Below are 57553 nucleotides of genomic sequence, written 5' to 3' on the forward strand. Positions count from 1 at the left end.
AATCTGGATGGCGAGTTGGCGCAGCGGGTGATCGACGGCGACCAGAAGGTCAATATGATGGAAGTGGAGATTGATGAAGCCTGCGTGCGCATCATCGCCAAACGTCAGCCAACCGCGATCGATTTGCGGCTGGTGATGGCGATCATCAAAACCATTTCCGAGCTGGAGCGCATTGGTGACGTAGCGGAGAAAATCAGCCGCACGGCGCTGGAGAAGTTTGGTCAGCAGCATCTTCCCCTGCTGGTGAGCCTTGAGTCGCTGGGTCGTCACACCGTGCAGATGCTGCATGATGTGCTGGACGCTTTCGCGCGAATGGATCTCAATGAAGCGATCACTATCTACCGTGAAGACAAAAAGGTGGATAAAGAGTACGAAGGCATTGTGCGCCAGCTGATGACCTACATGATGGAAGATCCGCGCACGATTCCCAGCGTGCTGACAGCGCTGTTCTGCGCCCGTGCGATTGAGCGCATCGGCGATCGCTGCCAGAACATCTGCGAAATTATCTTCTATTTCGTCAAAGGTCAGGATTTCCGTCACGTGGGTGGAGATCGGCTCGATGAATTACTGTCAGGTGACGATGGCAGCAATCGCCCTTCCTGATCCATCTTATCCCTGTGCCGGAGTGGCGCAGGGATAAGCCTTTTCAATTGGTCACATCCTGAACTCTCTTTATAATTGCGGCACTTTCTTTCAGAGGTGCGCAACGATGTCCCCTTCTCCCCAATCTAAGCCGGGCGTAACGCCGGGCAAAGCGATGCTGGCTGCGGTCAGCGGTTATGCCATGGATGGATTTGACCTGCTGATACTCGGCTTTATGCTGCCGGCTATCAGTGTTTCGCTGGCGCTCAATCCATCACAGGCGGGATCGCTGGTGACATGGACGCTGATTGGCGCGGTTATCGGTGGCATCGTCTTCGGTCATCTCAGCGACCGTTATGGCCGTATCCGCATGCTGACCGTCACGATTCTGGTCTTCTCGATCTTTACCGGCCTGTGCGCGGTGGCGCAGGGCTACTGGGACCTGCTCGCCTGGCGAACGCTGGCAGGTGTGGGCCTGGGTGGTGAATTCGGTATCGGCATGGCGCTGATTGCCGAAGCCTGGCCTGCTGAAAAGCGTAACCGCGCATCAGCGTGGGTCGGTATCGGCTGGCAGCTCGGCGTGCTGATGGCAGCCTTTATCACGCCGCCGCTGCTGAATATCATCGGCTGGCGCGGCATGTTCCTGGTCGGATTATTACCGGCGCTGGTCTCGTTTGCCATTCGTCGCGGCATGGGCGAACCGGAGGCGTTTCAGCGGCAGGTTAAACATGTGCCGTCGCTGTCATTTCCGGCGCGCCTGAAGCTGCTGGTGCGCGACCGCGCGACCGCCAAAGCCAGTCTCGGTATTTTTATCCTCTGTTCAGTCCAGAACTTTGGTTACTACGGGCTGATGATCTGGATGCCGAGCTACCTCTCTTCCAGCTTTGGCTTTAGCCTGACGAAATCTGGCCTCTGGACTGCGGTAACCGTGGTCGGGATGACCTTCGGCATCTGGTTGTTTGGCGTGCTGGCCGACCGCTTTGCGCGCTGGAAAATCTTCCTGCTCTATCAGTTTGGTGCCGTCGTGATGGTGGTGGTTTATGCTCAGCTGCGCGACCCTAACATCATGCTGTTTACCGGTGCGATCATGGGAATGTTTGTTAACGGCATGATTGGCGGCTATGGCGCGTTGATTTCCGATACCTTCCCGCCACAGGTGCGTGCCACCGCGCAAAACGTCCTGTTCAACCTGGGTCGTGGCGTGGGCGGCTTCGGCCCGGTGGTGATTGGTCTTCTGGCGAGCCAGTTCTCGTTCACCGCGGCGATTACCCTGCTGGCGCTGATCTATCTGCTGGATATTGCGGCAACGCTGTTCCTGCTGCCGAAGAAACAGGGTCAGGAAGATACGCTGGGCGCTATTGGCTGATGCGAAGTGCGCGTTCGCCGGATGATTTTCTCCCGGCAACAACAGATCAGGGATGATGGTCATCCGCTAAGCAGGACGCCAGGCAAAACGGTTCAGATGCCTGGCGTCCTCTTTATTTCATCAGCGGCAGGAGCTGCTGATACAGGGTCGCAAACGTCTCACGACGCGGCTGATAGTACGCCCTCCTGGCCGGATCCGGCTGATGGCGCTGCACCAGCGCCGGCCGTGGAACGGTGACGTCTGCGTCAAGCGCCTGCTGCGCCAGCCTCGCTGCCCCCAGTGCCGGGCCAACGTCCCCGCCGTGGCAGTAATCCAGCGTCTGACCACTGATATCTGCCAGCATCTGACGCCACAGGGCACTGCGTGCGCCACCGCCGATCAGCATAATGCTCTCTGGTTGCACGCCACACTCATGCAGCACGTCCATACCCTGCGCCAGGGCGAACCCGACGCCTTCCAGCACCGATCGTGCCAGCTCGGGACGACCATGCTGGTGGGTGAAGCCAAAGAAAGCGCCCCGGGCACTGGGGTTGTTATGCGGCGTGCGTTCTCCGGAAAGATAGGGCAGAAACCATAGTCCTGGCACGTCATCGCGCGCGCGCGCCGCTTCAGCCAGCAGTTCTGGAACATCTTTGCATCCGGTCAGCGTGGCTGCCCAGTCGAGACAGGAAGCCGCACTAAGCATCACCGACATCAGATGCCAGCGCTGCGGTAACGCATGACAGAAGCTGTGAACCGCACGTTCCGGATTGCTGAGATAGCCGTCGCTCACCACGAAGTAGACGCCCGACGTCCCCAGCGACAGCATCCCCTGGCCCGGTTCGGTCATACCGACGCCAACAGCGCCCGCCGCATTGTCACCACCGCCAGCGGCCAGCGGCACCGTGTTCATCTTCCAGCGCGTCGCCAGATCGGCATGCAACGTGCCGGTCAGGGCATTGCCTTCAAAGAGTTGCGGCATCTGATCACGGCTGAGGTCGCAGGCGCGCAGCATCACATCGCTCCAGTCACGCTGCGCTACATCCAGCCACATCGTCCCTGCGGCATCGGACATATCGGTGGCGAAGTCGCCACTCAATCGCCAGCGCAGATAATCCTTGGGCAACAGCACGTGAGCAATCTGACTGAAGATGGCCGGTTCATGCTGCTGCACCCACAGCAGCTTGGGGGCCGTGAAGCCGGGCATCATCAGATTGCCGGTGATCGCCCGTGAATCCGGCACCTTCTGCTCCAGCTCACGGCACTGCGCCTCGCTGCGCCCGTCATTCCAGAGCATGGCCGGACGCAATACCTGGTTCGCGCTGTCGAGCAGCGTGGCACCATGCATCTGTCCGCTCAGCCCGATGGCCTGCACCGCGCGCAGGTCCTGCTGCGCGCTCAGCGCCTGCATGGCTGAATCCAGCGCCTGCCACCAGCTTTCAGGATCCTGCTCGCTCCACAAGGGCTGCGGACGCGAAACCTGCAGCGGCGACGTCTCTGTCGCCACCACGTTGCCCTGTGCATCCATCAGCACCACTTTGACGCCAGAGGTGCCTAAATCGATCCCGATAAACATGCGCTGCTCCTGAAGGGTCAGAAATCAAACAGGTAGTGATTCACCAGATTTTCCAGCTGCTCCTGACGTCCGCTCTGATGCTGCGGATTGAGCTGCTGTTGCTGAGCATGCGCCGCCAGCGCCTCCAGTGAAAACTCACCTTTCAGAATTTGCTGGCCGAACTCACCATTCCAGCCACTGTAGCGCTGCGCCACACGCTTATCGAGTTCACCGTCGCTAATCATGCGGGCCGCCACCTTCAGCGCCTGCGCCATGGTGTCCATCGCGCCGATATGGCCGTAGAAGAGATCATATTTATCGGTGCTCTGACGACGCACTTTGGCATCAAAGTTTAAGCCGCCAGTGGTAAAGCCGCCCGCCTTAAGGATTTCGTACATCACCAGCGCGTTTTCTTCCACGCTGACCGGGAACTGATCGGTATCCCAGCCGCACTGCGGATCGCCACGGTTGGCGTCCACGGAACCAAAAATGCCCAGAGCAATGGCGGTCGCAATTTCATGATGGAACGAGTGGCCAGCCAGCGTGGCGTGGTTCGCCTCAACGTTAACCTTGATCTCTTTCTCCAGTCCGAACTGTTTCAGGAAGCCATAAACTGTCGCGACATCGTAGTCATATTGATGTTTGGTCGGCTCCTGCGGTTTGGGTTCGATCAGCAGCGTTCCCTGGAAGCCAATTTTGTGTTTGTGCTCGACCACCATCTGCATAAAGCGGCCAATCTGCTCGCGCTCCTGGCGAAGATCGGTATTCAGTAGAGTTTCATAGCCTTCGCGCCCGCCCCACAACACATAGTTTTCACCGCCCAGGGTTTTGGTCGCCTGCATGGCGCTGCAGACCTGCGTCGCGGCCCAGGCAAAGACCTCCGGATCGGGATTAGTGGCAGCGCCCGCACCGTAGCGCGGATGGGTAAAGCAGTTAGCCGTGCCCCATAACAGTTTCACGCCGGTTTCCTGCTGTTTCTCCAGCAGTTTATCGGTCATGGCGGCAAAGTTTTCTTTGTAGTTGTGCAGCGAATCACCTTCCGGTGAGACGTCCACATCATGGAAGCAGTACCACGGCACATTCAGCTTATGGAAAAACTCAAATGCGACATCCGCTTTCAGTTTTGCCTGCTGCAGCGCATCCCCGTTTTTCTGCCACGGACGATCAAAGGCACCGACGCCAAACATATCCGCGCCATTCCAGCAGAAGGTGTGCCAGTAACAGGCAGCAAAGCGCAGATGCTCCGCCATGGTCTTGCCGAGGATGACCTCATCGGGATTGTAGTGGCGGAAAGCGAGAGGATGCGTCGACTGGGTGCCTTCATAACGAACCCGATCGATCTGATCGAAATAAGCGTGCATGGTTTGCTCCTTAGCATCAGTACCCGGATGGTCTGCGTTGAAGCAATATTCAATATGGGCTGTAACCTCAGCTCAATTACGATATTTCATTACGGGTGTCAGATAATTATTATTTGTGCGCTGGCTCGCAAAATAATGTTATTTGCGGGGCGGTTTATCCCTGTCACTCTTTTGTCCTAAAAAGATGAAACCTCGATCGCGCTCATAAAAAAAGAAATAAACCAAAAAACGTAATAGCCGGATAAAAATCAGTAATTGCTGCGACAGGAAAAGAAGGGCAACAATTCATCCGCCTGGTTTATCGGCCTGCGATAACAATAGCCTCCACCTACAGGATGATCACAATGAAGATGAAACATGCACTGTTAGCCGCCTGCGCGGCGCTGGCGCTCTTCAGCCAGACCAGCGTGGCAAAAGAAGTGAAGATCGGCATGGCAATTGACGATTTGCGCCTCGAGCGCTGGCAGAAAGACCGCGATATTTTCGTTAAACAGGCGGAGACGCTGGGCGCTAAGGTGTTTGTTCAGTCGGCCAACGGCAACGAAGAAACACAGATGTCGCAGATTGAAAATATGATCAACCGCGGTGTCGATGTGCTGGTGATTATTCCCTACAATGGTCAGGTCTTGAGTAACGTTGTCGCTGAAGCGAAACGGGAAGGCATTAAAGTGCTGGCCTATGATCGAATGATAAATAATGCCGATATCGATTTTTATATTTCGTTCGATAATGAAAGAGTGGGCGAACTTCAGGCCGAAAGCATTGTGAAACAGGTGCCTAAGGGCAACTATTTTTTAATGGGCGGATCGCCGGTAGATAATAACGCCCGCCTGTTCCGTGCCGGGCAGATGAAAGTGTTAAAACCTTATATCGACAACGGCAGTATTAAAATTGTCGGCGATCAGTGGGTCGATGCCTGGCTGCCGGAAAACGCCCTGAAAATTATGGAAAACGCCCTGACCGCTAACAGTAACCACATCGATGCGGTCGTGGCCTCTAACGATGCCACCGCAGGCGGTGCGATTCAGGCGCTGAGTGCACAGGGACTGGCCGGAAAAGTGGCGATTTCGGGTCAGGATGCCGATCTGGCCGCGATTAAGCGCATCAAAGCGGGCACCCAGACCATGACGGTTTATAAACCGATCACCGAACTGGCCACCGAAGCGGCGAAAATTGCCGTCGAACTGGGTGATGGCAAAACACCAGCCAGCAACAGCAAGCTGAACAATGGCCTGAAAGATGTGCCGTCGCGACTGCTGAAACCGATTCCGGTCAACAAAGACAATATCGAAAGCACCGTGGTGAAAGACGGTTTCCATAAACAGAGCGAACTCTGACCGCGCATAGCGTGAGGGAGAACAGTCGATGCTGCTGGAAATGAAAAACATCACCAAGCGTTTCGGTGCCGTGAAGGCGGTTAATGATGTCAGCCTGCAACTGGAAGCAGGCGAAGTGATGTCGCTGTGCGGTGAGAATGGATCGGGCAAATCGACGCTGATGAAAATCCTGTGCGGCCTCTATCCGCACGGCGATTTTGAGGGGCATATTCACTTCTCTGGCGACGACATTCAGGCGCAGACCATTCGCGATACCGAGCGTAAAGGCATTGTGATTATTCATCAGGAACTGGCGCTGGTGCGGCAACTCACGGTGATGGAGAACATCTTCCTCGGTGCCGAACTGAGCCGTTTCGGCATGGTGGATGATGAAACCATGACCCTGCGCTGCCAGCAGCTGCTGGCGCGGGTCGGGCTGAACGTCTCTCCCGCGACCCGGGTCGGTGAGTTAGGCCTGGGCCAGCAGCAGCTGGTGGAGATCGCCCGCGCGCTTAACAAACAGGTCCGGCTACTGATTCTGGATGAGCCGACCTCATCGCTGACGGAGCAGGAGACGGATGTGCTGCTGGGTATCATCCGTAATCTGCGCGAACACGGCATCGCCTGCATCTACATCTCACACAAGCTGAATGAGGTGAAGGCGATCTCCGACACCATCTGCGTCATCCGTGATGGCCAGCATATCGCGACACGTCCGGCGGCGGGCCTGAGCGAAGATGACATCATCACCATGATGGTCGGACGCGAGCTGACCGCGCTCTATCCCCACGCGCCGCATCAGATTGGCGATGTGATACTGAAAGTCGATAACCTTACCGCCTGGCATCCGGTTAACCGCCACATCCGCCGTGTTAACAATGTTTCGTTCACGCTCAGACGCGGTGAGATTCTGGGTATCGCCGGGCTGGTGGGCGCGGGCAGGACTGAAACCGTGCAGTGTCTGTTTGGCATCTGGCCGGGGCGCTGGCAGGGTGATATCTGGATCAATGGCCAGCAGGTCAGCATCACCGACTGCCGCGCTGCGATTGCGCACGGCATCGCGATGGTGCCCGAAGATCGCAAAAAGGATGGCATCGTGCCGCTGATGGCGGTGGGTAAAAATATTACCCTGGCGGCGCTGGACCAGTTCAGTCACCGCCTCTCTACCCTGGATGAAGCGCAGGAGCAGCAGGCGATCAACGACGCGATCAGCCGGCTGCGGGTAAAAACCTCCTCATCGGAACTGCCCATTGGCCGCCTGAGCGGCGGCAATCAGCAGAAAGCGATTCTGGCGAAGTGCCTGCTGCTTAATCCCAAAATCCTGATCCTGGATGAACCGACGCGCGGCATCGATGTGGGCGCCCGTCAGGAGATCTACCTGCTGATCAATGCGCTGGTGCAGCAGGGTATCGCGGTGATTGTGATTTCATCTGAACTGCCGGAGGTGCTGGGCCTGAGCGATCGGGTGCTGGTGATGCATGAAGGGCAGATCAAAGCCGATCTGATTAACGATAACCTGACTCAGGAGCAGGTGATGGAAGCTGCCCTGCGGAGTGAACATTATGCTTAAAAGTGAAAGTACCCAAAGCCGCCTCACCGGCACGTCGGGCAAACCGTCACCGGGCAGGTTCACGCTGCCTAATCTGCAGGTGCTGGTGATGCTGGGCGCGATTGTGCTGATTGCGTTGTTCTTTACCTGGACCACCGACGGCGCGTGGCTCAGTGCGCGTAATGTCTCCAACCTGCTGCGTCAGACCGCCATCACCGGTATCCTGGCGGTGGGCATGGTGTTCGTGATTATCTCGGCGGAGATCGACCTGTCAGTCGGCTCCATGATGGGGCTGCTGGGCGGGGCGGCGGCGATATTCGACGTCTGGCTCGGCTGGCCACTGCCGCTGACCATCGTGGTGACACTGGTGATGGGGCTGTTGCTCGGTACCTGGAATGGCTGGTGGGTGGCCTACCGTAAAGTGCCGTCGTTTATCGTCACGCTGGCAGGGATGCTGGCGTTCCGCGGCATTCTGGTCGGAATTACTGACGGCACTACGGTTGCGCCCATCACGCCGGGCATGTCGCAGATTGGACAGAGTTATCTGCCGGGTGGCGTTGGTTTCGGCTTTGGCGTGGCCGGTCTGGCGTTGTTTATGCTGTGGCAGTGGCGTCTGCGTCTGCGTCGTCAGCAGCTCGGACTGCCGCAGGGCGCAGCCAGCAGCACCGTGGGGCGTCAGGCGATTACCGCCATCTTAGTGCTCGGTGCCATCTGGTTACTCAACGACTATCGCGGCGTGCCGACGCCGGTTTTACTGCTGGCTGTGCTGCTGCTGGCGGGCATGTTTATGGCCACCCGCACTGCATTTGGCCGTCGTATCTATGCCATCGGCGGCAACATTGATGCTGCCCGGCTGTCTGGCATTAACGTGGCGCGCACCAAACTGGCGGTGTTTGCCATCAACGGTGTGATGGTGGCGATTGCCGGGCTGATCCTGAGTTCAAGGCTGGGCGCAGGTTCGCCGTCGGCAGGTAACATCGCAGAACTCGACGCGATTGCTGCTTGCGTCATCGGTGGCACCAGCCTGGCGGGCGGTGTGGGGTCGGTGGCGGGCGCGGTAATGGGGGCCTTTATCATGGCCTCGCTGGATAACGGCATGAGCATGATGGATGTGCCGACTTTCTGGCAGTACATCGTCAAAGGCGCGATTCTGCTGCTGGCGGTGTGGATGGATACCGCAACGCGGCGTCGGGTGTAATCGCGCGGGCGATCACATTGTGGCGCGAACAATTTTTTCGCCCCTTTCAGCCGTGCTATGCAATGCGCTGAGGATTTAAGGGAACGCGCCACCATGCATGATAAACGCTATCGCATTACGCTGCTGTTTAACGCCAATAAAGTGTATGACCGCCAGGTTGTTGAGGGCGTCGGAGAGTATCTGCAGGCGTCGCAGACTGACTGGGATATCTTCATTGAGGAAGATTTCCGCTGCCGCATCGACAATATCCGGGAGTGGCTGGGCGATGGGGTGATCGCCGATTACGACGATCGCTCCATCGAATCCCTGCTGTCGAATGTCTCTGTGCCGATTGTCGGCGTTGGCGGCTCTTACCATCGTCAGGAAGATTATCCCCCGGTGCATTACATCGCTACGGACAATGCCGCGCTGGTGGAGAAAGCCTTTCTGCATCTGAAAGAGAAGGGCATTAACCGTTTTGCCTTTTATGGTTTACCGGCCTCCAGCGGCAAGCGCTGGGCACAGGAGCGGGAACAGGCGTTCCGCCAGCTGGTGGGGCGTGAGCGCTATCAGGGCGTGGTTTATCAGGGCATGGAAACCGCACCGGAAAACTGGCAGCACGCCCAGAACCGGCTCGCCGACTGGCTGCAGACGCTGCCGCCGCAAACCGGCATTATCGCCGTCACCGACTCACGGGCACGGCACCTGCTGCAGGCGTGCGAACATCTGAAAATACCGGTGCCGGAGAAGCTTACGGTGATCGGGATTGATAATGAGGAGCTGACCCGCTATCTGTCACGCGTGGCGCTCTCGTCCGTAGCACAGGGCTCGCGACAGATGGGCTATCAGGCGGCCAAACTGCTGCATCGGCTGCTGGATAAGCAGCCTCTGCCGCTTCAGCGCATTCTGGTGCCGCCGGTGAAAGTGATCGCCCGACGCTCTACCGATTTCCGCTCGCTGCGCGATCCGGCGGTGATTCAGGCGATGCACTACATCCGCTTCAACGCCTGTAAAGGGATTAAAGTGGAGCAGGTGCTGGATGCGGTAGGACTGTCGCGCTCTAACCTGGAAAAGCGCTTCCGGGATGAGACCGGCGACACTATCCATGCGATGATCCACCGCGAAAAGCTGGAAAAAGCCCGCGAACTGCTGGCTTCCTCGTCGCTCAACATCAACGAAATCTCACAGATGTGCGGCTACCCTTCGCTGCAATACTTTTACTCAGTTTTTCGCAAAAGCTACGACACCACGCCGAAAGAGTATCGCCAGCATTTTGGCGAAAACCTGCTTTAACGACAGACTGGCGTAAAGAACGCCAGTGTTTTCATATAATGACCAGGATGAAAATTATATTTCATCCTGATGCCTCGCTGTCAGTCCAGGGGCTATTTTCGCAGGCTTAATCTGCCAGCCGGAACGGCCCGGCTTCATTGAATTTAAAGCTTAAAAATCAGCAATTAAGGATGAATTCTGGCGTAGTGTTTTATCAGCCCCAGACAGGCCACTTCAGACGATATTTCGTCTGTCATCAGATGTTTACCCTTGATGGGAAAACATCACTGCCCGGATTTCTCTCTTATATCAATGATTTATATGAGCTTTATTCAGGATTATCATTCAGCAAGTTTATAATTTTTTCCAACCTGCCTCACACTTCCGAAAGAATTAATCCAAATTTCTCCATTTAGAAAATATATTTCACGGGTATCTGATCGCTGCAATTCCTGAACCCCTGACAATCACGCCTCCTCTTTCTGAACCGATACGGTTCAGGCAGTAGAGAAAAGGAGCCTGTAAAAATGGAAACCCGGCAAAAACGTTACAACATGAAATATGTCATGCTCTGTTGCACCGTCGCCGCTTTTGGTGGCCTGCTGATGGGCTATGACTCGTCAATTATCTCTGGCGCTATCGAGCCGCTTAGTGACTATTTCCAGCTGACCCCGGCAGAAACCGGCTGGGCAGTGTCTAACATCCTGCTTGGCAGTCTGGTGGGCTGCTTTATTGCGCCAAAGCTGAGCGATAAATTTGGCCGCAAAAAGTCGCTCGCTATCACGGCGCTACTGTTTACTGCCTCGGTGGTGGGGACTGCCATCGCCCATAACTTCTTCACCTTTGTCGCCTTTCGTATTCTTGGCGGATTAGCCATCGGGCTGGCTTCGGTGATTTCGCCAATCTATCTGGCGGAGCTTTCACCGTCGAAGTATCGTGGCCGCACCAGCGCGCTCTATGCGGTCTGCTGTGTCGGTGGGCAATCGGTGGTACTGCTCACCAACTACTTCATTAATAAATCGATGCTGCCGGAGGTGATGGTCGATACAGGCTGGCGCTATATCCTGGCAACCGCGCTGGTGCCCTGTGCGCTGTTTATCTTTTTCATTGCTTTTATACCGGAATCACCGCGCTGGAACGTTCTGAAAGGCAAAGACAAAGAGGCGCTGGATACGCTGAGCAAAATCTCTGACCCGGTCCATGCCCGCACCGTTTTCAATGAAATTAAACACTCATTCTCTGATGAGGCGGCGACCCGCCATAAATCCCGATTCCGCCTGAACAAAACCACGGTGCCGTTGCTCATCATTGGTATTGGCCTGGCTGTCGGCAACCAGATTAGCGGCATCAATGTGATTCAGTATTTCGGACCAACGTTGCTGAAAAATGTGTCCGGCAGCACGGATTCGGCGCTGCTCCAGACCTTCTGGCTGTCTGTATGTCAGTTTGTGGGAGTGCTGATGGGTATGACGCTGATTGATAAAGTCGGACGTCGTAAGCTGTTACTGCTGGGGGCGATTACCTCTGCCGTTTTCCTTGCCTACACCTTTATCGCTTTCTATTACCGTTTGCCCGGCTTGCTGGCGGTGGTGGGACTGTTTGCCTATATGGTTTTCTTTGGCATGACCTGGGGACAGATTGTCTGGACCGTACTGGGCGAGCTGTTTCCGACAGAAATCCGCTCAATCTGTGTCGGCATCTCTATTTGCGCCATGTCGATGGCCAATTTTGTCATCAGCACCACATTCCCGATTCTGAACAGTAGTGCTTTTCTGCTTGAGATTTTCCACGGTGGCTTCCCGCTGTTACTGTTTGCGCTTTTTTCACTGGCTATGTATTTCTTCACTTTCCGCTATCTGCCGGAAACGGCTGGGATGCCGCTGGAAAAAATTCACGCGCGCGTGCTGGAGAAGTTTAATATTGACCCGCGTGAGGCGGGCGAACGGACAGATGCTCCGGTCAGCGAGACGCGATCGTAAAGAAGAGGGCAGTCTGTGGGGGCACGCTCACCCCACACGCTGCTCACTCTGTTCCAGCACCGCCAGTGCCAGCCCGTTTGCCGGGTCAATCCGGTTTTCCGGGAAGTGCAGCTGAGTGTGCGCGGCGGTAAAGGCCAGCGCGTTGCCGTGTGCGGTATCGCGCACCGCCTTGCAGAAGCGCTCACTGGCGTTCCACGGACAATCAATGATGATGGTAGCGGGATTGAGCAGCAGCATAATCTGACTCAGCGCCGCACCCAGATAGCCACCCGCCTGCGCCATCACCTCATCCACCACGCGCGGGGCGCTGTCACGGTTCTGCCAACTCAGGCCAGGCTGACGCTGCGCCAGCTGCTGATTTACTGCAGGCTTGCTGACCAGCGCTTCCAGACACCCCCGGCGGCCGCAGCTGCAACGTGGCCCTTCAGGCTGGACAACCAGATGTCCTGCTTCGCCCGCCGTCCAGCTATGCCCGGTAAATACCTGACCCTGTTGTACCAGTGCGCCGCCAATCCCCTCGGAAATACGCAGATAAAAATGACCGCTCTCCGGCGATAATCCACTTTGCTCGACAGCCAGTAGCGCAGCGGCTTTGACATTATTCATAATGCGGATAGGCAGACGCACGTGCTTGCGCAGCGTGGTCAGCAGGTCAACATCCTGCCATTCCAGCGGCAATGAGATATGCATCCAGCCGCGCCGGGGATCGACGATGCCGGGGAAGCCGAGGCCAATACCGAGCAAGTCGGGATAGCGTTCTGTCAGTTCCCGGCACAGCATAGCCAGTTCAGCCAGCAGGCGGGTCGGATGACTGGTATCGGTACGCAGCGTCGCTTCAGCCAGCACCTGGGAAAAGTAGTCGCAGACCCGCCAGTGGATCACGTTGCGTTCCACCATGACGCCAGCGCTCTTAAGCTTTTCCGGTCTCAGGGTGATCCCGATTTTAGGCCGTCCGGCAGCCGCGACGCTGACCGGCCCCAGTTCCTCTATCAGACCCTGCTCCAGCAGGTCATCAATGATTAATGAGACCGTGTTTTTGCTGAGGGTCAGCGCCTCCGCCAGATCCTGACGCGACGTCACGCGCAGCTTACGCAGCTGAGCCATCACCCGTTTCTGGTTATTCAGTCGCAGTAGTGCGGGGCCTTTGCCGTTCGTTTTCATCACGGATTCACCCAACAGAGGAGTAAGAATTGAGTGTATCAGCCCCGTCGTATTCTTCATGCCACACTTTTGCGGGCTGTTTCACACAACCCGAACGCCTGTGTCTGAGATCGTGACGGCGATCAGATCGCCAGCTTAAGCCTGGCTTTTCTGCTGTACCGGCGGCCTCATTAGCGCAATGACCCGGCGTAGCCGGGTCATTGTTAATATTCGTCGCCCCGCACCCGACTGCGATAACTCTCCCAGTCGAAACGTACCCACAGGCTGTTGCCCAGCCGCATACGGTCCATGACGCGCTCGCCCAGCAGCGCATTCATGCCCGCATGATCGAGGTTGGATAACATGCCGGTCGGACGTTTCGATGAAGAGCGGCGATCGACAATCTGATTGATAATCACTTTTTCGTAGCGTGACTCACTCTGCATACCGATCTCATCAATCACCAGCAGATCGACACTGCTGAGATCCTGAATCAGTCGCTCTTCGGTAATGCCACTGCTGCCGCTGAAGGTGCCCTTCATGCTCGACATCAGATCGGCGACCGTCACGATCAGCACGCTTTTACCGCGCAGGATCAGGTCATTGCCAATCGCAGCAGCCAGATGGTTTTTACCGGTGCCAGGACGCCCGGAAAAGACAAAGCTGGCGATGCTGCCATCAAACTCAGCGGCGTACTGACGCGCCAGCTCCAGCGCTTTGCGCTGTCCCTCGTTCTCTACCCGGTAATTATCAAATGAGCAGTTCATGTGCAGCTCGCGAATACCGGAACGGCCCATCACGCGCTGCATTTTCATTGCGCGATTCTCACGCACAATCGCCTCCGATCGCAGACGACCCTGTTCCTGATTCCACGCCAGCAGCTCTTCACCATTGGCAAATTTGGGACGGGTGCCCGCAGGCATCATTCTTTTCAGACGGTTAAAGAGATCATCTGGCGTTTTCATCATTCACCTCGGAAACCATCGGGAATGGTACGGTCAGGATCAGGCAACTGCGTGATATCACGCTTCGGCTGCCCGCCATTTGCTGCGCGGTTCATCTGAATGCTGCGCGCCAGCTTCTGTTGCCACTGCACATGATGGAACATCCGGCTTTCCGCCTGCCAGTAGGCCACAAAGGCCGCCAGCTCGCCGGGCGTCACCGGTTCACTCAGCGCCACGCCCCAGATGGCGGCCTGACGCGTAAAGTCGGCATCCGGCTGCCAGCCCGGATACATGGCGAACTTGCCTGCCGGCGTATGAATCGCGGCGGGCGCATCGTCATAGAGGCTGTCATCCAGCACCACATCATTTGGCTGCCGGGCGGCGGCTTCCAGCGCCAGCAGCTCAGCCAGACGCGCCGGTGTGATGGCATACATCACCGGCGCATAGTTGTCTAACACCGCCAGCGTGCCCTTTTCCGCCTGCTGCAGGGCAGTCAGCGGATCCTGTCGGAAGGCATCCAGGCCAATGAGCGTTGAAGTTAAGATTTTAGCTGACATGAAAAGACCTGAGGTTAACGAACACCTTGCGCCGGGAACCTGTCGTCGACGCAGAAGTGTTTATTGTACCTGTTTTGAGGGTGCGGATCGCTTAAAAAGCAACACCGCAGTCAGTGCGACTTGGCCGGAGAAGAGGCGTGGCGGGCCGATGCAGATTCAGTGGCGCACACGCTGATGGCAGCGGCGGCCGGGCGGGTCTGCCATAAATAGCGAACCGAGGCGAGCCAGCAGAGGCTGTATCCCAGAAGCTCGGTGCCCTCTTCGGCCATGTTTTTCACCACGCGGTTGTAATCACCGAGCATCAGATGCTGCCACAGCGCGTGAATACCAAACAGACGTGAAAAAACCAGCACTACTAAAAAGCCGGACGCCATCACCGGCCAGCTGCGATGCAGCAGCAGGTTAGCCAGCGCATGCACAGTTTTTTTCGGCGTGCGCAGTGCAACGGCCAGCGAACCCGCCGTGACCGCCAGGGCGAACCAGACCCAGCTGCCGTGCTGAATGACATCAAACACGAAGTCGAGCTCGCGGATCAGCATGCAGCTGTAAAAGCCGGCGACCAGGGTCAGCGCTCCACGCTGGGCGGGACGGCGGCGGGCCGCAATGAAAAACAGCGCGGCGATCATCGCCAGCATGATTTCCTGGGTAGTTTCAGTAAAAGAGGTTTCGTGCAGTGCGTCGTTCATCCAGGCCACATCAATGTAGACGGGGACGATAGTCAGGGCGAGAACCAGGGCGGCCATCAGGAAGACCGCGATTTCACGGCCAATAATTGTCAAATCGTTGCGCATTTTGTTACCAGTATAATGATTAGCGGACTCATTATATTTTAAACGCCCGATTCCCTTTCTCTTTTCATGCCCCGCTAGAAGCTGGCGCTGAAGCCAAAGCTATAAAGTTGCTGCTCGTCGTTATTCAGCGCTTCGCTTTGTGAAAATGACGCGAAAGCCGCCAGATTATCGTTCAGAGGCATTTGTGCGCCGATGCTTAAATCGATACCGTCGGACTGATCCGAGCCATTCGTCGCCTCGCGCCGTGGGCTTTGCGGCGCATCTGCCATCAGATAGTGGTAACTCAGCTGCGCCCAGGGCGATATCCATCCCTGCTGTGAATCGATGCGCCAGCCAACGCTGGCGCTTTGTTCACGGCTCTGCTGATCGCTGTAGTCACATTGCAGACAGTTCATCTGCTGGGGATCGACCGCATACTGCGCCACGGGTCCGGTGGTCAATGACGGCGCAATGGGCATATCAACGCCCGCCCGATAGCGTTTACCCAGCGGCGTGGTGCCTACGCTACCGGTTTCACTGTGCAGGGCGATGGGGGAAGCAGTGGGAGAATTAATTGCAGCTTCAAACAGGGCGCGGCTCTCATCGCTGAACGCAAGTGGCGTCAGGGCGATCTTCTCCGCCAGAATTGTGTCGTAGTCGGGCAGAAAGTCAGGATGCTGAGGCGCAGAGATACCACCGCGGGCAAAAGTCGGTTGCATGAACATTAACAGCCCTACAGCACAGCAGGTCCGCAGACCTTTCCAACCGCTTCTCGGCAACATCGCTTCTCCGGGCAAGGCTGAAGTTATGGCGTCTTAATGAATTTTTCGGCCCGTCTCTGTTATTTAACCGGTGATCGTTTAACTATCAACCGATTAATTCTAAGATCAAGCGGACCGCTAAAATATTCTCGTTATAAAGGAACAAAACGATGCAACGATGTGGCTGGGTAACGCAGGATCCGCTCTATCTGGCGTATCACGACAGGGAATGGGGTGTGGCGCAGAGAGAGACGCGTGCACTGTTCGAGATGCTCTGTCTGGAAGGACAGCAGGCGGGATTATCCTGGATCACCGTGCTGAAAAAACGTGAAAACTATCGGGCGGCGTTTCACCAGTTTGATCCTCAGGCTATTGCGCAGATGGACGCTGCCGACATTGACGATCTTATGCTCAACAGCGGCATTATCCGCCACCCTGGCAAAATCACCGCCATTATCGCTAACGCCCGCGCTTTTCTTGAGATGGAAGCGAAAGGCGAGGATTTCAGCGACTTCGTCTGGCAGTTTGTCGATAACGTGCAAATTGTGCACCATTATCCTGATTACAGCCAGGCACCCACCACGTCAGAGCAGGCTATTGCGCTGTCGAAGGCGCTGAAGCTGCGTGGTTTCAAATTCATCGGCCCTACAATTTGCTACTCCTTTATGCAGGCCTGTGGGCTGATAAACGATCATCAGAGCAACTGTTTTTGCCATCCTGACAATCAAAAGGCGTGATTCCCGGTAAATCAGGATTTTTCCGCACTACATTCCCGGTCACCAGACGGCATAATCGTGCCACTTATGGGAAAGGTTTTCCCCTGTGTGTCGAATGTAAGGGAACAAAAATGCAGAAGAAATTAATCGCCATCACCTTGTTATTAAGCGGCAGTCTGGCCCTGCCAGGTTGTACGACCAATCCCTACACCGGCGAATCTCAGGCGGGTAAATCAGGCGTGGGCGCGGGCCTTGGCGCATTAGTCGGTGCCGGTGTCGGCGTGCTCTCTTCATCGAAGAAAGATCGTCGTAAAGGTGCGCTGATTGGGGCCGCAGGTGGCGCGGCGCTGGGTGGTGGCGTGGGTTACTATATGGACGTGCAGGAAGCGAAACTGCGTGACAAGATGCGCGGGACCGGCGTCAGCGTAACCCGCAACGGCGATAACATCGTCCTGAATATGCCAAACAATGTCACCTTCGACTCCAGCAGCAGCAATCTGAAACCTGCCGGCGCCAACACCCTGACCGGTGTTTCAATGGTGCTGAAAGAGTATCCGAAAACCGCGGTAAACGTCGTGGGTTACACCGACAGTACCGGCAGCCGTGCGCTGAACATGCGTCTGTCACAGCAGCGTGCTGAAAGTGTTGCCAGTGCGTTGATCGTGCAGGGTGTTGCCAGCGATCGCCTGCGTACGCAGGGTGCAGGCCCGGATAATCCGGTTGCCACCAACAGCACCGAAGCAGGCAAAGCACAAAACCGTCGTGTTGAGATCACGCTCAGCCCGCTGGGATAATCGCGGTCGCCCCCGAACGGGGGCGTACCTTTTCTGTAAAGCATCACGTTAAAAGCACCAGTAATGTTTCTGCGGATAGAGCCAGCAGAGGCCTTATGGTAGTCTGATCAAAAATTGATCAGTGGACTTGCCCCATGTCTCTTAAAGCCATCGCCGCAGTTTTAGGTCTTTCCGTTACGACTGTCAGCCGCGCTCTTAATGGTTATCAGGATGTCGCTCAGGAGACGCGTAAACGCATCGAAGAGGAAGCGCAGCGGCGCGGCTACCGGCCTAATGCGGCGGCCCGACGGCTGAAAACCGGCCGTGCAAACGCGGTGGGATTTGTCTGCCCAATCAGTGCATCCCCTCTATGTGGCAGCGACTTCAGCGACATGCTGCTGGCACTGGATCATCATCTTGCCCATCATGAAATTAACCTGCTGTTGCTGGCGGATAAGCAGCAACAGAGTCACTCAACCCTGACGCGCCTGCTGCGCAGTGGGGCCGTCGATGCTCTGATCGTCGGCCATACCACGCCAGAAGACAGCCGACTGAATGCGCTGATGCAGACCAGTTTTCGTTTTCTGGCGCTGGGCCGCAGCGATCTGCCAGCCGCCTACGCCTGGTTTGATGTTGATCACCTTGCCGGTTCACAACTGGCGGTGGGCTGGTCGCTGGCGCAGGGCCGGCAGCGGATAGCCTGGCTCGGCAGCAATGAAAACAGTACGCGGGTACGTGACCGGCGTCAGGGTTATCTGACGGCGCTGGGTGACGTTGCGCCTTATGCGATGGCGGCGGTCGCACCGTCGCGCCGTGCCGGCTATCACCAGACGCGTGAGTGGCTGGCAGAGGAACCCGCGCCGGAAGTGATTATCACCGACTGCGCTGCGCTGGCTGAAGGCGCAGCCCTGGCGCTGCAGCAGGCCGGTCGGGCAGCGGGCGAGGGGGCTATCCTGCTGGCAGGGTGGGAAGGATTGCCACGCGATGCGATTCTCGATCATCCCATTATTGCGATTCGCCAGGCGACACCGCATCAGGCCGGGGAGCAGGTGGCTGACATGGTCATGCAGCTGATCAACGGCGCGCCGCCGGAAACGTTGCAGACCCTGTGGCAACCCTGGCTGCAATTACCGGCATAGCACTTTTTGCGCCGGGCTTCGCTTGTGCTAGTCTCTGCCAGGTTTCTTATTTCGCAGGATATCTCATGAAAATCAGGCCGCCTCGCGCCACCATCAGCGATGTTGCTCACGCGGCACGAACCGGTAAAACCAGCGTTTCACGCTATCTCAATGGCGAGCTACATCTGCTCTCTGCCGACCTAAAAGCGCGGATTGAACAGGCCATTGCGGATCTCAGCTACCGTCCGAGTCAGATGGCGCGCGGCCTGAAGCGCGGACGTACCCGCCTGATTGGACTGATTATCGCCGACATTACCAATCCCTATTCCGTCGATGTGATGAGCGGCATTGAAGCTGCCTGCCGGGAGCAGGGTTTCACGCTGTTGATGTGTAACACCAACAACGAAGTGGATCTGGAGCAGCACTATCTGCAACTGCTGAGCAGTTATCAGGTTGAGGGCATCGTGGTTAACGCGGTCGGCATGCGTGAAGAGGTGCTCAGCCATCTGCAACAATCCCTGCTGCCGATGGTGCTGATTGACCGCAAAATCCCTGACTTTCCCTGCGATGTGGTGGGCCTGAACAATGCCGAAGCGGCCGAGACGGCCACACGCCATCTGGTCGACAATGGCTATGACGCGCTGCTGTTTCTCAGCGAGCCATTGGGCAGCGTGAATACGCGACGCGAGCGTCTGCAGGCTTTCCGCCAGCTGCTGGAGGCGCATCCGCAGGTTGAGCATGAAAATGCGGAAGTGCCGCTGCACCAGCGCGCCGCACTGGACCAGGCGCTTCTGGCCTTCCAGCAGCGTCACACCGGCAAACGCTGCGCGGTGATGATGGCCAACGGAGCACTGACGCTGCAGGTGGCGCGATCGCTGCAACGACTTAATCTGCACTGGGGCCGTGATATCGGCCTGCTCGGTTTCGACGAACTGGAGTGGGCGGCGCTGGCGGGTGTCGGCATCACCACGCTGAAACAGCCGACCTGGCAGATTGGCTTCAGCGCGCTGGAGCGATTGATTGCGCGCATAGAAGGCAACGAATTGCCGGTTGCCGAGCAGGTCTTCTCTGGTGAGCTGATCGTTCGTGGCTCCAGCCAGCCTCTGGGCTGAATTTCAGATTTAACCTTCCGTTTACATGCTCGCTTCGTGAGCACGATCATAATTTCACAGTTTGCTGCTTTGCTTTGGAACCGGTTCCATTTAGGGTTTTTCTATTCGTTATCGGCAGAACTCTGCCATGGAGTAGAACATGAAACCTGACATTATCGTGGTGACCGCCGCTTATGGGCACACGCAGATCGCTGCACTCGGCGGTCAGATTGCGTTGCTGCCGATTATCCAGCAGGCGGGCGCTGACGGGGTCGAAATCCGCCGCGAACTGCTTGATGATGCGGCGCTGGCCGATCTGCCAGCGCTGGCCAGGGCGATAGCGCAGCATCAGCTGCACGCCAGCTATTCAGTGCCCGATACGCTTTTTTGTGACGGCGTCGAAATCAATCCACGCATAACCCACTACGTTGAAGAGGCACGCCAGCTAAACGCGCAGCGGCTGAAAGTGGCGCTGGGAGACTTTACCGGTGTGCTGCCTCGCGAAACGTTGCAGGCGCTGCTGGCGGATCTGCCATTCCAGCTGACCGTGGAAAACGACCAGACCGAACATGGCCGACTGGCACCGTCCGTCGCGTTTTTCACGGCGGTACGCGAAGCCGATCTGCCGATCAGCATGACCTTTGATATGGGTAACTGGTGCTGGACCGGCGAAGACGCCGATCAGGCAGCAGAGCAGCTGGCCGCGCACGTGGGCTATGTGCATGTTAAAGCCGCCGTACCGCATAAGGATAGCTTCCGGGCGATTGCGCTGGATGAGGCTGATGACCACTGGCGCACGCTGCTGCAACAGCTGCCCGCCCGCACGCCGCGCGGTATTGAATTTCCGCTGGAAGGCGACGATCTGACTGTGGTGACACGCCACTATGTGTCGCTGTTGCGTAACGTGTAAGGAACAGATATGACGCACACTAAACATCACAACGGTCCGCTTGATGTTGTCACCATCGGTGAAGCGATGGCCATGTTCATCGCCCGTGAAACCGGCGACCTCGCCGCAGCAGAGACCTTTGTTAAACGTGCCGCGGGCGCGGAACTCAATGTAGCGACCGGCCTGGCACGTCTTGGCCTGAAAGTGGGCTGGGTCAGCCGTGTCGGCGATGACGCTTTCGGTCGTTTTATCTGCCAGCAACTGGAGAAAGAGGGTATCGATCACGCCTGTGTGACGGTCGATAAGCGCTATCCCACCGGTTTTCAGCTCAAGTCCAAAGTGGATGACGGTTCCGATCCGCTGGTGGAATATTTTCGTAAAGGCTCGGCTGCCAGCCATCTGTCCGTCGATGATTTTGACGCGGACTATTTCGGCTCGGCGCGCCATCTGCACCTCAGCGGTGTGGCGGCGGCGCTGTCAGAAAGCTCATTAGAACTGCTGAAGCACACCGCTAAAGAGATGCGTACACGCGGCAAAACCATCTCGTTTGACCCGAACCTGCGACCGGTACTGTGGCGCAGCGAAGAGGAGATGCGTAAGCAGCTCAATCTGCTGGCGGAGTATGCCGACTGGGTACTGCCGGGCGAAAAAGAGGGGCTGATTCTGACCGGTTATCGCCAGCCGGAAGCGATCGCGGATTTCTATCTCGACAGGGGTGTGAAAGCCGTTGTGATTAAAACCGGTTGTGACGGCGCCTGGTATAAAACCGCGCAGGGCGAACAGGGCCAGGTTGAGGCGATCAAGGTCGATAACGTGGTGGATACCGTGGGTGCCGGTGACGGCTTTGCCGTTGGCGTCATCAGCGCGCTGCTGGAAGGTCAGTCGCTGCCGCAGGCGATTCGCCGCGGTAACAAGATTGGTTCGATGGCAATTCAGGTCATTGGTGACAGCGAAGGTCTGCCGACGCGTCAGCAACTGGGCGACGTGTAGTTCGCGCCCCTCTACAGTCACAGGAGTTCCCGATGAAAAAGCAGACAATCGCGCCAAAACGCTGGTGGTTCATCATGCCCATCGTGTTTATCACCTACAGCCTGGCGTATCTCGATCGTGCAAATTTTAGCTTCGCTTCTGCTGCCGGGATTAATGACGATCTCGGCATCACCAAAGGCATGTCTTCGCTGCTGGGTGCGCTGTTCTTCCTGGGTTACTTCTTCTTTCAGATTCCGGGTGCGATTTACGCCGAACGCCGCAGCGTCAAGAAACTGATTTTCGTCTGTCTGATCCTGTGGGGCGGCTGTGCCTCGCTGACCGGCGTGGTCAGCAACATTCCGATGCTGGCCGCGATTCGCTTTGTTCTGGGCGTCGTGGAAGCCGCCGTGATGCCCGCGATGCTGATCTATATCAGCAACTGGTTCACTAAATCGGAACGTTCGCGCGCCAACACCTTCCTGATTCTGGGTAATCCGGTCACGGTGCTGTGGATGTCTGTGGTGTCGGGCTATCTGATTGAATCCTTTGGCTGGCGTGAGATGTTTATCTTCGAAGGGATTCCGGCGGTGGTCTGGGCGATTGCCTGGTGGTTCCTGGTGCAGGATAAACCGGCACAGGCGCGCTGGATGAGTGATGCCGAGAAAGCGGCATTGCAGGCTGAACTGCAGAAAGAGCAGGAAAACATTAAAGCAGTGCGTAACTACGGCGAAGCGTTCCGTAACCGCAACGTCATCCTTCTCTGCCTGCAGTACTTTGCCTGGAGCATCGGCGTGTATGGCTTTGTGCTGTGGCTGCCGTCGATTCTGCGCAACGGTACGCAGATGGGCATGGTAGAAGCGGGCTGGCTCTCAGCGGTGCCGTATCTGGCAGCGACCATTGCGATGGTGGTGGTCTCCTGGGCGTCGGACAAAACCCAGAATCGTAAACTGTTTGTCTGGCCGCTGCTGCTGATTGGCGCGCTGGCGTTCCTCGGCTCGTATCTGGTGGGATCGAACAATTTCTGGATGTCCTACACCCTGTTAGTGATTGCCGGTGCCGCGATGTATGCCCCATACGGGCCGTTCTTCGCCATCATTCCTGAGATGCTGCCCCGTAATGTCTCCGGTGGCGCGATGGCGCTGATCAACAGCATGGGCGCGCTGGGGTCGTTCATCGGTTCATGGATTGTCGGCTATCTTAATGGTGCTACCGGCAGCCCGTCGGCGTCTTACATCTTTATGGGATCGGCCCTGCTGGTTTCGGTGTGGCTGACGCTGATTGTGAAACCGGCGCAGAATAAAGCCCCGCCGCTGCAGGGTGCGAAGCCGGCCTGAAAGCGTAAACGCTAGAGAGTGCTGATTCATAAGCGTCCAGGGCTTAGTCAGCACACTAAAAGCGTAATCGTTAATCTCTGTTTCTCCGGGCGGCCTGCAAGCCGCCCGCTACTTATTGAACGGGAGCCACCGAATGAAACCCGCTGTAATTCTTTATAAAAAACTGCCTGACGATCTCTATGCACGCCTGGCTGAACAGTGTGACGTGACGGAAATCAGCGATCTGTCGCCGGAAAGCCAGCAGCAGCACGCTGCGGTGTTTCAGCAGGCAGAAGGGCTGCTGGGATCGGGCGGTAAAGTGAATGGCGAGCTGCTGGCGAAAATGCCCAATCTGCGCGTCTGCTCCAGCGTCTCTGTGGGCTATGACAATTTCGATGTTGATGCACTGAATCAGCGTCACGTGGTGCTGATGCACACTCCAACCGTGCTGACCGAAACCGTGGCGGATACCATGATGGCGCTGGTGCTGAGCACAGCACGCCGGGTGCCGGAACTGGATGCCTGGGTGAAAGAAGGCAACTGGCAGAAGAGCATTGGTCCGGCGCAGTTTGGCATCGACGTGCACCATAAAACGCTGGGTATTCTCGGCATGGGACGCATCGGCATGGCGCTGGCGCAGCGCGCCCACTTTGGTTTCGGCATGAAAATCCTCTACAACGCCCGCCGCGAACATGAAGAGGCGCAGTCGCGCTTTGGCGCGCAGCGCTGTGAACTGGAGGCGCTGCTGAAGCAGAGTGATTTCGTCTGCATCAGCCTGCCGCTGACGGAAGAGACGCACCATCTGATCGGTGCTGCCGAACTGGAACTGATGAAGCCGGATGCAGTGCTGATCAACGCCGGTCGCGGGCCGGTGGTGGATGAGCAGGCGCTGATCGCCGCGTTGCAGGCGGGAAAACTGCACGCTGCCGGGCTGGATGTGTTTGAGCAGGAGCCGGTCTCAGCCGACTCTCCGCTGCTGTCGCTGCCTAATGTTGTGACGCTGCCGCACATCGGTTCCGCCACGCATGAAACCCGTTACGGCATGATGCAGGATGCGGTAGAGAATCTCATCGCCGCGCTCGGCGGAAACGTTGAGAAAAACTGCGTGAACCCGCAGGCGCTGAAGTAATCCCCACGCCTTCCCATTGCGCCCGCCGATGGCGGGCGTTATGGTGGACGCCCGATTCGCTATTACAAATATTTAACCGCTATGTCCTTTTCTCAGTTCGGCGACAAATTTACCCAACATTCCGGCATCTCACGTCTGATGGAAGATATGGGCGCAGGCCTGCGTACGCCCGGCACCATCATGCTGGGTGGCGGCAATCCGGCGCAAATTCCGGCCATGAACGACTATTTTCAGCAACTGCTGCAGCAGATGCATGAGGAGGGCAAACTCAGCGAGGCGCTGTGCAATTATGACGGTCCGCGTGGCAAAGCGACGCTGCTCGAATCGCTGGCCGGACTGCTGAGCGAACAGCTTGGCTGGCCGATTACCGCAGAGAACATCGCGCTGACCAACGGCAGCCAGAGTGCCTTCTTCTATCTGTTTAACCTGTACGCCGGTCGCCGGGCCGATGGCAGCAAAAAGCGGGTGCTTTTCCCGCTGGCGCCTGAGTATCTTGGCTATGCGGATGCCGGTCTGGAAGAGGATCTGTTTGTGTCGGCGAAGCCGAACATTGAGCTGCTGCCGGAAGGCCAGTTTAAATATCATGTCGATTTCGAGCATCTGCCGATGAACGATGATGTCGGGTTAATCTGCGTATCGCGCCCGACCAACCCCACCGGCAATGTGATCACCGATGATGAGCTGATGCAGCTCGATGCGCTGGCACAGCAGCATGACGTGCCGCTGCTGATCGACAATGCCTATGGCGTGCCGTTCCCCGGCATCATCTTCAGCGAGGTGCGCCCGCTGTGGAATCCCAACATTATTCTCTGCATGAGCCTGTCGAAGCTCGGCCTGCCGGGTGCGCGTTGCGGCATTATTATCGCGGATGAGAAGACCATTACTGCGCTGAGCAATATGAACGGGATTATCAGCCTGGCGCCAGGCAGTATCGGTCCGGCCATCGCCAATGAGATGATCCGTCGTGGCGATCTGTTGCGGCTCTCCGAAGAGGTGATTAAGCCGTTCTATCAGCAGAAGGTGCAGCAGACTATCGCGATCCTGCGGCGCTATCTGCCGGAAGAACACTGCCTGATCCATAAGCCGGAAGGGGCGATTTTCCTCTGGCTCTGGTTCCGCGATCTGCCGATCACCACCGAACTGCTTTATCAGCGGCTTAAAGCGCGCGGCGTACTGATGGTGCCAGGCCACTTCTTCTTCCCGGGACTGGAACAGGCGTGGCCGCATACTCATCAATGTATGCGGATGAACTACGTGCCGGATGCAGAGAACATCGAGCGGGCGGTGCAGATTCTGGCGGAAGAGGTTGAGATCGCCTGGCGCGACAGTTAATCCTGCTGTTCCTGTGAATCGGTTAACGACAGCTGGCACCACTGTGCCAGCTGCTGAATCGCCTGTTCCACTTCCGCATTCCAGCCGAAACCGGCATTCAGCCGGAAACAGTGATCGTAGCGCTGATCGGTAGCAAAGATGTGGCCGGGCGCAATCCCGATGCCCGCATTGCGCGCTTTCAGAAACAGCTCGCGCACGTTCAGTGCCCCTCGTGGCATTTCCACCCACAGCACATAGCCTCCTTCCGGATCGGACACCCGGGTTCCCGCCGGAAATTCCCGCAATACCGACTGCCGCATTTCACGGATTTGCCGCGCCAGCTCGCGCCGCAGTTTGCGCAGGTGAGCATCATAGCCGCCGCTGCGCAGCAGCTCCGCCACCGCCGCCTGTGACAGCACGGAGGTGCCCATGGTGGAGGTATATTTCAGCGAGGCAATTTTGCGCATGTAGTTAACGCTGTGCACCCAGCCAATACGAATGCCCGGTGCCACGGTTTTAGAGAAGCCGCTGCAGAGAATGGCATTGGGGCTGAAGGCGCGCATCGGGAAGGGGCGACGCTCACCAAAGGCGGTATCGCCAAAAATATCATCCTCAATGATCACTACATCGTTCTCATCCGCCTGCCGCGCGATATAGGCTTTATGCTCGTTGGGAATACTCTTGCCCAGCGGATTATTGACGTTGCACAGGGTGAGAAAGACCCGCACCGCCTTGCGCTGAAACAGGCCGGTCAGCTTCGCCACATTCACATACCCTTCCGGCCCGGCTTCCACTTCAATCACCCGCAGATTCAGGTTATGCAGCATCTGCAGCAGCACGAAATAGCAGGGTGACTCTACGGCCACGACGTCACCCGGCTGGGTGGTGGCGCGCAGCGACAGTGAGATCGCCTCGATGCAGCCGTTGGTGATCAGAATATCGTCGGCGCTGATATTGCAGCCATAATCGACCGCGCGGCGGGCAATCTCGGTTTTCAGCGGCGCATAGCCGGTGCCCTTGACCGTATTGCCGAGCAGGGCCGGTTTGCTGTAGCCCATCTGGCGCATCAGCAGGCCGATGCGTTTGACCGGATAGAGCGCGCTGTCGCCGTTAGCCAGATCGAGGCGCACCCGGCAGTCTGAGCCAAGCATCGCCAGATGCAGTTCGGTCTGTTCATCCAGCGGTGCGATGGCGTGTGGCTGTTCGCTGATGGCGGGCAACTGACGTGAAGAAGGCCGCTGCGGGGCGACAAAAAAGCCCGATTTAGGCCGGGCGACGGCGTAGCGCTCATCTTCCAGCGTGCGCAATGTTTTCAGGGCGGTGGTGAGGCTGACATTGTACTGCGTCGCCAGCGTGCGTACCGACGGCAGACGGCTGTCGGGAGCCAGCGAACCGGCATGAATGGCCTGCTTGATCTGTTCTGCTATCTGGCGGTAACGACTGCTCTGACTCTCCTGTTCCCCGATAACATCGGCCATCTGTTCCACCCCATATCGCGCTGATCTGTGCATATTCAACAGAGTACATTCAAAGTACTTTAGGCTGCATCTCTTAATTATTCATGATGCTGAACGGCACGGCGACCCCGCCAGCCACCGGGCTTCAGGCCATAAAGCGATTCTGTTCACCTGAGGGAAATGCGAGAAATGAATAATCTGCCCGCCATGATGAAGGAGATTGAAACGTATCTGTCGCCCGCGATCATGGAGTCGGCTCAGCGCTGCTCCGTCCGCCTGCTGGCGGCATTACCGGATAAGCTGCAACTGGAGAACAACCGTGTGCTTCTCGCCTATGGCGGCGGAAAAGACAGCAGCTACATGGTGGCTTACGTGCGATACATTCAGGGCCTGATCTGGCAGCAGCAGGGCAGCACTTTCTCTCTTCGGGTCAGCACCAACCGCCACGCGGCGATGAATCAGAGCGTGATGGAGAATATCCATCGCGTGTATCAGGCGCTGGCGATGCATGACGATGAACGGGCGGAATGTCTGGTGGTGGATGGCCTGCTGATCCGGCCGTTTGACCGCGACCTGCCGATGCCGGAGAGCGTGCGGCAGCAGAACCGCCATGATGTGCTGATGAATGGTCACCGCTTTCGCGCCGATGGGCGCTCGACCTTCTGCAATGCCTGTAATCTCAGCATGGTGAACTCCTTTGGCCTGGCGGCAGACTACAACGGCGGCGTGGATTTGATTGTTACCGGCGACTCGCCGCAGGAGCAGGCCGCCTATGTTGCCTGGGCGCGGCACCTTTCACGGCTGTTTGATGCGCCGGTAGCGGACAAAGACCGGGGCTTCAGCGGCTTTCTCCAGACGCTGGACGGCGTGGCTGAGCGCTACTTCTCTGACGTTTACGGTGCCGATCAACTGACACCCGCACACCGCATTACCCACCAGCTGGCGCGCGATCCGCTGTTTTTCAACATCTATCAGGACACTGCCTATGAAGCGGGCGCGCACTGGGCGCTGCTCAGCGAATTTATGCGTTTCCGTTTTGATGAGCTGATGTTCAGCTTTTCTGAGTCCGACTGCGGTAATCCGACACTGATGGCGCACCTGCGGGGACTGCGGGCTGAAACGCTGCTGCAGCGTAACTATGCCGAAGGGATCCGCGAATATGTGCGCTTTGCGCTGGGGCTGATGGTGAAGAAAGATTTTCCGCCACAGCTGATTGATGAGATGGCGGCACGTTATCAGGATGACGACGCCATCTACCAGCAGCGGCAGCGCGCGGCGGACTTTGCCCTGCAGGCGTTTGACCTTAACGACGACCAGCTGATCTGCATGATCTACTCACCCTTCCTGGCACAGGGAGAACAGCTCGGACAGTGGCTGACGCAGCAGCAGATTGCGCTGGATGAAACAGCCATTCGCGACCTGCTTGAGCAGCGCAGCGAGGATCTCACGCTGGCACAGCAGCTAACACAGCTCTCTGGCCTGACGCTGACGCAGATGCGGCACTGCTGGCAGAGCAGACCGGTCAGTTCGCTGCTGGAGGGCAAAAGCCGCGATCCGCTGTCGCGCGTCCTGCGTTTTGATCCCCATAAAGCGGTGATTCAGGTCAATAACGGTGTGCTCAACGACATCGTGACAGAAATCATTTCCGGGCGTTAACCCGGTAAGGCAAGGCGATGAAAAAGATTTTTCTGCAAATTGGCGCCACCCGCGATGGCCAGAACCCCTACTGCGAGGTGGCAAAGCGCGATGGCTATTTCACCGTGCTGGCGGAAATGGGCGATTTTGTCGATTACCAGTCGTTAAGTCTGGCGCTGCCGTTTGATCTGATCATCCGCCTCGACCGTCCTGAGAATCCGTGGGAGGTCATGCAGGCCTATCTCCATGCCGGTTTGCTGGCGCATCCGCTGGTAGTGCTGGCGGGTTTTGAAGCCTACAACGCCAGCGCCGGACGGCTGCGCGAGATGCTGGCCGGGCCTGACGCGCCCGCCGCCTTTATTCCGCTGGATAAATATGCGCAGCGCATGGCGCTGAAAAAAGCCTGGCCGCGCTTTCCGCAGCCGGAGTTCCGCTTTTTCGCCTCGCCGCTCAGCATTCTGGATGCGGAACAGGCGCTGATCTATCCCTGTGTCGTGAAGCCGGTGGATGGTGGCGGCGGGCTGGGTATCTGGCTGATTGAGCGCGCCGAACAGCTGCACAGCGTAGTAACACAGCTGGTACAGACCATGAACTACGGCGGGCGCGGCTTCAGCGGCTTTATTGTGGAAAGTGCGCTGATCGGCGAGGAGTTTTCGTTGCAGGGCGTGGTGCATCAGGGGCATCCCCTGGCGCTGACCTGTTGCCAGAAGGTCATTGAGCAGCACCGGGATAGCGAAGGCTGCGTCAGCTTTTATGAGTCGGGGCATGTGGCGATGGCAGCAGCAGCCCTGCCAGCGTCGTTCAGCAGTCTGATGACCTTCTGCTGCGAAACCTTTGGCTATCGTCAGGGCGCGTTTCACATCGATTTCATCGTGGTGAATGGCGTGCCGCATTTCCTGGAGATGGGATTCCGGCTCTCCGGCATGGGCGTGGCGACGCTGGTGCAGGCGACGACGGGCATCAACTGGGCGGAAGTCACCTTCCGGCTGGAAGCGGGCGGTGCACTGCCTGTCTTTACCTTCACCCCACCCGGTGCGGTCGGCCAGCTGCGGTTACGGCAACCGGCGCAGCTTCAGGCGGCTGAACGCTGGATCGATCAGCATCAGCAGGGTGCGCTGTTGCCACCACTCAGATTGCCGGCATTACAGGTTTCACCCCGATCCTCACTCTATGCCGATCTGACCCGACACGCGGGCATTCTGGCAACGTTCAGCCTGACGGCCGCTACGCGTGAACCCATTATAACCACGTTTCAGCAGGTGATTGCCGCGCAATCCGTTACAGCCGGGAGAGACAAAGTATGTGCAGGATGATTCTGGCGCATGGTCAGTTCGACAGCGCACAGATTTTAGAGGCGGCGCGTGCCATGAGCTGCGGTGAAGGCGCCGAACACGATGGCCCGATCAAATCGCATCCCAACGGCTGGGGCTGTCTGTGGCTGGAAGAGGGCGAGATTCGAACCCTGCACGGCACCGGCCCGTTCGCCGACGCCCTGCCGGGCATTGATGTGGATCGCCTGCGCAGCCGCTTTCTGGCGGTGCATGTGCGTCACGCCACGTTGAGTAAAAATCAGGGGATCGAATTTTCGCATCCGCTGTGGCGTAACAGCGCCGGACATCAGTGGTACATGATGCATAACGGCTTTCTGCCGACGATTTACCGCCAGCTTGGCCTGGCGGAATCCCGCTTCGATTCCGAAGAGTATCTGCGCTACCTGGTGGATCAGACCACACCCGCCGATTTCACCCGCGACTATCTGAGCGCAAAGATGGCGCAGGTTGAGCCAGGCGGCAGCGCAGGCAATGCCATTTTTGTCACCCGCGACAAAGCCTGGGCGTGGCAGTGGCATCCGCACGATACGCCTTTCCCTGACTACTTTACGATGCATTTTCGGCAACAGGACGGTTGCACGCTGATCGCCTCTGAACCCGTAACAATACCAGGCAGCGCCGGCAGCTGGCGGCGAATGAACAATCATGAACTCTATGAAATACCGTTTAGGGAGTGATAAACATGGCTATTTTCAATCAGTTCCGCGTGATTAATCCCAACATGTTTGTGGAATCGACCTGGCTGGATGACATCGTCACTGCACGGGTGCCGCTGCTGGTGCTGCGTAATTTCCTGACGCCAGAGGTGCGGGAAACGGTGGTGGCTGACCTGCAGCGCTGCCGGGAAAAGATCCGTGTCTCTCACTATCCCAATGGCGCGCTGACCACGCTTGGTCCCTATCTGGCGCGCCATACGGCGGCACCCGATAACTATTTTACCGAGCTGCGTGATATCCAGCCGGCGTTGCCGCCCTCGCTGAATTCACTGCGCGAACTGATTTACGGCTGGGTGCAGCATGCGCTGCGGCTGGAAAGTTTAAACATCGCTCATGAACCGGGTCGTGGCGACTACGCCGGTTCTATCGTGCGCTTTCATGCCGATGGCGTCGCGAACCCGCTGCATAACGACAATATCGTGCGCGACGCCGCAAAGACCTCACTGGTGGTGACGCAAATCCTGCATCAGCTCAGCTGCGTGGTCTGCCTGCAGGAGTGCAACGCAGGTGGCGCGCTACGTATCTACAACAAAAAGTGGATGCCGGAGGATGAGCAGTTCAAAACCGCCGGTGAGCTGGGCTATCGCAGTGGTGTGATTGAAAACAGCGAGATCTGCGAATTTTCACCACGCAGTGGTGATATCTATCTGTTTAATCCAGCTTTTTATCACGAGATCGACCGGGTTGAAGGTGATACCCGCATCACCATGGGGTTCTTTTTCGGGCTGACCGATAAAAAGATGAAACACGCTATCGCCTGGAGCTAAGCCGGGTTGTGCCAGAAGAGGAGAAGGGAATGACGACGTTTGAAAAAATTACTGCGCTGCTGGATCAGCATCAGGCCAGCTACCGCGTGGTGGAGCATGAGGCAGTCGGGCAGACCGATCAGATCAGCCAGATCCGCGGCAACGCGCTGGGCCAAGCGGCCAAAGCGATGGTACTGGAGGTCACTATGCCGGACGGTGCGCCATCGCGTCAGCTGCTGGCGATTGTGCCGGGTGACTGCCGGATCAATTTCAAAAGCGCGGCGCGCGCCATTGGCGGCAAAAAGTCCTCGTTCGCCGCGCCAGAGCTGGCGCAGGCGCTGACCGACTGTGTGATGGGCGCGGTGCCGCCGTTTAGTTTTGATGACCGGCTGGCGCTGCGGGTCGATACCCGGCTGCAGCAGGTCGGCACATTATGGTTTAACGCGGGCGAGCTGGAGAAGTCGATCGCGCTGGCTGCAGATGACTATTTTCGCATCGTGGGTGCAGGCTGTTGTGCTGATATCGCCTCCCCGATTGCGATCACCGCCTGACGGCGGCTCAAGGAGTTTCAGATGTCGGTAAAAGATATGCTGTTAGCGCTGTGCGTGGTGGTAGCGTGGGGCGTGAATTTTGTGGTGATTAAGCTCGGGTTGCAGGGCATGCCGCCTTTTTTGCTGGCCGGACTGCGTTTCGCCCTGGTCGCCTTTCCCGCTATTTTCTTTGTGCGTCGCCCGCCGATCCCGCTGCGCTGGCTGGTGGTTTACGGCATGACCATCAGTTTTGGTCAGTTTGCGTTTTTGTTTCTGGCGATCAAGCTCGGCATGCCAGCCGGTCTGGCCTCACTGGTGCTGCAGGCACAGGCGTTCTTTACCCTGTTGCTGGGGGCGTTGCTGCTGGCGGAGAAACTGCGCTGGAATCATATCGTCGGGATTATCATCGCCACGCTGGGGATGTTTATGCTGGCGACGGCGGGGATGGAAGGGCAGACCAGCGCCGGGATTACGCTGACCACCATGATGCTGACCCTGTCGGCGGCGCTGTCATGGGGGCTGGGGAATATCACCAATAAGATTATTATGCGGAACCGCAGTGTGCCGATTATGTCGCTGGTGGTCTGGAGTGCGCTGGTGCCGGTCATTCCCTTCTTTGCCTGTTCGCTGCTGTTTGAGGGGCAGGCCGCCATCGCTAATAGCCTGTTGCATATCGGCTTGCAGACCGTGCTGGCGCTGTTCTATCTGGCGTTTGTCGCCACCATTGTGGGCTATGCCATCTGGGGGAATTTACTGAGTCGCTATGAAACCTGGCGCGTCGCGCCGCTGTCGCTGCTGGTGCCGGTGGTAGGGATTATTACCGCCGCGCTGGTGCTGGATGAGCACCTCTCTGGTCAGCAGATGCTGGGGGCGGGGGTGATTATTCTGGGGCTGCTGGTGAATGTGTTTGGTGGCGTGCTGGGTCAGCGTCTGGCGATGCGAACGCAGCTTTAAAGATAGCCATAAGAGCAAAAAAAAACGCCGCATGCGCGGCGTTGAGATTGTTGAAAAAGTCTGCCCTGGCTCGCTGTAAGATCCAGCCAGCGAAGGGAACAAAGTCAGATCGGAAAGTCGCAAAAACCGCCATCCCTGGCACGCTCGGCCCACGCCATCCCTGGCGCGGGACGCTTTCCTCCTCTGACCTTATTCCCTGCGCTTTTAGCGAATGCGTTGCTGCCAGGTTCACCCAGCTTTGGCTTTGTCAGCAGTCTGACGCCGCTAACGCGGCGTTTGTCAGAAATTACTTCAGAATCTCAATACGGCGTGGTTTCGCCTCTTCCGGCACCAGTCGTTCAAGATCGATGCTCAGCAGACCATTTTCAAGGCGGGCATCGCGTACCACAATGTGGTCGGCGAGCTGGAATTTACGCTCGAAGTTGCGCTCGGCGATACCCTGATACAGGTATTTACGCTCGGTCTGCTCTTCAGGATGGGCACCCCGCACGATCAGCACGTTATCGTGCGCCGTGATATCCAGTTCGCTCTGAGCAAAACCGGCCACCGCAATCGTAATGCGATAGTGATTTTCATCGACCAGTTCAACGTTATAGGGAGGATAGCCGCCATTGCTCTGATTCTGATTCGATTCGAGCAGGTTAAACAGGCGATCAAAACCGATGGCAGAGCGATAAAGCGGGGTGAGATCAAAATTACGCATATTAAGACTCCTGAAATTCAGCAAGTTTTGGCAACCTTCCACTATTGGACAGGCTGGATACGGCACCTCACTGTCCCTTGCGGCAACGGTGCGTGTGTCCGTAAACTAAAAATGGGTGTCACAGGAGAATTTTCAAGAGGGCGAAATGCAATTTTTTTCGCCATATTGAGGAAATGACATACACTCAGGACTACTTTTGCCAGACCCGGACGGACTTCGCCCCAGAGTGTTGACGTTGTCTGGCAAGCCAACTCAGCCAGGCTTATGCCATGACTGAAGGGATGATGATGATGAAATTGATGAAGACCTTACCTCTGGCTGGAATGGTGTGCTGCGCAATGGCGACAACCGGCTGTTCCAGCGTGATGTCTCACACCGGCGCGAGTCAGGGTTACTATCCCGGCACCCGTGCCAGCGCTGACATGCTGACGGATGGTGATACCAGCTGGGCGCTGAAGCCGCTGGCGTTAATCGATCTTCCTTTCTCTGCCGTGCTGGATACGCTGCTGCTGCCGTGGGACTACTACCGCAGCGACAAAGATAAGTCTCTCGACTCACCACGTGAACGCATCCTGCAGAGCGAAAAGCTGGCGCATACGCAGGAAAGCCTGGCGCAGGCGCAGCCGATGCCGCCTATGCGGTCACAGCCGCAACCGTAAAGAGTTGCCGCCAGCCATTAATCTCCCGCATATAAGCAATTTGTGACCCGTCCGGTGACCAGACTACCGCGTCACCTGACGGTGCTTCTTCCGTTCTGCGTGTCAGACGCTGACACGTGCCGCTCTCAACCTCACATCGCATCACGCTGTTATCGCAGATAAAGGCAATTGACTGGCCGTCAGGATGCCAGCTAAAAGCGGACTGAATGCTGTGGCTGAGTTGGGTGATCTGACGCGGTTCGCCGCCGTTGGGCGACACCGTCCAGAGCTGGATCACCGCGCCGGCGTCCGCCATCAGAAACGCTATCTGGCTGCCATCCGGTGCTGCACGCAGCCAGTGGCGCGGTTGCAGCGCCACGCCACGGCTGTGCGTCAGGCGACGCTGCTGCACACCAGCCGGTGGCGCAGGTAACTGCTGGCTGCTGCCCTCCAGCGGCCTCTCTCCGGCGCGGGCGTAATCCTCCAGCGCGTCCGGCAGATCAACAATAAAAATTTCAGGCCGTTTCTCGCCCTGCGCCGTCAGCGTGTCGCCAATAAAAGCGATGGCCCAGCGCTGCCAGCTGCCGTCCGGTTTCTGATAGCCACGCTCACCGACCCAGCACTCCTCATAAGCACGATTAATCTGGTCACTGCCTGGCTGCGGTTCCGCGCGGGTCTGGCTCACCAGCAGGCAGAAATAGCTGCCGTCATACTCGCGCGGATGCTGTTTAACCGGCGTCACCGCGTGCAGCGGCACCGCGATACCGACGTTGCGCAGATCGAGACGGCTATCCAGCTCATGCATGACATGGTCATTGTAGGTAAAGCTCAGGCGTGAACCGTCGGGGCTGAAGACATGCACATGCGAGCCGCCGCGTAGCGCGCCAGGGGTAAAGGGCGGTGTAATATCGCAGGCATCCAGATTCACTGCCGCGCCGTTCTCAACAATCACACCGCGCCGGTGGTGGAAGTCATACTGCCAGCTGGCATCGGGATGTTCCGGGCCATGAATGCAGACGTAGCGCGGGGGCAGATCGGGGCTGACCGTCACGACGCCGACATGCGCTCCGTCCCGGGCCTGATAGAGCACCTCAACGTCACCGGTCATCACATTGACCCGCTCAATGGTCTGGCTGGTAAAGGACGCACCCGATGGACGGACGTCAAACGCCAGCCACTGGCTGTCGGCTGTCCAGACATTGATATTGGTGAGCTGATGCTGACGGGTAGCAAAGGTGATCTGTTTTTCTGACATGATGAAACCCACGGAGAAAGCGTTGTCCGACAAATTACGCGATTCCGTTTTGCGGTGCAGCTTTTTTGGCGGGGTAAGGGAGCCGGGCCGCTGCGGCTCGGCAGAGAACAGGGCCGTTACAGCACTAATTCTTCAATGGCATGGGCAACGCCATCTTCCATATTGGTTTTAGTGATAAACTGCGCGATTTTCTTAACAGAATCAATGGCATTACCCATGGCGACACCCGTGCCAGCATATTCAATCATCGCCAGGTCATTCTCCTGATCGCCAATCGCCATCACTTCTTCCTGCTTCAGGCCGAGCTTCTCCGCCAGCATTCTGACGCCCTGGCCTTTGTTCACCCGGCGATCGAGGATTTCGAGGTAATACGGCGCACTTTTCAGGATGGTGTAAGTCTGCTGAGCATGCTCGGGCAGGCGGGCAATCGCCGCGTCGAGCAGGGCGGGCCGATCGATCATCATCAGTTTCGGGAAGCGCATAGCGCGATCCATCTCTTCCACCGCGCGATAGCGCACCGGAATGCCGGTCAGGCTCGCTTCATGGATGGTGTATTCACTGATGTCTTTGTTCGGCGTGTAGAGATGAGATTTGTCGAACGCCTGGAAATGGACGCCAAGCTCACGTGCCAGATTCTCAATGTAGAGGTAATCGTCAAAGGTCAGCGTCACTTCTGCCACACACTCACCATCTGCCGCCTGATGAACCAGCGCACCGTTGTTGCTGATCGCGTACTGGCCGGGCGCCTGCATATCCAGCTCCATCAGATAGCGCTGGATACCTACAAACGGCCGACCCGTGGTCAGCACAATCGACACGCCCTGCTTACGGGCACGATCCAGGGCGGATTTCACCCCCGGCGTGATCTCATGTTGCGGATTGAGCAGGGTGCCATCCATGTCGATAGCGATCAATTTAATAGCCATAGAGTCCTCGTAGCGTCTGGGTTTTGTTCAATGCTAGCGCGATTCAGCGCACATTGACTAGTTTCCTGGCAGGCGGGAATGGCCAGGAAACCGCCAGGGTCAGGCGGTAAAGAGATCGCGGTGGATTTTAATCACGGCTTTTCGGATAGTTGCGGGTTCGCCTGGCGCGCAGCAGGGGCGATGAATATCGTGCGGGAAAAACAGCGCGAACATGTCGGGCAGCAGCGTAATCACTGACTCATTTAATATCTTCTGATAAAAAACGACGTCACGCTCCTGGGCGAAATCTTCGGTGATGTGCTGATCGGGATGGGCGCGGGCCACACCAATATTCTCGGTGCCTGCCAGCAGATACTGAATATCGATGTAGTTAAAGTGGGACTCTGCACGACGCGCGCTGGCGGGTTCGGTCATCATCTCCTGCACCAGACAGAACATTTTGTTGTCAGGCAAAATCTCATATTTGCCGGTGTCCAGCTGGCTGAAATCGGTTTCCGCAATCCAGCTTATCGCCTGATCGATGACCGGATGAAAGGCGTGACGTTCTCTGTCCCAGTCGTGACGATCGCAAACAATCATGGTGTAACTCCCTGTAAAAATGAGTGCGCCGGAATAGCGCAAAGAGAGGCAAGAGTAAGGGAGCTGACCGGGTTAAAACGTGATCGGGGTCGCAGCATGCGGGCAGCAGGACCCGCCTCGCCGGGTTTTCGCCCATACGGCACAAAAAAAGGCCATCACCTGAGTGATGGCCTGTTATGTCCGCTATCTGTTAAATATCGATATTGGCCGCTTTCAGCGCATTCTCTTCGATGAAGGCGCGGCGCGGCTCGACCGCATCGCCCATCAGGGTCGTGAACAGCTGGTCAGCACCGATCGCATCTTTAATAGTGACGCGCAGCATACGACGGCTGTCTGGATCCATGGTGGTTTCCCACAGCTGATCCGGGTTCATCTCGCCCAGACCTTTATAGCGCTGGACCGACAGGCCACGACGCGACTCTTTCACCAGCCACTCAATCGCCTGTTCGAAGCTTGCCACCGGCTGACGACGCTCACCACGTTCAATGTAAGCATCTTCTTCCAGCAGACCACGCAGTTTGCCACCCAGAGCACAGATTTTGCGGTACTCAGGTCCCTGAACAAACTCAGCTTCCAGCGGATAGTCGGTATCCACACCGTGGGTACGGACGCGCAGCACCGGCTCGAACAGGTTCAGTTCGCGGTTTTCACGCACCTGTGCCAGATAAGTACTGCCGTGCGCTTCACGCTCCGTCAGATAGCTCACCAGGCCGTTCAGCCAGGTAGTGACCTCTGCTTCGTTGCTCAGGTCGCTCAGCGTGTCGTGATAAATCATCGCACGCAGCATGGCCATCGGATAACGGCGTTCCATACGCTTGATCATCTTCTGGGTGCTGTTGAAGTCAGAGACCAGCGTCTCCAGCGGCTCACCGCCCAGCGCAGGCGCGCTGGCATTGGTGTGCAGCGTTGCACCATCAAGGGCGATAGCGATCTGGTATTGGTCCATCGCCTCGTCATCTTTGATGTACTGCTCCTGCTTGCCTTTCTTCACTTTGTAGAGCGGCGGCTGGGCGATATAGACGTGGCCGCGCTCAATGATTTCAGGCATCTGACGATAGAAGAAGGTCAGCAGCAGGGTTCGGATGTGTGAACCATCGACATCGGCATCGGTCATGATGATGATGCTGTGATAGCGCAGCTTGTCCGGGTTGTACTCATCGCGACCAATACCGCAACCCAGTGCGGTGATCAGCGTGGCCACTTCCTGCGAGGCAAGCATTTTGTCGAAACGCGCTTTCTCAACGTTAAGGATCTTACCTTTCAGTGGCAGAATCGCCTGGTTTTTACGGTTACGACCCTGTTTGGCCGAGCCGCCTGCGGAGTCACCCTCCACCAGGTAGATTTCAGAGAGCGCCGGGTCACGCTCCTGACAATCCGCCAGCTTACCTGGCAGACCAGCCAGATCCAGCGCGCCTTTACGGCGGGTCATTTCACGGGCGCGGCGTGCTGCTTCACGGGCACGTGCGGCATCGATAATTTTGCCCACGACGATTTTGGCGTCTGACGGGTTTTCCAGCAGGTATTCTGCCAGCAGTTCATTCATCTGCTGCTCAACCGCCGATTTCACCTCTGACGAGACCAGTTTGTCTTTGGTCTGTGAGGAGAATTTTGGATCCGGCACTTTTACCGAAACCACGGCGATCAGGCCTTCACGCGCATCATCGCCGGTGGCGCTGACTTTGGCTTTCTTGCTGTAACCCTCTTTATCCATGTAGGCATTCAGGGTACGCGTCATCGCCGCACGGAAACCGGCAAGGTGCGTACCGCCATCGCGCTGCGGGATGTTGTTGGTAAAGCAGTAAATATTTTCCTGGAAGCCGTCGTTCCACTGCAGCGCCACTTCCACGCCAATGCCATCTTTCTCGGTAGAGAAATAGAACACGGTAGGGTGAATCGGAGTTTTGTTTTTGTTGAGGTACTCAACAAACGCCTTGATACCGCCTTCGTAATGGAAGTGGTCGGTTTTGCCATCACGCTTGTCTTCCAGGCGAATCGACACGCCCGAGTTCAGGAACGACAGTTCGCGCAGGCGTTTTGCCAGAATCTCATACTCGAAATCGCGCACGTTGGTAAAGGTTTCATAGCTTGGCCAGAAACGCACGCGGGTACCGGTGATGTCGGTATCACCAGTGACCGCCAGCGGTGCCTCAGGTACGCCGTGGACGTAAATCTGCTGATGGACTTTGCCTTCGCGACGAATGGTCAGCTCCAGCTTCTGCGACAGGGCGTTAACGACAGAGACGCCCACGCCGTGCAGGCCGCCGGAGACTTTATAGGAGTTATCGTCGAACTTACCGCCCGCATGCAGCACGGTCATGATCACTTCAGCGGCGGAAACGCCCTCTTCTTCGTGAATACCGGTTGGAATACCGCGTCCATCATCCTGCACCGAGACGGAGTTATCCGCATGGATAGTGACTACGATGTCACTACAGTGACCAGCGAGCGCTTCGTCGATTGCGTTATCCACGACCTCGAATACCATGTGATGCAGACCGGTACCGTCATCGGTATCGCCGATATACATGCCCGGGCGTTTGCGTACCGCATCAAGTCCTTTCAGGACTTTAATACTTGAGGAGTCATAAGAATTCGACATCAACGTTTCTCGCTCATTTTAATCTTCAGGTTGAACCGCTATTTTACCCTGTTCCACGCGGAACATCTTGCCCTTTTCGTCGGTCATGTCGATTACATGTCCGGCAGAAATGGCGCTGACAAACACCTGAGCCTGAGTGGCTTTTAACCGGTCCGCCAGCAGGCGCCGACGGCTTTCATCCAGCTCAGAAGCAAAGTCATCAATGAGGTAAATACAGCGGCGTCCGCTCTGGCTTGTCAGGAACTCGCCCTGTGCCAGACGCAATGCACACATCAGCAGTTTCAACTGCCCGCGTGAGAGTAAATCTTCGACCGGCGTCCCTTCAGCGCGAATACGAAAATCGGCTTTATGGGGGCCGCTGGCGGTATAGGTCAGTGCGCGATCGCGCTCAAAATTACGTTCCAGCAGTTCGGCGTAGTCGCTCTCTTTGTCCCAGCCACGCTGGAAGGAAAAGCGCAGCTCAAACTCCGGCAGAAACTGGGCGCAGGTGGCAGTGATCTCCGCTGAAATCGCCGCACTGTATTCCGCCCGCCACTGGCTGATCTGTTCCGCCAGCGGAACCAGCTCCTGATCCCAGGGACGAATCTGGCTGTAACGTGAAACCTGGCGCAGCGCCGCATTTCGCTGCTTAAGCAGGCGGCGCATATTGTTCCAGGCGTTAAAGAAGCCGGGCGTGTTATGGAAACAGCCCCAGTCCACATAGGCTCTGCGGTATTTGGGGCCGCCATTCAACAAACTAAAGCCTTCCGGCGTAATTAACTGCATCGGCAGCAGCTGCGCCAGCTCCGCGACCTTGTGTCCATCGCTGCCATCAATGCGCACTTTGCTGTCACCGGCCCGGTTTTTGGTCAGCCCGACGGAGATTTCCCGCTCTTTGCTTTCCAGACGTCCATGCAGCACAAACGCCGCCTCGTCATGACGGATTACGCGGCCCGCCTGCAGGCTGCGAAACGAGCGGCCATGCCCCAGCGTATGGATCGCCTCTAAAACGCTGGTTTTCCCGCTGCCGTTGACGCCCACCAGGAAATTAAAGCCGGGTGCCAGCTGCAGGTCAGCCTGCTCGATATTACGAAAATCTTTGATAAGAAGGCGGGTTAAAGCCATGAATCAATCCAGCGTGAAGGGCAATAGTCGGGATGAAATGGGTTTGCCTTATAACACAATCCAGTGCGTTGACGGCGAAGCAGGTTTGCCCGATATCGCCGTCACCAGGCCGATATGTAACACCTACAAGCGCATGGGCATCACGACGTAGGCCGCTGCGGGACTTGCTACATCTTCAATCTGCACGCTCGACACCGAATCCGTCAGCAGCAGGCGGACGTTTTCGCACTTCAGCGCGTTCAGCACATCCAGCACATAACTGACGTTGAAGCCAATCTCCAGCTCGGTGCCGTTGTAGCTGACGTCCAGCATCTCTTCCGCTTCTTCCTGTTCAGGGTTATTAGCGGTGATCTTCAGCTGATTTTCAGTGATATAGAGGCGAACGCCGCGGAACTTCTCATTCGAGAGGATCGCCGCACGGGCAAACGCCTGTTTGAGCAGATCGCAGCCGGCTTCCAGCGCTTTGTCGGGATTCTTCGGCAATACGCGGCGATAATCGGGGAAACGACCATCAACCAGCTTAGAGGTGAAGATATAGTCACCGACATGCGCCCGGATGTTGCTGCCGCCAATCTGAACCTGCAGCGGATTCTCGCCGCCATCAAGCAGACGCAGCAGCTCAATCACGCCTTTACGTGGCACAATTACCGAATGACTCGGCAGCGCCTGACCAATCGGCATAGAGCAAACGGCCAGACGGTGACCATCAGTGGCCACGGTGCGCAGCTCTTCCCCTTCGGTTTCAAACATCATGCCGTTGAGGTAGTAACGCACATCCTGATGCGCCATCGAGAACTGAGTTGCTTCGATCAACCGTTTCAGCGTTGCCTGCGGCAGGGTGAATTCAACTTCACTCTGCCAGTCGTCCAGATTCGGGAAGTCACTGGCGGGCAGGGTCGACAGCGAAAAACGGCTGCGGCCAGAGCGAACCAGCATGCGATCGCCTTCCAGCGCCAGCGTAATTTCTGCGCCATCGGGCAATCCGCGACAGATATCGAGGAATTTGCGCGCTGGCACGGTGGTGGAGCCAGGCTCATGCGCCTGCGTCAGCGCTACGCGCGCGACCATCTCCATTTCAAGATCGGTACCGGTCAGTAACAGCGACCCTTCCGTTACCTGCAGCAGCAGGTTTCCAAGGATCGGCAGTGTCGGACGACCGCCCAGCGGGCCACTTACTTGCTGCAGCGGCTTCAGCAGCTGCTCACGTTCAACAATAAATTTCATAGCGTCAGGAAGATAATGTTCTGATGAGATTAGAGAAATCTTCTTTGATATCGTGGCTCTCTTCACGCAGCTGCTCAATCTTGCGGCAGGCATGAAGCACCGTTGTGTGGTCGCGACCCCCAAAAGCATCGCCAATTTCTGGCAGGCTGTGGTTCGTCAACTCTTTTGCCATCGCCATCGCCATCTGGCGCGGACGCGCTACCGAGCGCGAACGGCGCTTGGAGAGCAGATCCGCCACCTTAATCTTGTAGTACTCAGCCACGGTCTTCTGAATATTATCGATGGTGACCAGCTTTTCCTGCAGCGCCAGCAGATCGCGCAGCGCTTCGCGCACGAAGTCGATGGTGATCGCCCGGCCGGTAAAGTTGGCATTGGCGATCACGCGATTCAGCGCGCCTTCCAGTTCACGCACGTTAGAGCGTAAACGCTTGGCAATAAAGAAGGCGACTTCACCCGGCAGACGAATGTCGTTCTCATCTGCTTTTTTCATCAGGATCGCCACGCGCGTTTCCAGCTCAGGCGGCTCGATCGCCACCGTTAAACCCCAGCCGAAACGTGACTTAAGACGATCCTCCACCCCATTGATCTCTTTTGGATAGCGATCCGAGGTGAGGATGATCTGCTGATTGCCTTCTAATAAGGCATTAAAGGTGTGGAAGAACTCTTCCTGCGACCGCTCTTTATTCGCAAAGAACTGAATGTCATCGATCAGCAGCGCATCGACAGAACGGTAATAGCGTTTGAACTCTTCAATCGCGTTGTTCTGCAGCGCTTTAACCATATCCTGCACAAAGCGCTCGGAGTGCATGTAAACCACTTTTGCATTGGGTTTACGGGCAATGATGCCGTTGCCTACGGCGTGCAGCAGGTGCGTTTTACCGAGACCGGTGCCGCCATACAGAAACAGCGGGTTGTAAGCGCCGCCTGGATTATCCGCCACCTGACGTGCCGCCGCGCGCGCCAGCTGGTTGGATTTACCCTCGACAAAGTTATCGAAGTTATGACGGTTATTCACATTCGAGCGATAGGTGACGTCGGCTGGTGCCGGGACATTATCCCAGCTGGGACGCAGGATCTGCGTTGGGGCCGGACGGATGTGACTCTGCACGGGCATGACGGGCGCGCTGACGCTGGCCATCACCGGCTGGCTGACCGCTGCCGCTGGCTGCTGAACCGGGCGCGTACCCACTTCAAAACGCAGCGCAGGCACGTTCGGACCACAGAATTCATTCAGCAGTGCATTGATACTGTTAAGGTATTTGTCCCGGACCCAGTCGAGTACGAAGCGATTTGGAGCATACAAGGCAAGCGTATTGTCGTTTAACTCAGCCTGCAGTGGACGGATCCACATGCTGAATTCGGTGGCAGGAAGCTCATCCTGCAAACGGGCAAGACACTGTTGCCAAAGCGTAAGTGACACGGCGGACTCCACTCGTACAAATTCGAAAAGAATAGTAGGCGTTACTCTAAGAAACGTTCATTTTTGACACAGACGCTAAGAAAGCGCCTGCGACCGCTATCAGCGGTTTCCCGTCCTGCAATCACCGGAGGATCGTCAGCGGAAGGGCGGATCATAGCGCAAAGCGAGACAGAGATCTTCCCTTTCTACACAGTTTTGATCCTTTTTATCCACAGGCCGGAGACGCGCAAAGAAGTTTACGCCAGTTGCGGGAAAAACCAGCAGGGATCTGGCGCAATGCGCTAAATTTTCGGGCGACATCTCATTTTATCCCCAGGATCCGGCAAGCCGATCGCAATAAGATCCCGTACGATCCTTGCGCTTTGGAACGGAGCCCGTATAATCCTTCACCCGACATTATGCTGTAAGGCGCAACGTCGGGTCTCAGCGGGCTGTATGCGGGTTTTCAGGCACGACAACACGCGAAGTAAATTGACTCGGGACTGTACAATTATTACAATCCCGCCTCTTTATTAAAGACACATTGAGGCGTAGGTCGATTTACTGGCCCGAAACGCGTCATCCAGTGAAAATTTTCAAGTTTAGGTAGAAACCGCCATGAAACGCACTTTTCAACCGTCCGTACTGAAGCGCAACCGTTCACACGGTTTCCGTGCTCGTATGGCAACAAAAAATGGTCGTCAGGTTCTGGCACGTCGTCGTGCTAAAGGCCGTTCTCGTCTGACCGTTTCTAAGTAATAAAGCAAGCCCTGATGGGTAAGCTCGCATTTCCCAGGGAGTTACGTTTGTTAACTCCCACTCATTTCACTTTCGTCTTCCAGCAGCCACAACGGGCTGGCACGCCGCAAATTACTATTCTCGGCCGCCTTAACGCGCTGGGGTATCCCCGCATCGGTCTCACCGTCGCTAAAAAACATGTGAAACGCGCTCATGAACGCAACCGGATCAAGCGATTGACCCGCGAAAGCTTTCGTCTGCGTCAACATGAACTGCCGTCGATGGACTTCGTGGTGGTCGCGAAGAAGGGGGTTGCCGATCTGGATAACCGTATGCTGGCGGAAGCGTTGGAGAAATTATGGCGTCGTCACTGTCGCCTGGCGCGCGGCTCCTGATCGTCCTGATACGCGTCTATCAACGCGGTATCAGTCCATTACTGGGACCACACTGTCGGTTTCACCCGACCTGCTCTCATTACGGAATTGAGGCGTTACGCAGGTTCGGCCTGATAAAAGGCAGTTGGTTGACATTAAAACGCGTATTAAAATGCCACCCTTTGAACCCGGGTGGTGACGATCCTGTGCCGCCAAAAACCTTTGATACCAGAGAACATTAACGATGGATTCGCAACGCAATCTCTTTCTCATCGCTTTTCTGTTCGTGACCTTTATGATCTGGCAAGCCTGGCAGACGGACCACGCTCCGCAGCCACAGCAGACGCAGACCACACAGGGCACCAACAGCGTAGCGGGTGATACCGCCAGTCAGGGTGTACCGGCCAGCGGTCAGGGCCAGACGATCACCGTTAAGACTGATGTCCTGTCATTGAATATCAACACCCGCGGCGGTGATGTTGAACAGGCACAGCTGCTGACTTTCCCGGACAAACTGGGTTCAGACCAGCCGTTCCAGCTGCTTGAAACAACGCCAGCGTTCCTTTATCAGGCTCAGAGTGGTTTAACCGGTCGTAATGGTCCGGATAACCCGAACAACGGCGCGCGTCCGCTGTTCACCACTGCGCAGGATCACTTCGAGATGGCTGATGGGCAGTCCGAACTGCGTGTGCCGATGACCTATACCGCTGAAAATGGCGTGGTTTACACCAAAACCTTCATCTTCAAGCGTGGCGAATATGCCGTTAATGTCGATTATCATGTCAACAACACCACTCAGCAGCCGCTGGAAGTGTCACTGTTTGGCCAGCTGAAGCAGACGATTGATCTGCCTAAGCATCGCGATACCGGCAGCAACAACTTTGCTCTGCACACCTTCCGTGGCGCGGCCTACTCCACCAGCGAGTCGAAATATGAGAAGTATAAATTCGACACCATCGCGGACAACGAGAACCTGAACGCAACCACCAGCAATGGCTGGGTGGCGATGCTGCAGCAGTACTTTGCGACTGCATGGGTTCCGCGTACTGAAGGCACCAACACCCTTTACACCAGCAACCTGGGTAACGGCGTGGCAGCGATTGGCTATAAATCTGCACCGGTCACCATCGCTGCAGGCGCTCAGCAGAATCTGGGTGCAACGCTGTGGGTCGGCCCGGAAATTCAGGACAAGATGGCCGCGATTGCGCCGCACCTTGATCTGACCGTGGATTACGGCTGGTTGTGGTTTATCTCTCAGCCGCTGTTCAAGCTGTTGAAATTTATCCACAGCTTCATCGGTAACTGGGGCTTCTCCATTATCGTGATCACCTTCATCGTGCGCGGCATCATGTACCCGCTGACCAAAGCGCAGTACACCTCGATGGCTAAGATGCGCATGCTGCAGCCGAAGATTCAGGCGATGCGTGAGCGTCTGGGTGATGACAAGCAGAAGCAGAGCCAGGAAATGATGGCGCTGTATAAAGCAGAGAAAGTGAATCCGCTGGGTGGCTGTCTGCCGCTGGTGATTCAGATGCCAATCTTCCTGGCGCTCTACTATATGCTGTCAGGCTCAGTTGAACTGCGTCATGCGCCATTCATTCTGTGGATCCATGACCTGTCAGCGCAGGACCCGTACTACATCCTGCCGATTCTGATGGGCATCACCATGTTCTTCATTCAGAAGATGTCACCGACCACCGTGACCGATCCGATGCAGCAGAAGATCATGACTTACATGCCGGTGATCTTCACCGTGTTCTTCCTGTGGTTCCCGTCAGGTCTGGTGCTGTACTACATCGTCAGCAACCTGGTAACCATTCTCCAGCAGCAGCTGATTTATCGCGGCCTGGAAAAACGTGGTCTGCATAGCCGCGACAAGAAGAAAGCGTAAGCGATCCAGCGCGGGAGCCATCCCGCTCTAAAATAGTCTATTCTCAGGCGGTCAAAGCGACCGCCTGTGTTTTTTGTAGCGAGAGAAAATTTATGAGCCACAGCGATACCATTGTTGCCCAGGCAACACCGCCCGGACGCGGCGGCGTCGGCATTCTGCGCGTCTCCGGTGCCCAGGCGGCAGAGGTCGCCCGCCAGCTGCTGGGTAAACTGCCTAAGCCGCGATACGCCGATTATCTGCCGTTCACTGACAGCGACGGCAGCGTGCTGGATCAGGGCATTGCGCTGTGGTTTCCTGGCCCCAATTCCTTTACCGGCGAAGATGTGCTGGAACTGCAGGGCCACGGCGGCCCGGTAATTCTCGATCTGCTGCTGAAGCGCATCGTGGCGCTGCCGGGCGTGCGTATCGCTCAGCCGGGTGAGTTCTCTGAGCGTGCGTTTCTGAACGACAAGCTCGATCTGGCGCAGGCCGAAGCGATTGCCGACCTGATCGATGCCAGCTCTGAGCAGGCGGCGCGTTCGGCCGTGAACTCGCTGCAGGGCGCGTTCTCCACCCGGGTCAATCATCTTGTGGAAGCGCTCACTCACCTGCGCATCTATGTCGAAGCGGCTATCGACTTCCCGGATGAAGAGATCGATTTCCTCTCTGACGGCCGAATTGAAGCACAGCTGAATACGGTGATCGGGGACCTTGATGCGGTCCGTGCCGAAGCGCGTCAGGGCAGCCTGCTGCGTGAAGGAATGAAGGTGGTGATTGCGGGCCGGCCTAATGCGGGCAAATCGAGCCTGCTGAATGCGCTGGCAGGCCGTGACGCCGCTATCGTTACGGACATTGCGGGCACCACCCGTGATGTACTGCGTGAACATATTCATATAGATGGCATGCCGCTGCATATTATCGATACCGCCGGTCTGCGAGAGGCCAGCGACGAAGTCGAACGCATCGGCATTGAGCGCGCCTGGCAGGAGATTGAACAGGCTGACCGCGTGCTGTTTATGGTAGATGGCACCACCACCGATGCCACCGAAGCGGCGGCTATCTGGCCCGATTTTGTCTCCCGTCTGCCGCCGGAGCTGCCAATTACCGTGGTGCGCAACAAGGCGGATGCTACCGGTGAAGCGCTGGGCCTGACAGAAGTAAACGGTCACTCACTGATTCGCCTGTCGGCACGCACCAGCGAGGGCGTCGATGCGCTGCGGGATCACCTGAAGCAGAGCATGGGCTTCGCGGGCAACATGGAAGGTGGCTTCCTGGCGCGTCGTCGCCATCTGCAGGCGCTGGAGCTGGCGGCCACACACTTACAGCAGGGGAAAGCGCAACTGCTCGGTGCCCAGGCCGGTGAGTTACTGGCGGAGGAGCTGCGTGTTGCTCAGCAGGCGTTAAGCGAGATCACCGGTGAATTCACCTCTGACGATCTGCTGGGCCGTATCTTCTCCAGCTTCTGTATTGGTAAATAGCTTTCCGGGCCTGGCGGCATCGCGCTGTCAGGCCTGATTTCCCGACTCGCTGCCTCCCCTGTTATTCCCGCCTCTGCGTTGATTCTTGCTGATATGTTATTTTGCGGCGGCACCGCGTTGTCGTATAACGGTAGATGCGCCGATCTGACGTGCGGCTATGATCGCGGTGAGTGAACCCCGCTTCATCCCGCCGTGTCGGGCCGCACGCAAACCCACTACGTGAACACCGTCAGGCGAAATTTTTGCCTGAAAAAGGAGAGTTGCATGAGTACACCGCTCGACACTGCCGCACTGGATACGCTGTTTAATGACGCCCGCACCCACAGTTACTGGCAGGATAAGCCGGTCGATAACGCCCTGCTGGAACAGCTCTATACCTTAACGGCGCTGGGGCCGACCTCGGCGAACTGCTTGCCTGCGCGTTTTGTTTTCGTCACCTCAGCGGAAGGCAAAGAGAAGCTGAAACCGGCCCTCTCGTCCGGCAATCTGGACAAAACCATGAGCGCGCCGGTTACGGTGATCGTGGCCTGGGATCGTGAGTTCTATGAGCAGCTGCCTGCGCTGTTCCCGCATGCAGATGCGCGCAGCTGGTTTACCGGCAGCCCGGAAGCAGCGAAAGAGACGGCTTTCCGTAACAGCAGCCTGCAGGCGGGTTACCTGATCCTGGCAGCCCGTTCGCTGGGTCTGGATGCCGGTCCGATGTCCGGTTTCGATCCGGCCAAAGTCAATGATGCCTTTTTCCCCGACGGCCAGTATCAGGTTAACCTGCTGATTAACCTCGGTTACGGTGAGGCATCAAAACTGCATCCGCGCCTGCCGCGTCTGAGTTTTGAGCAGGCAAGCCGCTTCGCCTGATGCGGCCCGCGTCGCGATTCGGTTCGCGGCGCGTAACTCTGATCCATTCCCGCCAGCCTGTGCTGCCTGATCATCCTATTCTGAATTTAACCCAATCTGTGCTGTTGCTGAGTGCAATAAGGTAGGAAAATTCCTACAATGTTTCTGATGATTATCTGACCATTTTCACGGAGCGACAGATGGCTGGTCATTTTGTACGCTGGACGGGCGATCCCGGCTTCCCGGCTAAAGAGATGTGCATTCCCCAGGCGATTACCGACACGGCACAGCAGTTCGCTGACAAACGCCGTGGACGTTTCCTTGCCGCGCGAACCCTGCTGGCACAGCTGATGCTGCGCGTTTATGGTATTCAAGAGCTGCCACGCCTGATTATCCAGAGCAACGGACGTCCCGTGTTTGCTGACAGCGATCTGCCCGATTTCAGCATTGCCTATGCGGGCAATACGGTGGGTGTACTGCTGGCTGAAGAGGGTGGACGTGCCGGTCTGGATATGGAGATTGTGCATGCGCGGAGCCGTCAGACGCAGGCGCAGCTGATTCAGGGATTAACGTCGGGCGAAATCGCCTGGATTAATGCCCAGCAGGATGCCATGGAAGCGGTGACGCAGATCTGGACGTTACGCCAGAGCATTCTCAAGCTGACGGGAGAAGGCGATCGGGGACTGGATTCGCTGCGGCTGCTGCCGGGTGCCGGTCGGCTGCGATCGTCACTCTATCCCGACATTCAGGTGGTGTGTGATGCGGAACCCATGCTGGTCTGGTCGTGTGCGCTGTCGTCTGCGACGCAGCGGCTGTACCTGTGGGAGATGGATAACGACTTTGAATGGCGTGCATTACGTGAAATTGAGATGGGTAAGCCCAACATCGGGCCTCATGCCCTGCGGCTGACCAGTCTGCCCAGCGAGCGCAATCTGCATCCTGAAATGTAAAAAGCCGCAACCGGTAGGTTGCGGCTCTGACTGCGCTTAGTGCGCGTCGATAAAGACAATCTTCAGCACAAACAGCAGCGCAACAATCACCACGCAGGGGCTGATCTCACGCCAGCGGCCGGTGCCCAGCTTCATGACACAGTAAGCAATGAACCCCAGCGCAATCCCTTCGGTGATGGAAAAGCTGAAGGGCATCATGGCGGCAGTCACAAACGCCGGAACCGCTTCGGTCAGATCGTCCCAGCGCACGCGCGACAGGCTGGCGGTCATTAACACGCCCACATAAATCAGCGCACCCGCGGCAGCGTAGGAGGGCACCATCGCGGCCAGCGGTGACAGGAAGGTCACCAGCAGGAACAGCAGGCCGGTCACCACAGCCATCAGGCCGGTACGGCCACCAATCGCCACGCCCGAAGTGCTCTCGATATAGGCGGTCACCGATGAGGTGCCCGCCAGCGCGCCACTCACCGAACTGATGCTGTCGACATAAAGCGCCTGCTGCATCCGCGGGAAGGTGCCGGTTTCATCGGTCAGTCCCGCTTTGTCGGTGACGCCGATCAGCGTGCCGGACGAATCGAACAGGTTGACCAGCATAAACGAGAAAATCACGCCTGCCATGCCAATGTTAAACGCGCCTTTGATATCAACCTGACCCACTACCGACGTAATCGACGGCGGCGCTGAAAACAGGCCAACAAACTTCACGTCGCCCAGCATCCAGCCAATACCGGTGGTGATCACCATTGAGATCAGCACCGCCGCGTGGATATTACGTGATGCCAGAATGGCGATAATAAAGAAGCCCAGCGCACCCAGCAGCACGCTGTGCGAGGTCAGGTTGCCTACCGCCACCAGGGTATCGGGATTCGGCACGATAATACCGGCGTTCTTCAGCCCCATCATGGCGATAAACAGACCGATACCGGCGGTAATGCCAACGCGCAGGCTCAGCGGGATATTGGCAATCATCCAGTAGCGAACCCGCAGCAGCGTCAGGATCAGCAGGCCGACCGCGCCCCAGAAGATCGCGCCCATACCGACCTGCCACGAATAGCCCATCGCCCCGACCACCACAAAAGCGAAGAAGGCGTTCAGGCCCATTGCGGGGGCCAGCGCCACCGGCAGATTGGCAAACAGCCCCATCAGAATGCTGCCGAAGGCGGCAATCAGACAGGTGGTCACAAACACCGCCTGGGTATCCATGCCGGCGACGCCGAGGATCTGCGGGTTGACGAAGACGATATAGACCATCGTCAGAAAGGTGGTGATACCCGCGATCACTTCGGTGCGCACCGTGGTGCCATGTTCCTGCAGCCTGAAGATGCGCTGCAAAACGCCTTGCTTGCTCATGCCATCCATCCAGAAGAAAAAATCATCGGCGCGTATCCTGGCGATTTTACCGGGGCAATACAATGATTTTTCGCAACCGATTGCCAGTCTCGCAATCTGCGCTGAGTGCGGTAGAGTGTGGAGCACCCCCCTGAATCGAAGGATAGAGTCTGATGTCAGTTGAATGCGTCTTTTTTGATTGCGATGGCACGCTGGTGGACAGTGAGTTGCTCTGCACCCAGGCCTACGTCAACACCTTTGCCCGTTATGGTCTCGAGCTGTCGCTGCAGCAGATGTTTGAAAAGTATAAGGGCGTCAAACTCTACGACATCATTCGTGACGTGGGTGATGCACATCAGGTGACGTTGCCGATGGAAGAGGTGGAAACCGCCTATCGCGCGGAAGTCGCGCGACTGTTTGATCAGCAACTGCAGCCGATCTCAGGCGCAAAAGCGCTGGTTGAGCAGATCAAAGTGCCGATGTGCGTGGTCTCAAACGGGACGGTAAAAAAGATGCAGCACTCGCTGGGCTTAACCGGCATGCTGCCGCTGTTTGAGGAGCACCTTTATAGCGGCTATGACATTCTGCACTGGAAGCCCGATCCGGAGCTGATGTATCACGCGGCTGAACAGATGCAGGTGCCGATTGAGCGCTGCATTCTGGTGGATGACTCCGAAGCGGGTGCCCGCGCCGGTATCGCCGCCGGCATTCCGGTCTACTACTACTGCGCTGACCCGCACAACCCTGAACTGGATCATCCGCTGGTGACGCGCTTCGACGACATGGCGCAGCTGCCTGCGTTGTGGCGCGCCCGCGGCTGGGATCTGGTGTAGCGAGCCAGCATGACGCATACCGTCTGGTTTTTAACCCTGCCTGGCGTCATGGCGCTGGATCTGACCGGCCCTGCCGAGACGCTGAGGCTGGCGGGCGATCGCTTTACGCTGCGCTACATTGGCCCGCAGCCGGAGGTGGTCTGCTCCACCGGCATGACCATTGGCGGCATCAAACCTTTACCGGAACAGTTGCCCGCCGGGAGCCTGCTGGTGGTGCCGGGCGTCTTTGACTCGCAGATCTGTTATTCCACACAGCAAGCCGCAGAAGCACGCGACTGGCTGATGCGCCAGCACGCCGCGTTGCGCGCGCAGACCTTTATGCTGGTCTGCGTCTGCTCGGGGGCACTGCTGGCGGCGCAGGCAGGCATGCTGGATGACGTGCCCTGCACCACCCATCATGATGTGATCGCCCGCCTGAAAGCAGCCGCCCCGCGCGCACGGGTGCAGGAGAATCGGGTGTTTGTCGGGCATGAGAATATCTGGACCAGCGCGGGCATCACGGCGGGCATCGATCTGGCGCTGCATCTGGTGAAGCAGCTCTGCGATACGCCTACCGCGCTGGCGGTGGCGCGGGAAATGGTGGTCTGGTTCCGCCGCGCCGGGGACGATCCGCAGCTTTCACCCTGGCTGCGTTACCGCAATCATATGCATCCGGCCATTCATCGGGCACAGGATCTGATGATTGCCCATCCTGAACACGGCTGGACGCTGACCGAGCTGGCAGGGCGCACCCACGTCAGCAGCCGCCATCTGGCGCGGCTGTTTCGTCAGCATCTGGGGATCAGCGTGCGGGAATACCATGAGCAGCTGCGGGTTGGCGTGGCGCGCCAGCGTCAGCAGCAGGGGGAATCGGCCGAAAAAGCGGCGCTGGCGGCGGGATTTTCATCGGCGCGCCAGCTGCGACGCGCCCGCCAGCGGGAAACCGATCAACTGACGAAGTGACGGGTATCGACACGTTTCAGCGCCATCCCCAGCAGCAGACTGCCGCCCAGCGTCAGCCCGAACACCCAGGGCAGGTCGAGCCACGGACGCGACATATCATCGTAGTGATGCGTACGCAGATAGTGAATGAACAGCGCGTGAAAGCCGTAGATCGGCAGTGAATAGCGTGCAATCACCGTAAAACCGGGCAGCGTGCGCTGATTCAGGCTGTTTTTAAACACAATCAGCAGGCTAATGGCCGCGATAAACACCAGCGGTCCGCAGTAGAGATACCAGGTATCGTTAAACGCTCCGTTGACGATCAGCGCCTTTTTCGTCCCTAACGTAATGCCAATTACGCAGGCGATAAACAGCCCGGCCGCCAGCGGCGTCAGGCCGCGCCGGGTCGTGTCCATTGTGCCGATCGCCCGTCCCAGCAGCGCATAAAGCAGGTAGTAAATGCTGTCCCCGCTGACATAAAGATTCACCGGCAGAAAATGAAACGGGCCCAGCGACTGGCTGGCCGTATTCGGATTAGCGAGCACCGCCAGCACCAGCACCAGCAGCGCCACATAGCGTGCCTGCACGGTTTTCACCTGAATCAGCGGCGACATCAGATAGATGCCAATCAACGCAAAGAAGAACCAGAGGTGATAAAACACCGGCTTCTGCAGCATCTTCAGGATCGACCGTCCTTCGCTGATCGGCGTCAGCCAGGTGATATAGGCCAGCGAGACCGCGCTGTAAAATAGCAGGCAGAGCACCAGCCGGAGCATATGGCGCGGCTGGGCGCTGCGTTCACCGAAGAACAGATAGCCGGAGATCATAAAGAACAGCGGAACACAGACGCGTGATGCGGAGTTCAGCAGATTCGCCACATCCCAGGTGGTACCCGTTACCGCCATCGGGCCAGTGATATACCAGGTAGTAGTGTGAATCACGATCACCATCAGGCAGGCAACCGCGCGTAAATTGTCGATCCAGTAAATCTTTTGCGGCATGGCGTCCTCTTGCGCATAGCTCCGTGCGCAAAAGGGTAGTCAAATGCGACCAGAGCAACAACCGCTGCCAGCAGGATTCGGAGCCATCTGTATGCCGGCCCCCGAAATTACCGTGAAAACGCGCTGGAACCGTCCGGGATTTACGGCTGCACATCGCGCGGTCAAAGGGTATACTGTCGGCCTCTTTTTTTAATCTAACCGAAGCGCGTGCACACTTAACATGCAAAAGTTTGATACCAAAACCTTTCAGGGGCTGATCCTGACCTTGCAGGATTACTGGGCGCGTCAGGGCTGCACCATTGTCCAACCGCTGGACATGGAAGTGGGCGCTGGCACTTCACACCCGATGACCTGCCTGCGTGCACTCGGCCCGGAGCCGATCGCCACCGCCTACGTGCAGCCATCCCGCCGTCCTACCGATGGCCGCTACGGTGAAAACCCGAACCGTCTGCAGCACTATTACCAGTTTCAGGTGATCATTAAGCCGTCACCGGACAACATTCAGGAGCTCTATCTCGGCTCGCTGAAAGAGCTGGGTATGGATCCGACGGTGCATGACATTCGCTTTGTGGAAGATAACTGGGAAAACCCGACGCTGGGTGCCTGGGGACTCGGCTGGGAAGTGTGGCTCAACGGCATGGAAGTGACGCAGTTCACCTACTTCCAGCAGGTTGGCGGCCTGGAGTGTAAGCCAGTGACCGGTGAGATCACCTACGGCCTGGAGCGTCTGGCGATGTACATCCAGGGCGTCGACAGCGTTTACGATCTGGTCTGGAGCGACGGCCCGCTGGGCAAAACCACCTACGGCGACGTGTTCCATCAGAACGAAGTGGAGCAATCCACCTATAACTTCGAATACGCCGACGTCGACTTCCTCTTTACCTGCTTTGAGCAGTACGAGAAAGAGGCGCAGCATCTGCTGGCGCTGGAAAAACCGCTGCCACTGCCCGCCTACGAACGCATTCTGAAAGCGGCGCACAGCTTTAACCTGCTGGATGCGCGCAAAGCGATCTCGGTAACAGAGCGTCAGCGCTATATTCTGCGCATTCGTACCCTGACCAAAGCCGTGGCTGAAGCTTACTACGCCTCTCGCGAGGCAATGGGCTTCCCGATGTGCAATAACAAAAAGTAAGAGGCAGCCATGACTGAACAAACTTTCCTGGTGGAGATCGGCACCGAAGAGCTGCCACCAAAAGCCCTGCGCAGCCTGGCAGAAGCCTTTGCCGCGCAGGTTACCGCTGAACTGGATGCCGCCAACCTGAGCCACGGCGAGGTCAGCTGGTTTGCTGCGCCGCGTCGTCTGGCGCTGAAAGTCGCAAACCTGAGCGCCTCACAACCCGATCGGGAAGTGGAGAAGCGCGGTCCGGCGGTCGCTGCGGCGTTTGACGCTGACGGCAACGCCACCAAAGCCGCAGAAGGCTGGGCGCGTGGCAACGGCATTACGGTCGATCAGGCTGAACGCCTCGCCACCGATAAAGGCGAATGGCTGGTTTATCGCGCCCAGGTCAAAGGCGAAGCGGCTCAGGCACTACTGCCGGCGATGATTGCGACCGCACTCAGCAAGCTGCCCGTGCCAAAACTGATGCGCTGGGGCGACAGCGATGTGCAATTCGTTCGTCCGGTTCACACCGTGACGATGCTGCTGGGCGATGAGCTGATTCCTGGCACTATTCTGGGCATTAAGTCAGATCGCGTTATTCGTGGTCACCGCTTTATGGGTGAAAGCGAAATCACGCTCGACAACGCCGATCAGTACCCGGATGTGCTGGAAAAACGCGGCCAGGTCATTGCCGACTATCAGGTCCGCAAAGCGATGATTAAAGCTGATGCCGAAGCGGCCGCACGTCGCTTAGGCGGTAACGCCGATATCAGCGACAGCCTGCTGGAAGAGGTGACGTCGCTGGTGGAGTGGCCGGTCGTCCTGACCGCGACCTTTGAAGAGAAATTCCTCAAGGTGCCTGCGGAAGCGCTGGTCTACACCATGAAAGGCGATCAGAAATATTTCCCGGTTTACGACAATGACGGCAACCTGATGCCGAACTTCATTTTCGTCACCAACATCGAATCCAGCGATCCGCGCCAGATTATCTCCGGCAACGAGAAAGTGGTACGCCCACGCCTGGCCGATGCGGAGTTCTTCTTTAATACCGACCGCAAAAAACGTCTGGAAGATAACCTGCCGCGTCTGGAGACGGTGCTGTTCCAGAAAGAGCTGGGCACGCTGCGCGATAAAACCGATCGCATTCAGACCCTGGCGGGCTGGATTGCCGGTGAAATTGGTGCCGATGTGAATCACGCTACCCGCGCGGGCCTGCTGTCGAAGTGTGACCTGATGACCAACATGGTCTTCGAGTTCACCGACACCCAGGGCGTGATGGGCATGCACTATGCGCGTCACGACGGCGAAGCCGAAGATGTGGCGGTTGCGCTGAACGAGCAGTATCAGCCGCGCTTTGCCGGTGACGATCTGCCATCCAGCCCGGTTGCCTGTGCGCTGGCGATTGCCGATAAAATGGATACGCTGGCCGGTATTTTCGGCATTGGTCAGCATCCGAAAGGCGACAAAGATCCGTTCGCACTGCGTCGTGCGGCGCTGGGCGTGCTGCGTATCATCGTTGAGAAGAACCTGCCGCTCGACCTGCAAACGTTGACCGAAGAAGCGGTACGTCTGTATGGCAGCAAGCTGAGCAACGCTCGCGTGGTGGATGATGTGATTGACTTTATGCTGGGTCGTTTCCGCACCTGGTATCAGGAAGAGGGTCACAGCATCGATACGCTGCAGGCAGTTCTGGCGCGTCGTCCGACCCGTCCGGCTGACTTTGATGCACGTATGAAAGCAGTGTCGCACTTCCGTACGCTGGAAGCCGCTGCAGCGCTGGCAGCGGCGAACAAGCGCGTCTCTAACATACTGGCAAAGTCGACCGAAACGCTGAATGAAAGCGTGCAGGCATCGCTGCTGAAAGAGAACGAAGAGATCCAGCTGGCGACCTTTGTCACCGCACTGAGCAGCAAGCTGCAACCTTACTTTGCTGAAGGCCGCTATCAGGATGCGCTGGTCGAACTGGCCCAGCTGCGTACCGCGGTAGACAACTTCTTCGACAAAGTGATGGTGAACGCCGACGATCAGGCAGTGCGGGTCAATCGCCTGACGCTGCTGTCAAAACTGCGTGAGCTGTTCCTGCAGGTCGCGGATATCTCGCTGCTGCAGTAATCCTCTTAGCGTAGTGCGAAAAAGGGACGAGCAATCGTCCCTTTTTTTATGGGATTTTTCAGGCCGGGAGGGCCTCCCGATAGCGTGTTTACTCAAAGCACCTGTCTTAATGCTCAGCTCTGGCTGACGACTGCAGATGAAGTGGATTGCCTGCGTTTCAGTTGTGCTGAAGATCCCTGAATTCCTCTCTAATCTGTATGGTTTTACCCTATCCGGTAATGACCGTGGCTGAACCGCTGGTAAGATTTGCTATTGCAATGATAAAAACCAGGGATATCCGCAACCACTTCTGTAAGTACCCAATTCTCAGGAGAGAGTGACGCCGCAGAGTGTGAAACTGACAGTTGCCAGAAAGGTGAGTATGATTAAATCCTATCAGGCAAAGGAAAGAGGTTATCCATGAGAACAACACAGCAGATGAGTATCACACTGCCAAATGAAATGGCAGCGCAGGTAAAGGCACGTGTTGCCAGCGGCGAATATGCGTCGGAGAGCGAAGTCATCCGTGAAGGTCTGCGTGCGCTTATGGCCAGGGATCATGCCGTGGAGCAATGGCTGAATGAAAAGGTAGTGCCTGCCTGGGAAGCGCTTCAACGTGGTG

53 protein-coding genes (2 of these 53 running past the window's edge) are annotated in these 57553 nt (G+C 57.1%); 35 read left to right on the plus strand and 18 right to left on the minus strand.

Annotation, left to right across the window (positions count from 1 at the left end; genetic code table 11):
* Positions 1–603 carry the 3' portion of a phosphate signaling complex protein PhoU gene (gene phoU / locus FA92_RS17870; RefSeq protein WP_009088225.1) on the plus strand. The gene continues 132 nt to the left of window position 1, outside the view, so 603 of the gene's 735 nt are visible here — the last part of the coding sequence; its start codon lies off the left edge, out of view; the stop codon is at positions 601–603.
* Positions 604–709: 106 nt separating this feature from the next.
* On the plus strand, positions 710–1948 hold the full coding sequence (locus FA92_RS17875) for an MFS transporter (RefSeq protein ID WP_033784349.1): 1239 nt from the start codon (positions 710–712) through the stop codon (positions 1946–1948).
* Between the two features lie 112 nt (positions 1949–2060).
* Here FA92_RS17875 and xylB read toward each other — a convergent pair whose 3' ends face one another.
* Together xylB and xylA are read right to left on the minus strand one after the other, a co-directional pair.
* On the minus strand, positions 2061–3503 hold the full coding sequence (gene xylB / locus FA92_RS17880; protein ID WP_033784350.1) for a xylulokinase: 1443 nt from the start codon (positions 3501–3503) through the stop codon (positions 2061–2063).
* A gap of 17 nt (positions 3504–3520) precedes the next feature.
* Entirely contained in the window at positions 3521–4843 is a 1323-nt protein-coding gene (xylA, locus tag FA92_RS17885) for a xylose isomerase (RefSeq protein WP_033784351.1), read from the minus strand.
* Positions 4844–5187: 344 nt separating this feature from the next.
* Here xylA and xylF point away from each other — a divergent pair, with 344 nt between their 5' ends.
* The 5 genes from xylF (at position 5188) to FA92_RS17910 (ending at position 12136) form a co-directional block, all read left to right on the plus strand.
* Positions 5188–6180: a D-xylose ABC transporter substrate-binding protein gene (gene xylF, locus FA92_RS17890; RefSeq protein WP_033784352.1), complete on the plus strand. Its 993-nt coding sequence runs from the start codon at positions 5188–5190 to the stop codon at positions 6178–6180.
* Between the two features lie 28 nt (positions 6181–6208).
* Complete coding sequence (locus FA92_RS17895) at positions 6209–7729, plus strand: xylose ABC transporter ATP-binding protein (RefSeq protein ID WP_033784353.1); 1521 nt, start codon at positions 6209–6211, stop codon at positions 7727–7729.
* On the plus strand, positions 7722–8906 hold the full coding sequence (xylH, locus tag FA92_RS17900; RefSeq protein ID WP_013359574.1) for a xylose ABC transporter permease XylH: 1185 nt from the start codon (positions 7722–7724) through the stop codon (positions 8904–8906). Before FA92_RS17895 ends, xylH begins: the two co-directional genes overlap by 8 nt.
* Positions 8907–8999: 93 nt before the next feature.
* Positions 9000–10178, plus strand: a complete 1179-nt coding sequence (gene xylR / locus FA92_RS17905) for a D-xylose utilization transcriptional activator XylR (protein ID WP_033784354.1) — start codon at positions 9000–9002, stop codon at positions 10176–10178.
* Positions 10179–10684: 506 nt separating this feature from the next.
* A complete protein-coding gene (locus FA92_RS17910; RefSeq protein ID WP_033784355.1) occupies positions 10685–12136 on the plus strand; it encodes a sugar porter family MFS transporter in 1452 nt (483 codons plus the stop codon).
* 27 nt (positions 12137–12163) lie between these two features.
* Here FA92_RS17910 and FA92_RS17915 read toward each other — a convergent pair whose 3' ends face one another.
* From FA92_RS17915 to FA92_RS17935, 5 genes are all read right to left on the minus strand, one after another.
* Positions 12164–13297 (minus strand): ROK family transcriptional regulator, encoded by a 1134-nt coding sequence (locus FA92_RS17915; protein WP_013359577.1) that lies wholly within the window; start codon positions 13295–13297, stop codon positions 12164–12166.
* Positions 13298–13500: 203 nt separating this feature from the next.
* Positions 13501–14241: a DNA replication protein DnaC gene (gene dnaC / locus FA92_RS17920; protein ID WP_033734618.1), complete on the minus strand. Its 741-nt coding sequence runs from the start codon at positions 14239–14241 to the stop codon at positions 13501–13503.
* The gene (gene dnaT, locus FA92_RS17925) at positions 14241–14777 is read right to left on the minus strand and encodes a primosomal protein DnaT (RefSeq protein WP_013359579.1); all 537 of its coding nucleotides are present in this window, start codon (positions 14775–14777) and stop codon (positions 14241–14243) included. Before dnaT ends, dnaC begins: the two co-directional genes overlap by 1 nt.
* Positions 14778–14887: 110 nt before the next feature.
* Positions 14888–15568 (minus strand): hypothetical protein, encoded by a 681-nt coding sequence (locus tag FA92_RS17930; RefSeq protein WP_033784356.1) that lies wholly within the window; start codon positions 15566–15568, stop codon positions 14888–14890.
* Between the two features lie 74 nt (positions 15569–15642).
* The gene (locus FA92_RS17935; protein WP_230299978.1) at positions 15643–16266 is read right to left on the minus strand and encodes an autotransporter; all 624 of its coding nucleotides are present in this window, start codon (positions 16264–16266) and stop codon (positions 15643–15645) included.
* Between the two features lie 212 nt (positions 16267–16478).
* On the opposite strand from FA92_RS17935, the gene FA92_RS17940 reads away from it, so the two are divergent.
* From FA92_RS17940 to FA92_RS17980, 9 genes are all read left to right on the plus strand, one after another.
* The gene (locus FA92_RS17940) at positions 16479–17045 is read left to right on the plus strand and encodes a DNA-3-methyladenine glycosylase I (RefSeq protein WP_033784358.1); all 567 of its coding nucleotides are present in this window, start codon (positions 16479–16481) and stop codon (positions 17043–17045) included.
* A gap of 110 nt (positions 17046–17155) precedes the next feature.
* Complete coding sequence (locus tag FA92_RS17945; protein WP_013359583.1) at positions 17156–17818, plus strand: OmpA family lipoprotein; 663 nt, start codon at positions 17156–17158, stop codon at positions 17816–17818.
* Positions 17819–17952: 134 nt separating this feature from the next.
* Entirely contained in the window at positions 17953–18936 is a 984-nt protein-coding gene (locus tag FA92_RS17950; RefSeq protein ID WP_033784359.1) for a LacI family DNA-binding transcriptional regulator, read from the plus strand.
* A 65-nt stretch (positions 18937–19001) separates the two neighbouring features.
* Positions 19002–20027, plus strand: a complete 1026-nt coding sequence (locus FA92_RS17955) for a substrate-binding domain-containing protein (RefSeq protein ID WP_033784360.1) — start codon at positions 19002–19004, stop codon at positions 20025–20027.
* A gap of 139 nt (positions 20028–20166) precedes the next feature.
* On the plus strand, positions 20167–20916 hold the full coding sequence (locus FA92_RS17960) for a xylose isomerase (RefSeq protein WP_033784361.1): 750 nt from the start codon (positions 20167–20169) through the stop codon (positions 20914–20916).
* Between the two features lie 9 nt (positions 20917–20925).
* A complete protein-coding gene (locus FA92_RS17965) occupies positions 20926–21885 on the plus strand; it encodes a sugar kinase (protein WP_033784362.1) in 960 nt (319 codons plus the stop codon).
* Between the two features lie 32 nt (positions 21886–21917).
* Positions 21918–23198 (plus strand): MFS transporter, encoded by a 1281-nt coding sequence (locus tag FA92_RS17970; RefSeq protein WP_033784363.1) that lies wholly within the window; start codon positions 21918–21920, stop codon positions 23196–23198.
* A 133-nt stretch (positions 23199–23331) separates the two neighbouring features.
* The gene (gene ghrB, locus FA92_RS17975; RefSeq protein WP_033784364.1) at positions 23332–24306 is read left to right on the plus strand and encodes a glyoxylate/hydroxypyruvate reductase GhrB; all 975 of its coding nucleotides are present in this window, start codon (positions 23332–23334) and stop codon (positions 24304–24306) included.
* 81 nt (positions 24307–24387) lie between these two features.
* On the plus strand, positions 24388–25638 hold the full coding sequence (locus tag FA92_RS17980) for a valine--pyruvate transaminase (RefSeq protein ID WP_033784365.1): 1251 nt from the start codon (positions 24388–24390) through the stop codon (positions 25636–25638).
* On the opposite strand, the gene FA92_RS17985 is transcribed toward FA92_RS17980, so the two are convergent.
* Positions 25635–27095 (minus strand): PLP-dependent aminotransferase family protein, encoded by a 1461-nt coding sequence (locus FA92_RS17985; protein WP_013359591.1) that lies wholly within the window; start codon positions 27093–27095, stop codon positions 25635–25637. The genes FA92_RS17980 and FA92_RS17985 overlap by 4 nt on opposite strands.
* Positions 27096–27263: 168 nt before the next feature.
* Between FA92_RS17985 and FA92_RS17990 the strand changes: the two genes are divergently transcribed.
* The 6 genes from FA92_RS17990 to FA92_RS18015 are packed head-to-tail and all read left to right on the plus strand — an operon-like array spanning position 27264 to position 32986.
* Positions 27264–28730, plus strand: a complete 1467-nt coding sequence (locus FA92_RS17990; protein WP_033784366.1) for a hypothetical protein — start codon at positions 27264–27266, stop codon at positions 28728–28730.
* Between the two features lie 17 nt (positions 28731–28747).
* Positions 28748–30022, plus strand: coding sequence for an ATP-grasp domain-containing protein (locus tag FA92_RS17995; protein WP_033784367.1), 1275 nt, complete (start codon positions 28748–28750; stop codon positions 30020–30022).
* Entirely contained in the window at positions 30010–30717 is a 708-nt protein-coding gene (locus tag FA92_RS18000) for a class II glutamine amidotransferase (protein ID WP_033784368.1), read from the plus strand. The genes FA92_RS17995 and FA92_RS18000 overlap by 13 nt, the downstream gene beginning before the upstream one ends.
* Before the next feature lie 5 nt (positions 30718–30722).
* Positions 30723–31523, plus strand: coding sequence for a hypothetical protein (locus FA92_RS18005; RefSeq protein ID WP_033784369.1), 801 nt, complete (start codon positions 30723–30725; stop codon positions 31521–31523).
* A gap of 29 nt (positions 31524–31552) precedes the next feature.
* Complete coding sequence (locus tag FA92_RS18010) at positions 31553–32053, plus strand: YbaK/EbsC family protein (RefSeq protein WP_033784370.1); 501 nt, start codon at positions 31553–31555, stop codon at positions 32051–32053.
* 21 nt (positions 32054–32074) lie between these two features.
* On the plus strand, positions 32075–32986 hold the full coding sequence (locus FA92_RS18015; protein ID WP_033784371.1) for an EamA family transporter: 912 nt from the start codon (positions 32075–32077) through the stop codon (positions 32984–32986).
* 286 nt (positions 32987–33272) lie between these two features.
* Here the strand turns inward: FA92_RS18015 and ibpA are convergent, their stop codons facing one another.
* Complete coding sequence (gene ibpA / locus FA92_RS18020) at positions 33273–33689, minus strand: small heat shock chaperone IbpA (protein ID WP_010258920.1); 417 nt, start codon at positions 33687–33689, stop codon at positions 33273–33275.
* A gap of 290 nt (positions 33690–33979) precedes the next feature.
* On the opposite strand from ibpA, the gene FA92_RS18025 reads away from it, so the two are divergent.
* A complete protein-coding gene (locus tag FA92_RS18025) occupies positions 33980–34348 on the plus strand; it encodes a YceK/YidQ family lipoprotein (RefSeq protein ID WP_234366565.1) in 369 nt (122 codons plus the stop codon).
* On the opposite strand, the gene FA92_RS18030 is transcribed toward FA92_RS18025, so the two are convergent.
* The 7 genes from FA92_RS18030 to dnaA form a co-directional block, all read right to left on the minus strand.
* Entirely contained in the window at positions 34323–35582 is a 1260-nt protein-coding gene (locus FA92_RS18030; RefSeq protein WP_033784373.1) for a DUF3748 domain-containing protein, read from the minus strand. The two genes, FA92_RS18025 and FA92_RS18030, sit on opposite strands and share 26 nt — an antisense overlap.
* Before the next feature lie 116 nt (positions 35583–35698).
* Positions 35699–36508 (minus strand): sugar-phosphatase, encoded by an 810-nt coding sequence (gene yidA / locus FA92_RS18035; protein ID WP_033784374.1) that lies wholly within the window; start codon positions 36506–36508, stop codon positions 35699–35701.
* Positions 36509–36607: 99 nt separating this feature from the next.
* Entirely contained in the window at positions 36608–37087 is a 480-nt protein-coding gene (locus tag FA92_RS18040; protein ID WP_013359601.1) for a YhcH/YjgK/YiaL family protein, read from the minus strand.
* 190 nt (positions 37088–37277) lie between these two features.
* Positions 37278–39686: a DNA topoisomerase (ATP-hydrolyzing) subunit B gene (gene gyrB / locus FA92_RS18045; RefSeq protein ID WP_013359602.1), complete on the minus strand. Its 2409-nt coding sequence runs from the start codon at positions 39684–39686 to the stop codon at positions 37278–37280.
* Between the two features lie 18 nt (positions 39687–39704).
* On the minus strand, positions 39705–40790 hold the full coding sequence (gene recF, locus FA92_RS18050) for a DNA replication/repair protein RecF (RefSeq protein WP_013359603.1): 1086 nt from the start codon (positions 40788–40790) through the stop codon (positions 39705–39707).
* A 123-nt stretch (positions 40791–40913) separates the two neighbouring features.
* Entirely contained in the window at positions 40914–42014 is a 1101-nt protein-coding gene (dnaN, locus tag FA92_RS18055) for a DNA polymerase III subunit beta (RefSeq protein ID WP_033734661.1), read from the minus strand.
* Between the two features lie 4 nt (positions 42015–42018).
* Positions 42019–43434 (minus strand): chromosomal replication initiator protein DnaA, encoded by a 1416-nt coding sequence (gene dnaA, locus FA92_RS18060; RefSeq protein WP_013359605.1) that lies wholly within the window; start codon positions 43432–43434, stop codon positions 42019–42021.
* Positions 43435–44031: 597 nt separating this feature from the next.
* Between dnaA and rpmH the strand changes: the two genes are divergently transcribed.
* The 7 genes from rpmH (at position 44032) to FA92_RS18085 (ending at position 49657) form a co-directional block, all read left to right on the plus strand.
* On the plus strand, positions 44032–44172 hold the full coding sequence (rpmH, locus tag FA92_RS22820; RefSeq protein ID WP_003849659.1) for a 50S ribosomal protein L34: 141 nt from the start codon (positions 44032–44034) through the stop codon (positions 44170–44172).
* Positions 44173–44186: 14 nt separating this feature from the next.
* Positions 44187–44546 carry a ribonuclease P protein component gene (gene rnpA, locus FA92_RS18065; protein ID WP_013023999.1) on the plus strand — a complete coding sequence of 120 codons (360 nt, stop codon included), beginning with the start codon at positions 44187–44189 and terminating at the stop codon, positions 44544–44546.
* On the plus strand, positions 44510–44767 hold the full coding sequence (yidD, locus tag FA92_RS22825; protein ID WP_008926397.1) for a membrane protein insertion efficiency factor YidD: 258 nt from the start codon (positions 44510–44512) through the stop codon (positions 44765–44767). Before rnpA ends, yidD begins: the two co-directional genes overlap by 37 nt.
* Positions 44768–44769: 2 nt before the next feature.
* On the plus strand, positions 44770–46416 hold the full coding sequence (yidC, locus tag FA92_RS18070) for a membrane protein insertase YidC (protein WP_013359606.1): 1647 nt from the start codon (positions 44770–44772) through the stop codon (positions 46414–46416).
* 92 nt (positions 46417–46508) lie between these two features.
* Complete coding sequence (gene mnmE, locus FA92_RS18075; RefSeq protein ID WP_033784375.1) at positions 46509–47873, plus strand: tRNA uridine-5-carboxymethylaminomethyl(34) synthesis GTPase MnmE; 1365 nt, start codon at positions 46509–46511, stop codon at positions 47871–47873.
* A gap of 264 nt (positions 47874–48137) precedes the next feature.
* Complete coding sequence (locus tag FA92_RS18080; RefSeq protein ID WP_033784376.1) at positions 48138–48728, plus strand: malonic semialdehyde reductase; 591 nt, start codon at positions 48138–48140, stop codon at positions 48726–48728.
* Between the two features lie 179 nt (positions 48729–48907).
* Complete coding sequence (locus FA92_RS18085) at positions 48908–49657, plus strand: 4'-phosphopantetheinyl transferase superfamily protein (protein ID WP_013359609.1); 750 nt, start codon at positions 48908–48910, stop codon at positions 49655–49657.
* A gap of 36 nt (positions 49658–49693) precedes the next feature.
* On the opposite strand, the gene FA92_RS18090 is transcribed toward FA92_RS18085, so the two are convergent.
* On the minus strand, positions 49694–51007 hold the full coding sequence (locus FA92_RS18090; protein WP_033734757.1) for an NCS2 family permease: 1314 nt from the start codon (positions 51005–51007) through the stop codon (positions 49694–49696).
* Positions 51008–51159: 152 nt separating this feature from the next.
* On the opposite strand from FA92_RS18090, the gene yieH reads away from it, so the two are divergent.
* Entirely contained in the window at positions 51160–51819 is a 660-nt protein-coding gene (gene yieH, locus FA92_RS18095) for a 6-phosphogluconate phosphatase (RefSeq protein WP_013359611.1), read from the plus strand.
* 9 nt (positions 51820–51828) lie between these two features.
* Positions 51829–52761 (plus strand): helix-turn-helix domain-containing protein, encoded by a 933-nt coding sequence (locus tag FA92_RS18100; protein WP_033784377.1) that lies wholly within the window; start codon positions 51829–51831, stop codon positions 52759–52761.
* Here FA92_RS18100 and FA92_RS18105 read toward each other — a convergent pair.
* Complete coding sequence (locus FA92_RS18105) at positions 52746–53741, minus strand: acyltransferase (protein WP_033784378.1); 996 nt, start codon at positions 53739–53741, stop codon at positions 52746–52748. The two genes, FA92_RS18100 and FA92_RS18105, sit on opposite strands and share 16 nt — an antisense overlap.
* A 220-nt stretch (positions 53742–53961) precedes the next feature.
* Between FA92_RS18105 and glyQ the strand changes: the two genes are divergently transcribed.
* The 3 genes from glyQ to FA92_RS18120 all read left to right on the plus strand — a co-directional run.
* Positions 53962–54873: a glycine--tRNA ligase subunit alpha gene (gene glyQ / locus FA92_RS18110; protein ID WP_033784379.1), complete on the plus strand. Its 912-nt coding sequence runs from the start codon at positions 53962–53964 to the stop codon at positions 54871–54873.
* A gap of 9 nt (positions 54874–54882) precedes the next feature.
* Positions 54883–56952: a glycine--tRNA ligase subunit beta gene (gene glyS / locus FA92_RS18115; RefSeq protein ID WP_033784380.1), complete on the plus strand. Its 2070-nt coding sequence runs from the start codon at positions 54883–54885 to the stop codon at positions 56950–56952.
* Between the two features lie 399 nt (positions 56953–57351).
* Positions 57352–57553: the 5' portion of a type II toxin-antitoxin system ParD family antitoxin gene (locus FA92_RS18120; protein WP_033784381.1), read on the plus strand. The gene runs 77 nt beyond the window's last position; 202 of the gene's 279 nt are visible here — the first part of the coding sequence; the start codon lies at positions 57352–57354; its stop codon lies beyond the right edge, outside the window.

The sequence above is a fragment of the Pantoea sp. 9140 genome, assembly GCF_000745295.1.
GTDB classification, from domain to species: Bacteria; Pseudomonadota; Gammaproteobacteria; order Enterobacterales; family Enterobacteriaceae; genus Pantoea; species Pantoea vagans.

Bases quoted from the DNA above. Each gene is read 5' to 3' on its own strand.
- FA92_RS17875 (WP_033784349.1), top strand. From the start codon at position 710: ATGTCCCCTTCTCCCCAATCTAAGCCGGGCGTAACGCCGGGCAAAGCG.
- xylB (WP_033784350.1), bottom strand. From the start codon at position 3,503: ATGTTTATCGGGATCGATTTAGGCACCTCTGGCGTCAAAGTGGTGCTG.
- xylA (WP_033784351.1), bottom strand. From the start codon at position 4,843: ATGCACGCTTATTTCGATCAGATCGATCGGGTTCGTTATGAAGGCACC.
- xylF (WP_033784352.1), top strand. From the start codon at position 5,188: ATGAAGATGAAACATGCACTGTTAGCCGCCTGCGCGGCGCTGGCGCTC.
- FA92_RS17895 (WP_033784353.1), top strand. From the start codon at position 6,209: ATGCTGCTGGAAATGAAAAACATCACCAAGCGTTTCGGTGCCGTGAAG.
- xylH (WP_013359574.1), top strand. From the start codon at position 7,722: ATGCTTAAAAGTGAAAGTACCCAAAGCCGCCTCACCGGCACGTCGGGC.
- xylR (WP_033784354.1), top strand. From the start codon at position 9,000: ATGCATGATAAACGCTATCGCATTACGCTGCTGTTTAACGCCAATAAA.
- FA92_RS17910 (WP_033784355.1), top strand. From the start codon at position 10,685: ATGGAAACCCGGCAAAAACGTTACAACATGAAATATGTCATGCTCTGT.
- FA92_RS17915 (WP_013359577.1), bottom strand. From the start codon at position 13,297: ATGAAAACGAACGGCAAAGGCCCCGCACTACTGCGACTGAATAACCAG.
- dnaC (WP_033734618.1), bottom strand. From the start codon at position 14,241: ATGAAAACGCCAGATGATCTCTTTAACCGTCTGAAAAGAATGATGCCT.
- dnaT (WP_013359579.1), bottom strand. From the start codon at position 14,777: ATGTCAGCTAAAATCTTAACTTCAACGCTCATTGGCCTGGATGCCTTC.
- FA92_RS17930 (WP_033784356.1), bottom strand. From the start codon at position 15,568: ATGCGCAACGATTTGACAATTATTGGCCGTGAAATCGCGGTCTTCCTG.
- FA92_RS17935 (WP_230299978.1), bottom strand. From the start codon at position 16,266: ATGCAACCGACTTTTGCCCGCGGTGGTATCTCTGCGCCTCAGCATCCT.
- FA92_RS17940 (WP_033784358.1), top strand. From the start codon at position 16,479: ATGCAACGATGTGGCTGGGTAACGCAGGATCCGCTCTATCTGGCGTAT.
- FA92_RS17945 (WP_013359583.1), top strand. From the start codon at position 17,156: ATGCAGAAGAAATTAATCGCCATCACCTTGTTATTAAGCGGCAGTCTG.
- FA92_RS17950 (WP_033784359.1), top strand. From the start codon at position 17,953: ATGTCTCTTAAAGCCATCGCCGCAGTTTTAGGTCTTTCCGTTACGACT.
- FA92_RS17955 (WP_033784360.1), top strand. From the start codon at position 19,002: ATGAAAATCAGGCCGCCTCGCGCCACCATCAGCGATGTTGCTCACGCG.
- FA92_RS17960 (WP_033784361.1), top strand. From the start codon at position 20,167: ATGAAACCTGACATTATCGTGGTGACCGCCGCTTATGGGCACACGCAG.
- FA92_RS17965 (WP_033784362.1), top strand. From the start codon at position 20,926: ATGACGCACACTAAACATCACAACGGTCCGCTTGATGTTGTCACCATC.
- FA92_RS17970 (WP_033784363.1), top strand. From the start codon at position 21,918: ATGAAAAAGCAGACAATCGCGCCAAAACGCTGGTGGTTCATCATGCCC.
- ghrB (WP_033784364.1), top strand. From the start codon at position 23,332: ATGAAACCCGCTGTAATTCTTTATAAAAAACTGCCTGACGATCTCTAT.
- FA92_RS17980 (WP_033784365.1), top strand. From the start codon at position 24,388: ATGTCCTTTTCTCAGTTCGGCGACAAATTTACCCAACATTCCGGCATC.
- FA92_RS17985 (WP_013359591.1), bottom strand. From the start codon at position 27,095: ATGGCCGATGTTATCGGGGAACAGGAGAGTCAGAGCAGTCGTTACCGC.
- FA92_RS17990 (WP_033784366.1), top strand. From the start codon at position 27,264: ATGAATAATCTGCCCGCCATGATGAAGGAGATTGAAACGTATCTGTCG.
- FA92_RS17995 (WP_033784367.1), top strand. From the start codon at position 28,748: ATGAAAAAGATTTTTCTGCAAATTGGCGCCACCCGCGATGGCCAGAAC.
- FA92_RS18000 (WP_033784368.1), top strand. From the start codon at position 30,010: ATGTGCAGGATGATTCTGGCGCATGGTCAGTTCGACAGCGCACAGATT.
- FA92_RS18005 (WP_033784369.1), top strand. From the start codon at position 30,723: ATGGCTATTTTCAATCAGTTCCGCGTGATTAATCCCAACATGTTTGTG.
- FA92_RS18010 (WP_033784370.1), top strand. From the start codon at position 31,553: ATGACGACGTTTGAAAAAATTACTGCGCTGCTGGATCAGCATCAGGCC.
- FA92_RS18015 (WP_033784371.1), top strand. From the start codon at position 32,075: ATGTCGGTAAAAGATATGCTGTTAGCGCTGTGCGTGGTGGTAGCGTGG.
- ibpA (WP_010258920.1), bottom strand. From the start codon at position 33,689: ATGCGTAATTTTGATCTCACCCCGCTTTATCGCTCTGCCATCGGTTTT.
- FA92_RS18025 (WP_234366565.1), top strand. From the start codon at position 33,980: ATGAAATTGATGAAGACCTTACCTCTGGCTGGAATGGTGTGCTGCGCA.
- FA92_RS18030 (WP_033784373.1), bottom strand. From the start codon at position 35,582: ATGTCAGAAAAACAGATCACCTTTGCTACCCGTCAGCATCAGCTCACC.
- yidA (WP_033784374.1), bottom strand. From the start codon at position 36,508: ATGGCTATTAAATTGATCGCTATCGACATGGATGGCACCCTGCTCAAT.
- FA92_RS18040 (WP_013359601.1), bottom strand. From the start codon at position 37,087: ATGATTGTTTGCGATCGTCACGACTGGGACAGAGAACGTCACGCCTTT.
- gyrB (WP_013359602.1), bottom strand. From the start codon at position 39,686: ATGTCGAATTCTTATGACTCCTCAAGTATTAAAGTCCTGAAAGGACTT.
- recF (WP_013359603.1), bottom strand. From the start codon at position 40,790: ATGGCTTTAACCCGCCTTCTTATCAAAGATTTTCGTAATATCGAGCAG.
- dnaN (WP_033734661.1), bottom strand. From the start codon at position 42,014: ATGAAATTTATTGTTGAACGTGAGCAGCTGCTGAAGCCGCTGCAGCAA.
- rpmH (WP_003849659.1), top strand. From the start codon at position 44,032: ATGAAACGCACTTTTCAACCGTCCGTACTGAAGCGCAACCGTTCACAC.
- rnpA (WP_013023999.1), top strand. From the start codon at position 44,187: ATGGGTAAGCTCGCATTTCCCAGGGAGTTACGTTTGTTAACTCCCACT.
- yidD (WP_008926397.1), top strand. From the start codon at position 44,510: ATGGCGTCGTCACTGTCGCCTGGCGCGCGGCTCCTGATCGTCCTGATA.
- yidC (WP_013359606.1), top strand. From the start codon at position 44,770: ATGGATTCGCAACGCAATCTCTTTCTCATCGCTTTTCTGTTCGTGACC.
- mnmE (WP_033784375.1), top strand. From the start codon at position 46,509: ATGAGCCACAGCGATACCATTGTTGCCCAGGCAACACCGCCCGGACGC.
- FA92_RS18080 (WP_033784376.1), top strand. From the start codon at position 48,138: ATGAGTACACCGCTCGACACTGCCGCACTGGATACGCTGTTTAATGAC.
- FA92_RS18085 (WP_013359609.1), top strand. From the start codon at position 48,908: ATGGCTGGTCATTTTGTACGCTGGACGGGCGATCCCGGCTTCCCGGCT.
- FA92_RS18090 (WP_033734757.1), bottom strand. From the start codon at position 51,007: ATGAGCAAGCAAGGCGTTTTGCAGCGCATCTTCAGGCTGCAGGAACAT.
- yieH (WP_013359611.1), top strand. From the start codon at position 51,160: ATGTCAGTTGAATGCGTCTTTTTTGATTGCGATGGCACGCTGGTGGAC.
- FA92_RS18100 (WP_033784377.1), top strand. From the start codon at position 51,829: ATGACGCATACCGTCTGGTTTTTAACCCTGCCTGGCGTCATGGCGCTG.
- FA92_RS18105 (WP_033784378.1), bottom strand. From the start codon at position 53,741: ATGCCGCAAAAGATTTACTGGATCGACAATTTACGCGCGGTTGCCTGC.
- glyQ (WP_033784379.1), top strand. From the start codon at position 53,962: ATGCAAAAGTTTGATACCAAAACCTTTCAGGGGCTGATCCTGACCTTG.
- glyS (WP_033784380.1), top strand. From the start codon at position 54,883: ATGACTGAACAAACTTTCCTGGTGGAGATCGGCACCGAAGAGCTGCCA.